The 44,648-nt window shown below is 45.6% G+C and carries 37 protein-coding genes (1 of these 37 only partly in view); 11 read left to right on the forward strand and 26 right to left on the reverse strand.

Annotated elements, in window-relative coordinates:
• The 7 genes from RH949_RS18905 to RH949_RS18935 form a co-directional block, all read right to left on the reverse strand.
• Positions 1–1,316 carry the 5' portion of a hypothetical protein gene (locus RH949_RS18905; RefSeq protein WP_446355254.1) on the reverse strand. Its footprint begins 475 nt before the window's first position, so the window shows 1,316 of its 1,791 coding nt (coding positions 1–1,316); its start codon is at positions 1,314–1,316; its stop codon lies off the left edge, out of view.
• Between the two features lie 99 nt (positions 1,317–1,415).
• Complete coding sequence (locus tag RH949_RS18910) at positions 1,416–2,159, reverse strand: FkbM family methyltransferase (protein ID WP_446355256.1); 744 nt, start codon at positions 2,157–2,159, stop codon at positions 1,416–1,418.
• Between the two features lie 12 nt (positions 2,160–2,171).
• Positions 2,172–3,449 carry an ABC transporter ATP-binding protein gene (locus tag RH949_RS18915; RefSeq protein WP_446355259.1) on the reverse strand — a complete coding sequence of 426 codons (1,278 nt, stop codon included), beginning with the start codon at positions 3,447–3,449 and terminating at the stop codon, positions 2,172–2,174.
• A 36-nt stretch (positions 3,450–3,485) separates the two neighbouring features.
• The gene (locus RH949_RS18920; RefSeq protein WP_446355261.1) at positions 3,486–4,307 is read right to left on the reverse strand and encodes an ABC transporter permease; all 822 of its coding nucleotides are present in this window, start codon (positions 4,305–4,307) and stop codon (positions 3,486–3,488) included.
• 590 nt (positions 4,308–4,897) lie between these two features.
• The gene (locus RH949_RS18925) at positions 4,898–5,104 is read right to left on the reverse strand and encodes a glycogen debranching protein (RefSeq protein ID WP_446355322.1); all 207 of its coding nucleotides are present in this window, start codon (positions 5,102–5,104) and stop codon (positions 4,898–4,900) included.
• A 143-nt stretch (positions 5,105–5,247) separates the two neighbouring features.
• The gene (locus tag RH949_RS18930; RefSeq protein ID WP_006098026.1) at positions 5,248–5,745 is read right to left on the reverse strand and encodes a GNAT family N-acetyltransferase; all 498 of its coding nucleotides are present in this window, start codon (positions 5,743–5,745) and stop codon (positions 5,248–5,250) included.
• A gap of 59 nt (positions 5,746–5,804) precedes the next feature.
• Entirely contained in the window at positions 5,805–6,929 is a 1,125-nt protein-coding gene (locus RH949_RS18935; RefSeq protein ID WP_446355264.1) for an RNA polymerase sigma factor, RpoD/SigA family, read from the reverse strand.
• Positions 6,930–7,038: 109 nt separating this feature from the next.
• Here RH949_RS18935 and RH949_RS18940 point away from each other — a divergent pair, with 109 nt between their 5' ends.
• The 3 genes from RH949_RS18940 (at position 7,039) to RH949_RS18950 (ending at position 9,929) form a co-directional block, all read left to right on the forward strand.
• Entirely contained in the window at positions 7,039–7,437 is a 399-nt protein-coding gene (locus RH949_RS18940; RefSeq protein ID WP_446355266.1) for a hypothetical protein, read from the forward strand.
• Positions 7,438–7,503: 66 nt separating this feature from the next.
• Complete coding sequence (locus tag RH949_RS18945) at positions 7,504–8,805, forward strand: acetylornithine/succinylornithine family transaminase (RefSeq protein WP_446355268.1); 1,302 nt, start codon at positions 7,504–7,506, stop codon at positions 8,803–8,805.
• Between the two features lie 197 nt (positions 8,806–9,002).
• Positions 9,003–9,929, forward strand: coding sequence for a UPF0104 family protein (locus RH949_RS18950; RefSeq protein WP_446355270.1), 927 nt, complete (start codon positions 9,003–9,005; stop codon positions 9,927–9,929).
• A gap of 212 nt (positions 9,930–10,141) precedes the next feature.
• Here RH949_RS18950 and RH949_RS18955 read toward each other — a convergent pair whose 3' ends face one another.
• The 11 genes from RH949_RS18955 to RH949_RS19005 form a co-directional block, all read right to left on the reverse strand.
• The gene (locus tag RH949_RS18955) at positions 10,142–11,149 is read right to left on the reverse strand and encodes a glycosyltransferase family 2 protein (RefSeq protein WP_446355273.1); all 1,008 of its coding nucleotides are present in this window, start codon (positions 11,147–11,149) and stop codon (positions 10,142–10,144) included.
• Between the two features lie 11 nt (positions 11,150–11,160).
• Positions 11,161–12,471, reverse strand: coding sequence for an HTTM domain-containing protein (locus tag RH949_RS18960; RefSeq protein WP_446355275.1), 1,311 nt, complete (start codon positions 12,469–12,471; stop codon positions 11,161–11,163).
• A 5-nt stretch (positions 12,472–12,476) separates the two neighbouring features.
• Positions 12,477–13,004 (reverse strand): hypothetical protein, encoded by a 528-nt coding sequence (locus RH949_RS18965; protein WP_446355277.1) that lies wholly within the window; start codon positions 13,002–13,004, stop codon positions 12,477–12,479.
• 35 nt (positions 13,005–13,039) lie between these two features.
• A complete protein-coding gene (locus RH949_RS18970; protein WP_446355279.1) occupies positions 13,040–14,701 on the reverse strand; it encodes a glycosyltransferase family 39 protein in 1,662 nt (553 codons plus the stop codon).
• 91 nt (positions 14,702–14,792) lie between these two features.
• The gene (locus RH949_RS18975; RefSeq protein ID WP_446355281.1) at positions 14,793–16,664 is read right to left on the reverse strand and encodes a DCC1-like thiol-disulfide oxidoreductase family protein; all 1,872 of its coding nucleotides are present in this window, start codon (positions 16,662–16,664) and stop codon (positions 14,793–14,795) included.
• 117 nt (positions 16,665–16,781) lie between these two features.
• Positions 16,782–18,044 (reverse strand): NAD(P)/FAD-dependent oxidoreductase, encoded by a 1,263-nt coding sequence (locus RH949_RS18980; RefSeq protein ID WP_006097794.1) that lies wholly within the window; start codon positions 18,042–18,044, stop codon positions 16,782–16,784.
• Complete coding sequence (locus RH949_RS18985; protein ID WP_446355284.1) at positions 18,034–18,984, reverse strand: hypothetical protein; 951 nt, start codon at positions 18,982–18,984, stop codon at positions 18,034–18,036. The genes RH949_RS18980 and RH949_RS18985 overlap by 11 nt, the downstream gene beginning before the upstream one ends.
• Positions 18,984–20,453, reverse strand: a complete 1,470-nt coding sequence (locus RH949_RS18990; protein ID WP_446355286.1) for an MBOAT family O-acyltransferase — start codon at positions 20,451–20,453, stop codon at positions 18,984–18,986. Before RH949_RS18990 ends, RH949_RS18985 begins: the two co-directional genes overlap by 1 nt.
• A gap of 229 nt (positions 20,454–20,682) precedes the next feature.
• Positions 20,683–21,081 (reverse strand): acyl carrier protein, encoded by a 399-nt coding sequence (locus RH949_RS18995; RefSeq protein WP_446355288.1) that lies wholly within the window; start codon positions 21,079–21,081, stop codon positions 20,683–20,685.
• A 7-nt stretch (positions 21,082–21,088) separates the two neighbouring features.
• Complete coding sequence (locus RH949_RS19000; protein WP_446355290.1) at positions 21,089–22,897, reverse strand: acyl-CoA dehydrogenase; 1,809 nt, start codon at positions 22,895–22,897, stop codon at positions 21,089–21,091.
• 99 nt (positions 22,898–22,996) lie between these two features.
• Positions 22,997–24,838 carry a fatty acyl-AMP ligase gene (locus RH949_RS19005; protein ID WP_044204397.1) on the reverse strand — a complete coding sequence of 614 codons (1,842 nt, stop codon included), beginning with the start codon at positions 24,836–24,838 and terminating at the stop codon, positions 22,997–22,999.
• 346 nt (positions 24,839–25,184) lie between these two features.
• On the opposite strand from RH949_RS19005, the gene RH949_RS19010 reads away from it, so the two are divergent.
• From RH949_RS19010 to RH949_RS19020, 3 genes are all read left to right on the forward strand, one after another.
• Positions 25,185–26,285, forward strand: coding sequence for a tocopherol cyclase family protein (locus RH949_RS19010; RefSeq protein WP_446355292.1), 1,101 nt, complete (start codon positions 25,185–25,187; stop codon positions 26,283–26,285).
• A gap of 379 nt (positions 26,286–26,664) precedes the next feature.
• The gene (locus RH949_RS19015) at positions 26,665–27,285 is read left to right on the forward strand and encodes an LAGLIDADG endonuclease (protein WP_446355294.1); all 621 of its coding nucleotides are present in this window, start codon (positions 26,665–26,667) and stop codon (positions 27,283–27,285) included.
• A 372-nt stretch (positions 27,286–27,657) separates the two neighbouring features.
• The gene (locus RH949_RS19020) at positions 27,658–28,272 is read left to right on the forward strand and encodes a YdcF family protein (protein ID WP_446355296.1); all 615 of its coding nucleotides are present in this window, start codon (positions 27,658–27,660) and stop codon (positions 28,270–28,272) included.
• Positions 28,273–28,275: 3 nt separating this feature from the next.
• On the opposite strand, the gene RH949_RS19025 is transcribed toward RH949_RS19020, so the two are convergent.
• From RH949_RS19025 to RH949_RS19035, 3 genes are read right to left on the reverse strand one after another with little or no spacing between them, the layout of a single operon-like run.
• Complete coding sequence (locus RH949_RS19025; RefSeq protein ID WP_446355298.1) at positions 28,276–28,485, reverse strand: glycine zipper family protein; 210 nt, start codon at positions 28,483–28,485, stop codon at positions 28,276–28,278.
• A gap of 48 nt (positions 28,486–28,533) precedes the next feature.
• Positions 28,534–28,827, reverse strand: coding sequence for a DUF2288 domain-containing protein (locus RH949_RS19030; protein ID WP_446355300.1), 294 nt, complete (start codon positions 28,825–28,827; stop codon positions 28,534–28,536).
• A 49-nt stretch (positions 28,828–28,876) separates the two neighbouring features.
• On the reverse strand, positions 28,877–30,490 hold the full coding sequence (locus RH949_RS19035) for a B12-binding domain-containing radical SAM protein (RefSeq protein ID WP_446355324.1): 1,614 nt from the start codon (positions 30,488–30,490) through the stop codon (positions 28,877–28,879).
• A gap of 906 nt (positions 30,491–31,396) precedes the next feature.
• On the opposite strand from RH949_RS19035, the gene RH949_RS19040 reads away from it, so the two are divergent.
• Together RH949_RS19040 and psb35 are read left to right on the forward strand one after the other, a co-directional pair.
• Positions 31,397–33,790, forward strand: coding sequence for a transglycosylase domain-containing protein (locus tag RH949_RS19040; RefSeq protein WP_446355326.1), 2,394 nt, complete (start codon positions 31,397–31,399; stop codon positions 33,788–33,790).
• 316 nt (positions 33,791–34,106) lie between these two features.
• Positions 34,107–34,316, forward strand: coding sequence for a photosystem II assembly protein Psb35 (gene psb35, locus RH949_RS19045; RefSeq protein ID WP_044204387.1), 210 nt, complete (start codon positions 34,107–34,109; stop codon positions 34,314–34,316).
• 124 nt (positions 34,317–34,440) lie between these two features.
• Here the strand turns inward: psb35 and RH949_RS19050 are convergent, their stop codons facing one another.
• Positions 34,441–35,001 carry a cyclic nucleotide-binding domain-containing protein gene (locus RH949_RS19050; RefSeq protein ID WP_006097909.1) on the reverse strand — a complete coding sequence of 187 codons (561 nt, stop codon included), beginning with the start codon at positions 34,999–35,001 and terminating at the stop codon, positions 34,441–34,443.
• 353 nt (positions 35,002–35,354) lie between these two features.
• Here RH949_RS19050 and RH949_RS19055 point away from each other — a divergent pair, with 353 nt between their 5' ends.
• A complete protein-coding gene (locus RH949_RS19055) occupies positions 35,355–37,586 on the forward strand; it encodes a caspase family protein (RefSeq protein ID WP_446355302.1) in 2,232 nt (743 codons plus the stop codon).
• 36 nt (positions 37,587–37,622) lie between these two features.
• On the opposite strand, the gene RH949_RS19060 is transcribed toward RH949_RS19055, so the two are convergent.
• Both RH949_RS19060 and RH949_RS19065 read right to left on the reverse strand, forming a co-directional pair.
• A complete protein-coding gene (locus RH949_RS19060) occupies positions 37,623–38,195 on the reverse strand; it encodes a hypothetical protein (RefSeq protein WP_006097782.1) in 573 nt (190 codons plus the stop codon).
• Between the two features lie 421 nt (positions 38,196–38,616).
• Entirely contained in the window at positions 38,617–39,438 is an 822-nt protein-coding gene (locus RH949_RS19065) for a protease complex subunit PrcB family protein (protein ID WP_446355305.1), read from the reverse strand.
• 386 nt (positions 39,439–39,824) lie between these two features.
• Here RH949_RS19065 and uvrC point away from each other — a divergent pair, with 386 nt between their 5' ends.
• A complete protein-coding gene (uvrC, locus tag RH949_RS19070; protein WP_446355307.1) occupies positions 39,825–41,765 on the forward strand; it encodes an excinuclease ABC subunit UvrC in 1,941 nt (646 codons plus the stop codon).
• 122 nt (positions 41,766–41,887) lie between these two features.
• On the opposite strand, the gene RH949_RS19075 is transcribed toward uvrC, so the two are convergent.
• Positions 41,888–43,177 (reverse strand): ABC transporter substrate-binding protein, encoded by a 1,290-nt coding sequence (locus RH949_RS19075; protein ID WP_446355309.1) that lies wholly within the window; start codon positions 43,175–43,177, stop codon positions 41,888–41,890.
• A 92-nt stretch (positions 43,178–43,269) separates the two neighbouring features.
• Between RH949_RS19075 and RH949_RS19080 the strand changes: the two genes are divergently transcribed.
• Positions 43,270–44,334 carry a potassium channel family protein gene (locus tag RH949_RS19080; RefSeq protein WP_006098057.1) on the forward strand — a complete coding sequence of 355 codons (1,065 nt, stop codon included), beginning with the start codon at positions 43,270–43,272 and terminating at the stop codon, positions 44,332–44,334.
• Here RH949_RS19080 and RH949_RS19085 read toward each other — a convergent pair.
• The coding region (locus tag RH949_RS19085) for a transposase (RefSeq protein WP_446355312.1) at positions 44,331–44,648 on the reverse strand (318 nt) is incomplete at its 5' end. The two genes, RH949_RS19080 and RH949_RS19085, sit on opposite strands and share 4 nt — an antisense overlap.

Below are 44,648 nucleotides of genomic sequence, written 5' to 3' on the forward strand. Positions count from 1 at the left end.
TTAATATTTGATTGTGTAATAAATGCTTGAATTGCCTTTAAGTTATATTGCCAATAAATGGGGTCTTTTTTGATATAATTTATATTTGCTTCATTATTGTCAATAAGTAGACCTGACCAATTATTGTTCATTGAAAGGAATCGAGTGTTTGATTCTGTGTAGTTCTGAACGCCAAACTCTACAAATATTTTATGTTCTACTTTGATTTTATCAATTAGAAACTGAATGATACCATCTTCTCCCCATTGAGAAAAAACCCTAAATTCATTAGCATTAATACAATGACTATCTAAGGATTGTAATTGCCTTTTCTCAATTCTTCCGACTGCTTCTTGAAGTTTTTCAACAGTAAATTTTAGCTCAGAACCATTTTCAATTATAGAGTTTATATTCATAATAATCATCTTTATAGTTTTAATTGATTTAGATGCTTTATTGTTGATCCTATCTAATAATGTCATTTCTGAATATGTTATTTTTCTGAAAAATTTTATTAGTACAAATAAGGCTTTTTTATTTTCAACAATTTTTTGAGTAAATAAGGTTATCTTATGCTTAGATAGTTTTACATCAAATAGTGAGTTATTATCGCAATGAATTCCTGTACCATCGTGACCTGTATTTTTAACTAAAGAATATCGGGGATATAGACAAAGACCTTTAACTAAAAAAATACTAGCATACCACCTAATAGCCCAAGAATTTATCTTGCCAACACTTTGCTGTTCAAGCATTTCAAAAAAGGGATATGAATTAGCAAGAGAGAATTTTTTATCTAATTTATTACATTTTATTTTTTTGATAAGTAACTCTGAATCTTCCTCAAAATACTGCCACGCTCTCTGCCAGGTTGCCCAACCCCAACAAGAAGGGTTTCTCATAAAAAAAGTCTCTGGTAATTTTGTTTTGACAGGAAACATATAACCAGAAATATGCATTACTTTTAGTTCATGTTCATATCTATCTAGAGCATCATTCATATAACGGAGGAAGTAGGGAGAAAGTACGAGATCATCCTCCAGTGCAATTACTCGACCATAATGAGCGCATATTTCTGTAACACCTGATATGATAGATTGAGCAAGCCCAAGATTTTCTTCGCGTTCAGTAATGTGAACTTGCCAACACCACTGCCTACTCTTGACGATCTCTCTTACTTTACTTACGACTAATCTATCAGCTAAAGACTTTGAACCATCACAAAATATGAATAATTCACTTTCATTGGCTCCCTCATTTTTAGCTAGTGATTCTAGTAGTTTTAAGGTGTGTTCGGGTCGTTTATAAACAAATAAAGCAATAGGAGATTTTTTCATGTAATTTGCATTAATAATTCATTAAAATAAAAGGTTTATTGTAAACTTACAAACCACAAATTTTTTAAAAAAATATGTGACATATGTGAATTTTTGATATTAATTTATTTCAGTAAAAATGAGAGTGTTAACTGATTTGGCATAGAGTTGATAATCTTGTTGATTCATAAATGAAACTACCTTTGATTCATTAATTCTTTGTAAGGAAAACCTATTCAAGTCTTCTGCCAAAACTACTAATGGTCTATACCTTTGCCAGTTGTTTGATTTAAGCACCTGTAAATCTAATCCCTCTACATCGACACTTAAGAAATCAATATCTTGATTGGGAGGTAAATATTTATCTAAAACTTCTGTTAATGTTTGGGTTGGCATTTTCAAGGAGGCTAATATCTCACAACCTAGAAACTTTTCCCGTTCCTTGGATAATTTATCACAAAATCCGTTCAAAGCAGAATCATTAAGTTTATAGTATGTTAAAATTTCCCTTTGCTCTGAAATTGCAATTTCCAGATTAATATCACGCGGTCTAAGTTGATTGAAAAGATCCATGCTACCTGGCATTGGATCAATATTTATTCCTCGCCATCCCTGTAAATAGAAACGATAAGTATTAGAAAATCTTTGTGGATGGTGTGCACCTACATCCACGTAAAATCCATTTGCTTTTTTTGTGAAAAATCTAGAAATTATCATATCTTCACCTTCTAGAGAGTAAGAAAGACTATGGTAAAGATATTTGTATTTATTGTAAAGATAAAATTTTTCCGGGAATAAGGCAACTTGAAAACCATTTTTGATTCTACTATAAGCACTGTTAAATTTTTTAAAAATTATATTCACTTTATTGACTCCTTATGCTTCCAATAGCCATTCTCCTCGAAGTAAAACAGGACCAATACCGTTATGACCAAAACTACCAGTTCCATAAAAATCACCTGCTTCAACATCTATATAACCGATATATCCTCTAGGCCAGTCTGCTTCTATACCATTGACTGTGATTCTTGCACCTATATAGTATCTACCTTGCGAGTATGGAAAATCTCTAATCTTACACTTGAATTTTCCAAAAAGAGGAATAGAAGAAAATCTAGTTCCAGCATAATCACTATAAAAAACTGAAAAGGTGTCTCCTAGAGGATTATGTAAAGAAAAACCTATACTTATATTATTAATATTTTTTTTTGTTTTCACTTCGTAATGAAAAGCTAATATCAAATCTTCCCCACAAGCCACGGAAACGAGAGGATGGCCACCAGGAGCCTCTAAAGAAAACCCTGTAAGCCTTATTTCTCCAGTGCCTGACCGATGTGTCTCTGTCAATTTTATTTTTCTTGTTTGCTCTTCTAATTCTTTGAGATAAAATTTCATTGACAATCTAGTATTGCCATCACATTTAACTTTTCCTGACTTTAATACAATTACTCGAAAGCATAATTTTTCAATAGCGGACATTTGGTGACTAACAAATAGTACTGTTCTTCCTTCTTTTCCAACCTCCTCCATTTTGCCTAAGCATTTTTTTTGAAACGCTGTATCTCCTACCGCCAGCACTTCATCTACAATCAAAATCTCTGGTTCCAAATGCGCCGCCACTGCAAACGCTAACCGCACATACATTCCTGATGAGTACCGCTTCACTGGGGTATCTAAAAACTTTTCAATTCCAGCAAAATCAACGATTTCATCAAATTTACGTTTAATCTCCGCCTTACTCATCCCCAGAATTGCACCATTGAGAAAAATATTCTCCCGTCCTGTCAACTCCGGGTGAAAACCTGTTCCCACTTCCAATAAACTTGCTACTCGCCCTTTTATCCGAATCTTCCCGGTTGTTGGTTCTGTAATTCGGCTTAAAATCTTTAACAGTGTTGATTTTCCCGCACCATTACGTCCAATAATCCCAATCCTATCACCCTGCTTGACCTCAAATGACACATCTTTCAGCGCCCAAAACTCCTCATACGCCGGGTTAGCACTCTGTTTTCCCAAAGGTTTCAGCAACCGTTGTCCCAGAGACTTCGCCCCATTCGCCATCACATCCCGCAGCGCTGTGTAACGTTCCTGCTGCTGATGACCAATGATATATTTCTTACCGAGATTCTCGACCTGAATCACCGTGTCAGACATTATCCATTACCTAGTTAATTTATCCACTGAAAAGACCTAGATGACATCCGCAAACGTCCGTTCTACCTTACGAAAATACAAAATACCACTCGCTAATACTCCAAACACTAATCCCAATGAAAGGAGAAATCCTGGCACATAAATTCTGGCGTCTCCACCTAAAATTGCCCAACGAAATCCATCGATTACCCCGACCATTGGGTTGAGTGAATAAACTAATCGCCACTCTTGAGGCACAATTGTACTACTAAATCCCACCGGCGAAATATACAAACCAAACTGGACGATAAACGGGACAATATAGCGAAAATCCCGATACTTCACATTCAGCGCCGCTAACCATAACCCTGCCCCCATTGATGCCGCAAACGCCATTATAATAAAAAATGGTAGTGTCAAAATTCGCCAACTGGGTAAGAAATCATACCACGCCATTAAGCCTAGCAAAATTATCCCTGATATCATAAAGTCTACAAAGCTGACAATTACGGCACTGGCTGGCACAATCAAGCGGGGAAAGTAGACCTTGGCGATTAGATTAGCATTACTAATCAAACTATTGCTGCACCCGGAAAGGGCATTGGAAAAAAACTGCCAGGGTAACATCGCCGCAAATACTAAGATGGGATAGGGAACTCCTTCGGAGGGTAACTTTGCCAGTTTACCAAATACTATCGTAAATACCACCATTGTTAAAAAGGGTCGAATTAATGCCCAGGCTATGCCAATGATGGTTTGCTTGTATCGTACCAGTATATCTCGCCATGCCAGAAAGTAAAACAGTTCCCGGTAACGCCACAAGTCTTTCCAATATTGTTGTTCGGTGCGACCTGCCTCAATTATCAGTTCTTGCGTCATTGGTCATTTGTTATTTGTCCTTGGGTAGCTTGGCTTCAATCCTCTGATTTTAAACTGAGAAGAATACCACTCGCGATCGCGTGCCTCCCTGCCTCTGAACCATCCCTTCATACAGCCCCCGTTACAGCCCATCAGGATATCGACTTTAAACTAATTTACCTCATAAATCCCGTTTGTAGTTTTTTGGGCACACGTCGGTCATTGGTGTCAACTTAAGCTCAACCCCTCTCCCCCAGCCCCTCTCCGACCCCCCTCGTTCCCCCCTACAAGAGGGGGGATGACAGAGGATGCTTCGCTTTTTTTGCAAGGGAGAGGGGAGTAATAATATCATGTCCGGTCAAACACCCCTAATAAAAACGCCTGAAACCCCTGTTATTGCAGCATTGCAATTATGGGCAATCTTAGGGACATGATATAAGAGCATCCGATCCCCCTTCTCCCCACGGTGGGAGAAGGGGTTAGGGGATGAGGGGGAAATTTTGAGCAGTAAATAGACATAGCTGAAAACCTTACCAGCATTGGTTTTCGACCTTAAGTTGACACGGATGCACGTCGGTGCGCCCCTACAATCCCGGAATGTACAAACATCCTCAGTCCAGCTTCAACGCATTGACTGGCACTTCTTCCCAGGAACTGACAGTTCTCAGACGCGCTACCCAACCTGCTGATTTTTGCTCCTCTGTCAAGTTCTGCTGGAACGATTCATGGCAGTCTTTAGCTTGAGCCTCGTCACAACACGCGATACAGGAATAAATCAAACCTCCCGGATCGACCTGTTCATTCACCCAAATCATGATGTTCTCCTCATTCCCTGAAACAGTTAATCACAATCTTAAGTAGATCTACTTATTTTTGTAAAAGACTGGGATCACTGACGGCAAGAGGAAAAACACAGTTTTTGATATTTCATTAGCCTTGGCGACATAAGTTGTAAACCAATTTAAAGATTATATAAGGTTTGTGTCGCTAATTGGGGGAGCGCATCACCTGTGACTCGGCAAATGCGCCAGTCTGGTAACACTGTAGCACCGAGGCGCTGATAAAACGCGATCGCAGGTTCATTCCAGTCCAAGACTGACCACTCTAAGCGCCCACAATCCCGTTCTACCGCTAGTTGGGCAATATAGGTTAGTAACGCCTTCCCGATACCCTGACGTCGGAATTCCGGGCGCACGAATAAATCTTCGATGTAAATGCCCGGTTTGGTTAAAAAGGTGGAATAGTTAGAGAAAAACAGGGTAAAGCCTACCGTCTGCCCCTCATACTCTGCCAGAATTGCCTCAACATAAGGTTTAGCGCCAAACAAGTGGTCTTGGAGAGCGTCCATCGTCCCTGTGACTAGGTGAGACAGCTTCTCATACTCAGCCAGTGCTTGAATGAGTTCAAACAGCACTGGCACATCTGTTGGGGTAGCTGGTCGTATCTTTAGCTTATTCATGGTTGGTAGTTGGCACGAAGCGTGCCATCAGCGCTAAAGCGCTTACTACAAAACCAATCCTAAGTTAACCACCCTTGTAGGCGACGAGCAACTTGAGGACGGCGCAGCTTCCGCATGGCTTTACTCTGAATCTGACGTACCCGTTCGCGGGAAAGGTTGAACATGCTGCCCACTTCCTCTAAGGTGTAGGATTCAGGCGTCGCCAACCCATAGCGTAGAGAAATGACATCCTTTTCCCGTTCGGTGAGAACATCACTCAAGACATCGGAAATCTCTTGACGCATCATGGATTCGCTCATTTGCTGTTCGGGCAAGTGCAAATCGTTGTCTTCCAGTAAATCTACGAGTTCTGTATCTTCGCCTTTACCCACCCGATGGTTGAGAGAGAGCGATCGCCGACGTAATTGTAACAACTGACGCAAGTTAGTGCGGCTAATGTCTAAGGCTTCTGCGAGTTCGGTTTCGTCGGGAGTCCGTTGCAGTTTCTGCTTGAGTTCCCGTTGCACTTTTTTCAGCTTATTCAGCTTTTCGACAATGTGAATCGGTAAGCGAATGGTACGGGCGTCGTTGGCAATGGTACGGGTAATCGCCTGACGAATCCACCAATACGCATAGGTGGAGAATTTGTAACCTTTGGCGGGATCGAACTTCTCCGCCGCCCGATTGAGTCCTAATGCGCCTTCTTGAATCAAATCCAGGAAAGGAACTCCTCGGTTAAGATAACGCTTGGCGATGGAAACGACTAAGCGTAAGTTGGAACGAATCATTTTACGCTTAGATATCTGTCCTCGGTAGAGGCGATTTTCAAATTGACGTTCGCTCAGATCTAAAGCTTGAGCCAGTTCAGCGTTCGTCGGTTTGCGTCCCAACTCTTGGTGCAAGCGTTCAGTCATCTCATCCATTTCTACCAAGAATTGAACCTGAGTGGCTAACTCAATCTCTTCTTCTGGCTTCAGCAAGGGATAACGCGCCATCTCCTTAAAGAAGGCTCCTACTGTATCATCAGAGCTAGTTTTATGGTAGCCAGATTGCCGGCTTTTTCCGGCACGAGTCTCTGTTTCGGAAAATTCGACTTCGACCTGATTTTGGTCATTATCTGAGATTTGCTCACTCTGAGGGTGAGAAAAATCCGTATCTTCTGTAAACTGACGAGTAGCAGTTGGGTTCAATTGTGCGATAGTCATAGTTAGGTTTGAAGTAGGAGTGTTATGAAAGCTTGTGATTTGGTTTTTAGGCAATCGGTTCAGTTAGACAGATTGAACTAGACAGATTGGGCAGATGGACTGAATATAAATGGGTACTGTCAATGAAAATTTTTCAACACTGGCTGTAGCTAAGGGCTGTACAGCTCAACACAACATAAGAGATGATTTGAGTGAGAGTCGCTATTCAAGGCTCACCCCCATCTCGATACCTTCTCTATGTTTAGGATTAGAAAATACTGATTCTAAGGCTACCAGAAGCAATTTGGCTAGTTGTTGCCCTGATTACAAAATATTGAACAGCATAGATAGATGTATGGATTATAGCGGCAAACTCAATGGGCTATATACAGAATCTCATACAGGTGGCTGTTTTACTCTCTACCGATCGGGTGAAAATAAGCAGAGAGAGCTGGGGGAGCTGGGGGAGCTGGGGCAGCTGGGGGAGATTGAATTGATCATATTGTTATATTTTGATATTTTGCCCTAATGTCACTAACCCGCCCGGTCTAAATTATGTCTTCCCTATGACCAATCAAATTCAAATTAGGAGATAATGTTCGTGACCAAACCAACTCTCGTCGAGAATCCCGGAATTCCTGCTGAATCAGCAGAGGGTGTATCGACTGCATACAATCCCAAGGATTTCGATACTAACGTGATGGGAACTTATAATCGTTTCCCCATCGCCCTAGAACGGGGTACGGGTTGTCGAGTTTGGGATACAGCCGGACGTGATTATCTCGATTTTGTGGCTGGGATCGCTACCTGTACCTTGGGTCACGCTCATCCGGCTCTGATCGAAACGGTGACGCAGCAAATCAAAACGCTGCACCATGTTTCTAATCTTTACTATATTCCCCCTCAAGGAGAATTAGCTCAGTGGATGGTTGAGCATTCCTGTGCCGATCGCGTTTTTTTCTGTAACTCGGGTGCGGAGGCGAATGAAGGGGCGATTAAATTGGCTCGGAAATACGCCCACACGGTTCTAGAGATTGAGAAACCTGTAATTTTGACGGCGAACGCCAGTTTCCATGGACGCACGCTAGCGACGATTACAGCAACGGGTCAGCCCAAGTATCAAAAGAATTTTGACCCCTTGGTGCCGGGATTCTATTATGTGCCGTATAACGATATCGGTGCCATGGAAGATGCGATCGGAGAATTGGATGAAGGGGATCAACGAGTAGCAGCGGTGATGTTGGAACCCCTGCAAGGAGAAGGGGGTGTGCGTCCAGGCGAGTTGGAGTACTTCCTGCGCTTACGGAAAATTTGTGACGAAACGGGTATCTTGCTGATTTTAGATGAAGTACAAGTCGGTATGGGTCGCACGGGTAAATACTGGGGATATGAAAATCTAGGGATTGAGCCAGATATTTTTACCAGCGCTAAGGGATTAGCAGGCGGTGTTCCGATTGGGGCGATGTTGTGTAAGCAATTCTGTAATGTGTTTCAACCTGGGGATCACGCCAGTACCTTTGGCGGAAATCCTTTGGCTTGTGCGACGGCTTTAACCGTGGCTCAAACGTTGGAACGGGACGATATTCTGCACAATGTTCAGCAACGGGGTGAACAGTTGCGGACTCGTTTAAGAGCGATCGCGATGAACTATCCTCAGCTAATTACTGAGGTGCGCGGTTGGGGACTGATTAATGGGATGGAGTTGAACGCGGATGTGGAACTGACGGCTGTGGATGTGGTGAAAGCGGCGATGGAAAAAGGATTGCTGTTAGTACCCGCAGGTGCCAAAGTGGTGCGATTTGTCCCGCCTTTGATTGTCTCGGCTGAAGAAGTGGATGCAGCCGCAACAATCGTTGAACAATCTATAGCCAAGCTAGCTGCTTCCGTCAATAAATAAGGAGATTCGTCATTTGTCATACTCGCGCAAGCGAGAAGCAAGCTACGTCATTTGTCATTTGTAATTTGTGATAATTGAACGGTTAAGTCGGGGCGGGTTTCGTTATATCAAGGTGAAAACGAAACGTTAGTGGTAAAACCCGCCCCTACACACTCTTCCTTATCTCCCTCATCTCCCCCAGCTTCCCCCGCTAGCCAATGAAAAAAATCTGGTCATCGATAAAACCCTACATTCGCTGGGTGATTCTGGGCGGAACGCTGTTTTTTATCGCTAAAGCTTTTAAAGATCATTGGCGAGACGTTGCTGGAATTCGCATTGATCCCCAGGGCTGGACGATGCTGGCGATCGCACTATTGGTTACACTTCTGGCACATATTTGGTCGGGTTGGGTTTGGACGTGGATTTTACAGGCGTTTAAGCAACCTATTGAACCGCGTTGGGCGCTACAGGTTTATCTGAAAACGAATGTTGCTAAATATTTACCCGGTAATGTGTGGCATTTCTATGGTCGAATTGCAGCGGTGAGGGGGGTTGGAGGTTCTGTGGGTGCTGCTAGTATCAGTGTATTACTGGAACCTCTGTTAATGGCAGCTGCGGCGTTAGCGATCGCGTTATTTAGTGGTGGATTGGGTTGGATCAACACGGCATCCGATAGCCGGATGTGGGGGTTACAAATTTTGGGCTTAGTTGTGGTGTTGTTGGGCGTTCATCCCCGAGTTCTCAATCCTATTGTTCAACGCTTAAGCCGTTCCAAGAAGGTCACAGATACGGAAGAATTCACCATTGAACACTATCCCTTATTGCCATTGTTGGGTGAAATGGGTTTTTTGGGATTTCGGGGAACCGGATTTTTATTTACCTTACTGGCGGTAGGATCAATTACTCCTACTCAGATCCCGTCGTTACTGAGTGCGTTTAGTTTCGCCTGGTTACTGGGATTAGTTGTACCTGGCGCACCGGGAGGGTTAGGGGTATTTGAAGCGACTGCGATCGCGCTTTTAGATCAGCAGTTGCCTGCGGCTTTCATCCTTACAGGGGTTGCCTTATTTCGCCTTGTTAGTATTCTGGCAGAAATCAGCGCGGCTGGACTAGCTATTATCAGCGAACGTTTGTGGACTTCCTAGAATAGCAATCAATTGTAGGGGCGGGTTTTACCAATAACCTTTGGCTTTCAACCGATAACTTGACTAAACCCGCCCTCCTAGTAGAGACGTTGCATGCAACGTCTCTACAATGGTGACGAAAGTCCTAATCGATGTGTCTACTGCTATATTTCCATGCCCGCCCTCCTAGCGTCTGGGTTTAGCGACAGCCGTTAGTGGCGGGTAAGGAGTCATCATTCATAATTCCTGCCAACCACCTCCCGCACTCGATAGATTGGTCGCCCTTGGGACTCGTGATAGGTTCGCATTAACACTTCTGCTAACAGACCAAAGCTAAATAACTGGACGCCTGCTAATAACAGAACAACAGCTAAAATCAGCAAAGGTCGGTCACCAATCTGCTGTCCAAAACCGAGTTTAAGTAGGGTTAAATACAGTCCTAATAACAATCCGACACCGAAGGAAAGCAAGCCAAATAGTCCAAAGACATGCATGGGGCGAGTGAGAAATTTTTTCATAAAAAATACAGTCAATAAATCCATCACCACACGAAAGGTTCGCCCCAATCCATACTTACTTGTACCATAACGACGGGCATGATGTCGCACGGGAATTTCACTAATTCTGGCTCCCTCAATGTAAGCTAATGCTGGCAGAAATCGATGTAACTCGCCATAGAGATTCATATCCGCCACCAGTTCAGAACGGTAGGCTTTAAGGGAACACCCATAGTCATGTAATTTGACGCCAGTCACTTTCCCAATTAACCAATTGGCAATTTTAGAGGGGAGGAGTCGAGTTAAAGCCGCATCTTGTCGTTCTTTGCGCCAACCACTGACTAAATCATACCCTTCTTCTATTTTGGCGAGTAAGGCGGGAATATCAGCCGGATCATTTTGTAAATCACCATCTATCATCACAATAACGCGACCTTGAGCATGTTTAAATCCGGCTGACATGGCGGCGGTTTGACCGTAATTTCGGCGGAGAATCACCGCTTTTAAGTCTGAGCGGCTGCGTGCTAATTCGAGGAGGAGTTCGGTGGAACCATCCTGAGAACCATCATCGACACAGACGATTTCGTAGGCAAACTGATTGGCACTTAAACTGGTTGCTACAGAGTCAACCAGGTGGGGTATACTAGCGACTTCATTGTAAATAGGGACAACGACCGATAACGCTAGTGAATTTGATGGGGTGATCGGTTCTTGATAGTCCTTAAAGGATAATGAATCTGTCATATTTTAATTCCTTATTGTCTTGACTCCATCGATTTATACAAGTTTGCACTTATCTTAGAGATAAAGGGCAAAGAAAGTACCGGGTACAACAGCCATAAGGGAGGCAAATAGCGCAGGCTTTCGCGGAACGCTAAAAAGCCTTTGCGTTTTGAGCCGCTAGGGAGGACAAGATAAAGCGGTTTTTTATAGTCATCCGGGACAATTTCCGCCATGTTATCACTCTGGGTTGATTGTTGGGTCTGCAAATCCCTGAATGTTAGCCGATTAAACCAATTAAAGTAGGATAAAACGGTAATGATAGTGAGACAATGATTATCTGATTTGTTATAAATAATTTCAGGGTTGTGAGTTAAACCATCAAGGCGACGACGTTCAGACATATTTCCGACTAATTCTGCCCAAGGAATAAAGACTGAATAGCAGGGAATATACTTTAGAAATGGAGCATTTTGAGCAATATATATTCCTGTATGGAAGCAAATCCCTAGAGGAATATAAAACCAGATTAAACGGGGAAAAACTAGCACAAAGAAAAATGTTGCCTCAAACAGGATTGCCACCCAAGACGATAGCATAGCTAATGTATGTTGTCTGGCTAACCAAATCCCTAAGGGTCTATCCCAAACCAGCCCATCCTGCCACAAATAATATTGTAATGTATAGCCATTCATCCAATCGAGTCCTCCTTTAAGCAGCTTACTCATAGCTGAGTCTAGGTAGATAATTGCAAACATCCACTGGATGAGCAATAAGGGCCATCTAGCCAAGTGACTTTTTTCTTGCTGAATATCAAAAGTATCTACGCTTTTTCTCTGGCAATTTTGTCGAATACGACGCCGCAGATCGTCTAGGGATAAAACTTGACCAGCAGGACTCAAAGCCAAGATGACAAGCGATATCATGACTAAGGCTTGAGAATGACTATACAAGGCACCGAAGGAGTATATATAAGCTTGAATCAATATATTCCCAATCGCAAAGATAATTAGATTCAGATTTGTTGACAGTCCAATTAAGCCGAATGTTCCTGTTATTATAGTTAACGCTAAAATTACTAATAGCAACACAACCGGAGGAGGATGATTTAGCCCAAATGGTAAGAGTATAATCTTTAAAATGGGTAGCGGATTGTAAAGAAAATCCGGTAATTGAGAATTATTCACTAACTGACTCACTATAGTACCATCTCGACCTGGAACTAATAAATAGAAGAGTTGAGAGCCAACAATAATAATTCGACTAATGGCTAGATTAAACAAGGGGGTGAGTTTGAACCAATAGGTTGTCCACCATTCCCAAGGTACAGTTAGTTTATTAAACATCGGTATCATTTTTTTCTCAATTCGGCAATTGGGTACTGTTTAACCAGTTGGGCTTCCGCTTCAATTACCTCGTCTTTAAGTAAGACGAGGGGATAATTATACAATCGTAAATTGATTATTTTAGTGTGGTGACGACTTTCGTATAATTGGACAAAATTCATAATCATTTCTTTTTTTTCTAACCGTAGTGATTCTTTGAGTCCATACATAAAAACCCAGTAATTTATGCCTAAATCTTCTGGCTGAATCCGGACTTCAGTCGAATCATCTAGAGTGGCGTAAATTGAATATTGCTTGATTGTATCTCCTTCATATTTGGCATAGTTGTACATCGGATAACTGACGAAGGGCCAGAGGCTAGGATCTGGAGGGGGTTTGAGCAGTTTATAAGGATATTGCAGTCGTCTAAACTTGGGCCAAAACCCTCTCAGATGTTTAGCGGTATAGAACTGTAGTCCGATGAAAAATAGGATAACGATAGATAGAAGGTGGACAGTGAATTTATATGAATGTGTATGACTTAGTTTTGACATGGTAAACCAATTTTTATAATCGTTTGATTTAAATGCTACTTGACGAGTTTCCACAGTCGTGGGTTTTCTCGACGACGGGGATCAACAAAAACAGGCTCAAGTGTATAATTTTGATTTTGCTCTAACCAAGATTTTAATTCATCATGAGGTCGGTAAACAAACACATCTTGAAACTGTGCTGGAATTTCCGGCAGAACATTTGGTTGAACGACAAACAAAATTCCTACATTTGGCTCAAACTGACGAGTAAGGGGTAAAACTCTCCCCACAGCCCCCCCTTTACCCCAAAGCACATTTGATGGAACGGAATACAATATGAGGGGTTGTTCAGCTTGGTTAACGATAGTCGCAATAGGGTAAACATGATAATTACCGCCTTTACTCCACCATCCATGGGCTTGAGTAATAATTAGGTTAGATAAAATGCCGAGGGAAATCAAAACAACAAAAATTGCCTGCCATATTTTCTGTTGCCTAACTGACTGGAAATTGGTGGACATTTTGCTTGCCAAAAGGTAAGCAACAGACAACTGAAAGCCTAATAAACAAGGGATAACATAACGAGTCACCGTTGACCGTTGACCGCCTTTAATAAGGTCGGGGATGATTAAGGCTGCAGCCATAACTCCAATCAAGCTGAGAATAAAAAACCATACCTGTGCTGGAGTGTTTTTGCAAATAAAATAAATCGAATATCCCCCTAAAACAATCAGCGGCAAAATTAACCAATAGATGAGGGATTCATTATCACTCAATAAATAGCTGCAATCTGGACTGTTTAAAGGTAAACACCATCCTCTATCTAAGTCCACAAAAACACGGCTAACACTTAATCCCCAGGATTTAACTAAAGTTAATAGAGGCAATTTTTGGAAAACCCAACCCATTTGCTCTTCTAAGGGAGGTGGCGCCGTTATCGTATTGATTATCCAGGGAGAGAAGGCAATAACCCCAGCTAAAGAGGCTAAACTATAAGCAATAACTGTTTTATTAAAGCGAAATCTCTGAGTGACAGCGACATAAAGTCCATGAGACGCTGCGACAACAGTAAAAAACCAATGAGTATAAAATCCTAATGTTAGAGTAATGGCGTAGATACTCCAACTTGTCTTTTTATTCAGGCGCATGGCTCTTAATAAAGCAGCACTGGATATTAAAATAGCCACTGTCAATAAACTATAAGGACGAACTTCCTGAGCATACAAAATATGGAAGGGTGAAACTGCCATCATCGCTACCGCTACCCAGGCAACAAAGGGTGATTCAAACAGTTCTCGACAGAGCCAATAAATGCCAGGTAAAGCAAATAAGCTAATCAGAACTGAAAAGCTTCTTAGTGCTGCCACTGAACTGCCAAACCCAAGTGCCCAAACTCTGAGTGCGAGATAGTAAAGTGGAGCATGCTCAGTGTTTCCCGCTAAAACCCGAATCGTATCTCCCCAAGTTTTGGTCGGACTCGGACGCTGATACTTGAGCAAATCATCAGAATTAACGACTTCACCGGAAAAGATATCTTGAATAAATTCAGGTTCTGTATAGCCGAAAATTCGCAAAGATGAGTGGGTTTCATCAAGCCAGTAAACTTTCTGGTCAAGATGAACAAAGCGAAAAAACAGTCCTAAAACCAGTATCGTGATAATTAATACGTTAAACCATTTTTTCTTCAATTTAAATGTATTATTAATGTAATTTTTCATAAAAATAGAGCGCGAATGGCTTCTAAGTTTAGAGCATGAGATGGTGTAATAAAAACTTTGAGATCTATTCCTCTCTCTTTACAGATTTTACCTACTCTTCTCCCGAACAAGATTGCTGCCACTGATTTTTCTTCTCTAAATCCTGAGTTTCTCCGGGTGGGACAGTCCGTTCCTCGACAAAGTAAATGTCTAAACTTTCTAGCTGTTGGTTTCCCTGATGCTGTTGATTCCAAGTGCGACATAAATATTCAGCATAATAGGGATAAAGCTTATTCCCGATCGCGCGATTGAGATTGATGAAGTAGGTACGCCACTGCATATTGGGATACAGGGCATTGCGCTGCTTAATCGTTGGCTTATCCCAATTTACAGATCTCCCATTCCGCAAAAGGTCAACCTCGCTACCATCCTTGAGTTTACCGACAATAACGTGCCAGCCATCATCTCTGGGCGGCGCTGGGGCGAAAATACTCCAGGATTGATCGAGTCGCAAGAGGCGACTAATCCAGTCTAGGGAATTCAGCGTCCTTGACTTCATCACCCGGTCAATTTTGGCACGAACATTGGGATCGAGTGTCTGCTTTAGGGATCGCGCATCAGCTAAACTGCGGAAATTCCAAACGGTAACGTAAGCCAATAACAACAAGGTGACGATGTTTAATAGTCCCGAAGAACGGACTTCCACCGGACGAAATTTTAAGGGGGCGGTGAATTGACCCGCAACTTGACGATTTGAGGCAATTGTCTCATAGAACTTTGTTCCCACCGCCATCAAAGGACGCCAACGGAGAATATAAGCGAGAGGTTTAAAGACCGGAGAAAGACTCACCACATACGCCATCGCTTCCCACTTGAAATGCCTGTTATCCTGCCAGTCTACAACCACCCAGGAGTTTTTTTCCTGCATGTCGGCATAAATTGAGGGGTCATCCTGCGCCGTCTGTAAGGGGGTTTTGGGCAAGATTAAAAAGGTTCGCAGCAGATAAACAACCTTTTTACAGAACCCACAGTCGGCATCATAATAAATCCTCAATCCTGCCCGTTCGGGGGTATACACTCGCTTATAAAGGGCATCCCATACCTCAGTTGGGATAAACACCAACCAGACAAATATCCCTAATGCGGGAAACAAACCGATATGCAGCGTCAAGCCAAACCCGACATGTAACAAGACAAATGTGATAATCGTGGCGCAGCGGAAAAACGTGGTGCGCCAGGGGATAAATAGAAATAGGGGTCCAATCCACTCCAATATTAATGTGGCAACCGTGGAAAAAACTAACAGGGGCGGGAAGTTCAGCAAGAATTGACCCAGTGGTGCAGCGTACTGGTCAAAACTTAAGGCATAATAGACGGCTGTGAGTTTGGGAAACCAGATATCGCTGGTTGTTTTAAACGCAGCGGAAAAGGCATAAACGTAATAAATTTGTAAGGTTAGCGCGAATGTAGCCCCGGTGAGAATCCGCTTGGGTAACGGCTTACTGGATGAATTCAAAGCGCTATCTACCGAGTAACACGCCCCTAGGGGTAAGAACATCATCCAGAACAATAGCGCCCGCATCATGTCATCGGCGGCAAATAATACGGTAGGATTCCGATTTTGTAGGGAAATCAACAACACCCAAGACGCGATCGCCGCCAACCTTGTCCGGTATCCTACCAGTAGGGCGACGGCAATTAACCCCGCCAGCAAGAAGACAACGCCTTGGATAAAGGGTTGTCCCCCCAGTAGATGTACGGACCAATACCACGGATGCAGAATCTCCTCGATTAACGCTGTGCGCGGTAATACCCCAGCATCGCTGTAAAGCGTGGTAATATCCTGGGCACGGATGAGCAAATCGGCAATCAGGATAATCGCGACACCGATACGAAACACAGCTAGCGATCGCAAATCAAACCCAAACAAGGGTTCAAGTTTACTCAACCACTTACCTTTCGGTTTCTGCACACTGGACGCCATAAACGGTAGACCTCACGGGATTTTAGGATTTGCCTCAAAAAACGATAATTTCGATACTAAGTCAGTAAAATTCCCCTTAAGTATGAAATATGACGAATGACAAATAACAAATGACAATTAACGAACCGTTTTTCGTCGCCGTTTCCAGAATAGCTGTGCCAATTGTCGCCTTAAATTAACCAACCATTGACCGACCCAATGCTGCAACACCCGCCAGCGATGGCGCAGGGTGGGCAATCGCTGAAGATAGACGAATTGTCTAATCATACCAGCCAAACGACCGCTGATCTTCATCGCAAAACTGGACACTACCGCCTCCCCTTTTCCTAAGGTCAACATTTCGCCTAAATGTAAATAGCGGAACGGCTTTAACCGTTTACGCCTAACCGCCCGATACAGGTTTTTGGCGGCACAATCCGCTTGTTGGTAAGCCACTTGTGCGGTTTTTGGGAGTTGACCTGGATAATCTTGAATGTCTGCCATATCCCCTAGGGCTAAGACTTCTGGATAATCCGCAACCTGCAAAGTAGGGTGGGTGAGTATCTTACCTTGAGGATTCTGCTGACAAGGGAGATGGCGTACCCATTCAATGGAACGAGTCCCCACTGTCCATAACACCAGATCAACAGGCATAAGGGTTTTTCCGTTCTGATTAATCAGGGTAATTTGATCCGATTCAATCGCCTCTACGCTAGTTACAAAATCCATTTGTACTCGACGTGCAGTTAAGGCGCGATAGGCGGATTTTTGACTGTAGGGGGTAAAGGTTTTCAGCAATTGCTGACCCCGTTCAATCAGTCTTATCTGTCCCCGTTCCTGCAAGCGATCGCTCAGTTTACAAGCTAACTCTACACCACTCGGTCCTGCACCGATTACCGCGACGCGAATTTGGGGCAAATTCGACTGTTCCAACTGGTTAAGCTGTTGGTTGAGGCGTTCTGCATCAGTAACGGTGCGAAAGGGATAAGCGTAAGTCGCCGCACCCGGTACGCCATCTAAGCGCATCTCGGCACCAACGGCTAATACTAAATAGTTATAATTTAGGATTTTGAGATTTTGCCCTAATTCTGATAGGGTGTCTAATTGCAGCTTAACTTGGCGTTTTTCTAGATCGACCGCCTGAATATTTCCTTGACAAAAATCAATCGTTGTGTTTTCAATTAAGGTTCGATAACGGGGGGCAATTTCCCAGGCTTGTAGTTCCTGGGTTACCCGTTCATAAAGTAAGGGTGTAAACACTAGATGATCTTTGCGATCGATTAAGGTAATTTTATACTTAGGTGATTTAAACAGGCGAAACCGTTGCAGGTACAAGGCGGTATAAAGTCCACCAAACCCTCCGCCTAGAATACAGATGTGAATCGAGGGTTCATGGTTCATTACTAAAGTTGAGTTCAGGAACTTTTCTGAGTTGCTTCACCAACTCACGAGAACGAATTGTCCGAGATTCCGGGGTCAGGTGGTAATGGGTATCAGCAAATAAATCGGAGTCAGTTTTCATATTTAAAGACTCTGGGTCATAAATTAATGGGGCAATTTTGGCTAACTCCTCTGCCGTTTTTTCCACATTAGCAATTGATTTCTCATCGGTGCGAGCATAAACCCAGGGTAATGATAGAACTAATGTCCCACCTTTGGCTTCGACTTCCTGACGAAATTGCTCAATCCGTTTAAGTGCATGTTTGGTGATGGGTTGATTAATCGGTAATTCCCACCAGTCTGCTGTGCGTCGTTTATCATCTTCCGGGGCGGGATCTCCATACGCATTCACTCCATCCGAGTAGTAACCCGTCATCTGTCCTTTTTGGATCACATCTATCGTGGACTTGGTGACGCCTCTGAGTGTGGGGGTACCCAGGAGTAGGGTATCTTGAGCCAATTGTTTCGGGGGAATTCCACCTAACCCCGGACGTCCAATGGCGACACCAAATTGAGCCGAGCGATCGCCTAATCCATCCTCTGACCATAAAATGAGATATTCGGGAATCAGTAGCACAATATCTCCGGGACGAACTTGATCAATAATACTGGGAAGAATCACATTCAAACCCACGGGTCCATCGATTCCCAAGTTCAACACCGGAATTCCCAATTTCTCTGACATCAACTCGGAATTAATCGTATAATGCGCCCCTGAACCGCCCGTAATCAGCAACCGTCGCGGCGCTTCCACCTTCTCCTCAGCTAACGCGATTTTGTCTTCGTACATCATCCGGAGCCAGCTTAACTCTCCGCCATAGCGGGCGTTGTAAATATAACCGATTGTCCACGCGATAGCAGCAACTGCAATCCAACTGGTTAGTTTTAATGGTTTCCACATCAGAATTCAAAGTAAATAAACTCAGACGGCTGATTCGCCGCGAATAGGATAGTTAATCCTAATAAAACTCGCGATACCCAAGGTAATAGTAACAATTCATATTCAAACTTCCGTTTTTGCCAAACGGCGAGATGTTCCATAAATAACACAGCATTTGCCAACAACAGCGTGACAATTAAAACAGCGCCTTCGTTGAGACTGTAGGAACTCAAGAATTCACCTAAATTCGATAACGAATACGCCCATGGGGTAACAATCGTGCGTAACTTTGAGAGCAATCGCAGAATATCCGTGTCCATAAAGAACAAACACCCCAGCGTCACTGAACCAAAGGTTAGCGCCCAGGAAATAAACTGAAACCGGGAGACTTGTTTGCCTTTCCCCATCAACCGTTGAAACGGTCTACCTGTGTAGCGCAATAGCAACAGTAACGAGCCGTGATACGCGCCCCAAATAATGAAATTCCACGCTGCACCATGCCAGAATCCGGATAGGGTAAAGGTGATGAATAAAAAGAAAGCGGCTAATTGTTTTTTAGACCCCATTAAGGGCAGAAACACATAGTCGCGAAACCAGTTATTTAGGGTAATGTGCCATCGCCGCCAAAACTCTTGGATACTGACGGAGGTATAGGGAGCCAGGAAGTTCACGGTTAGTTTTACTCCTAATATTCTCGCCACACCCAGCGCCATAAAACTATACCCGGCAAAATCAAAGTAGATTCGCAAGGTAAATAAGTAAGCAAAGAACCACACAATCCAGGGATTGGCGGTTTCTTGTAAGTTAATGTAGGGGGCGATATTATCGGCTAGCACCAACTTCATAAAGAAGCCCAAGGATAGCCAGCGTAATCCCAACTCAAAGTTTTCGGCTGTGAATTTAAACTGAAATGATTGAATTTGGGGTAATAAGTCAGCCCGTCGTTCAATCGGTCCAGCGACAATTTGCGGAAAGAAGGCAATAAAGTTAATGTAATCTAGAAAGGCGATGGGTTTTTTATATTTAGGTCTGAGGGAATCAACCACAAACGCCACCATCTGGAAGGTGTAGAAGGAGACACCAGGAGGAATTTGTTGAAAGATGGGCAAGGGAAAGCCTTGTTCCCAGTTGTTCTTGAATCCCGGTACGACAATGCCAACTACATCTTCGGCAAAAAAGGTCAAGTATTTGAGGTAAGCGAGGATCGCAATATCGGTGATAATTACAATCGCGGCAATTAGCTTAGCACCATTTCCACGACGCTTAAGCATTAGCCGCACCATGAAGTAGTTGAAAACAATTTCAACAATAAAGATGGCGAAACTGGAGCGACTGGCGTTTAAAAACAACATCAGCGACATTACCGCCAACCCGATGGTGTCCAACTCGTCTCGCCACAGCTTCAGAGATTTGCCAACATAGCGAATGGCAAAGAAAGGAATGGCGTAAAGTAGTAGAATCCACCAGAAGGAAAAGTCAGAAAAATTCAATTAACGGTTTCCTCCTTTTTTGTCCTTTGTCATTCGTCATACTCGCTATCGCGAGAAGCAAGCTACGTCATTTGTTAGGGAACAGGGAACACCTCGACTTACTTCGGCTTCGCTCAGTAACACGCTCGGTGTGTCTTATGCAATAGGTAAGGTAGAGTTTTGAGTTAACTTCCCCAGCTCCCCCAGCTCCCTCTGCTCCCCCAGCTCCCAGACGTAGCATGCTACGTCTCTACCCTCCCAATCCTTTCCAAAATCCACCCCAGCCTTTGCCGGATTTTTCCGATGCTTCGGGTTTCGTTTCTTTATTATCAGAGGGGGCGGCGGATTCGGCGTTGTCTAATGCGGCTGAAACATCGAATTCTTCAACTAAATATTGAGCCGATTTCTCAATTGTCGGGTAATCCCAGAACAATGTCGAAGGTAATTCTACCTCTAACCAATCTTCAAGTTCACCGACAATGGTTACCGCATCAATGGAATCCAGCCCATAGCGGGTTAGGGGTTCGGTAACATCAATGTTTTTGGCGTCTAGGGACAGTTGTTCTACCAGTTGATTCACCATCCAGTTTTGAATAGCTTGGACAGAATCAACAGACTGATTGTTCGTTTCTACGTCACTTTGAACCATAACGTCATTAGGCTTGGAGTTGGAGTTCTGCACTTGCATGGGGTTTTTCCTCTTGTGTTTCAGTTTGGGCGAGTTGAATCGGTACAATGGAAAACATTTTGTTTTCCTGATGCAGCTTTAGCAGGTGTTGTGCCACATTTTCACTGTACGCTTTCGGAACAAGATTGGGCAGCGATCGCCAAGGGCGTAAGCGGCGATAAAGTCCTAAGACTAACCATTCTCCCTTGCTAAAGAAGTCATCCAAGATTGTCCGGTTGTAAATCCAGGTGTGAACTGACGCGGCGGCGGCGTGTAAGTCGCAGTATTTTTTCGCCAGTTCAAAGAGTTCGGGATCTTGATCATGACCATGTTCAAATCCGGAGTTGGCAATGCGTTCATCGAAGGTGTCGAGTTCTTCTAAAACAATGGTAGTTAAGGTGATAATTTTTTCCAGCACGTCGGCGTCAACATCGGCTTCCGTCTTCAGCGCCTGAAGTTGTTCCCAGGCAATTTCTAGCCCTTGGAGTACATCGTCAGCCCCGCGACCAAATAATCCCAGTTTCTCTGGCTCAAAGGGCGGCACAGATTTTTCGAGGGAAAAAATGGTATCTAGGCGGGATTGAATCCCCTCCATGGTCTTCTGCTTGCGTCTGGAGCGATATTTGGCAATTTGGCGAAACTGGAGAATTAGAGCATGGAGGTTAACCACACTACTGCCATCAAACATACTGATAATTGAATTATCCCGCAGCAGTTTCTGGAAAATGCCGTAGTCATGCTCATCGCGCATATAGAAGCGGGAACCGAGGACAACGTAAACACTGTTAATCACCTCTTCTAGTTTGATGGTGACGAAGTATTTCACCACCGCCGCCCAAACTGAGAATTGTTCGGGGATAATATGAAACCCTCTGGCTGCACCAATGGTTTCGCAATCACAAACCAACATGTCAATAAAGGCATCGACTAGGGTTTGCCGAGGTTGGGGGATATCAAAAACGGTTTTGTTATAAATAACCCGGTTAATGGCAAAATTCAGCGTGGTTCTCATCGCCGTGTCAGCCGCACCATGAGAAAAAGCGGCGCATAACATCCGGGTGATTTGGAATCCCTTGAGCGCCAGTTCTAACCCCGATCCCTCGTCCTGTAACCGCATTGCTTCGGGAATAAAGCAATCCTTAAACCCAATCCCGCTCATATCCGAAGCGCGAATCCCATGGGTGAGGATTTTGGGGAGGTTGTAATAGGTAGAGGGGTCAAGTTGCCGTTTGTCAACCATAAATAAGGAGAGACAACGAGCGCCCTCCTCTTCATCTGTTTTGGCTAAAACAAAGGTTACCCCGGAACGGGTGGCGCGGTTAATGGGCCACTTTTCGCCATTCAGGAGATAGCCGCCCTCAACTTTTTTCGCCGTTACATCACCGCCAATCAAGTCACTCCCATGCGCCCGTTCGGAATAAGCCAGACACATTGTCCCCTTTTCCTCACGGATAAACTGGGACAGTTTCTTTTTCTGGTCATCTGTCCCCGCCATCCAAGTCAGGAATGACCAGAACATCGTGGTGAATGCGATCGCGATCGTTTGGTCTCGCCGTGACATCACCCGGACAAAGGCGACGAATTCCTCAAAGGAGGAAAATTTGCCACCACAGTTTTCTGGCACATAGTAATCTTGCAGTTTCCAGTTATAAAGCCAATCCACTTCCGCTTCCGGAAAGTCTTCGCTCTCATCCAGGTCCATCACCCGTTTGAAGGACATCGTACTCTCTGGATGACCCGGATCTCCCAAATCCCGTTCTAGCGCTTCTGCTATTTGATACTGTTTCAGTTGATACATTTCTCTGTAGCCTCTCAACGAGTTTTGAGTGTTACGGAATGGCTTTATTCATCTTTATTCCCCATTCCCTGTTCCCTGTTCCCTGTTCCCTGTCTAACCCTAAGACTTCGGAACTTGTAATTGCTGCGCCAAAGCATCGACTTCTCCCTGGAGAGTGCGGAACTTACTCGTCAGTTTCGGATTTTCACTCCAATCCGCGATCACACCCAGTTCTCCATCTAGGAACTTGGTTCTCGCCGCACGGCGCTGAATCTTACCACTTGAGGTTTTCTCAATCGTTCCCGGTTGAACTAAGACAACCGCATACGCCGGGATTTCGTGTTCTTCAGCAATAGCTTGGCGAATATCGCCAATCACTTCCTCAAAGTTGACATCTTGAGTTCGACGTTCAACCTCCTGCAATGTAATCAATCGTTCCTCCCCCCCAGCCTCGATGGAAAAGGCTGCACCATAATCCGGACGCAAGGCGGAGTGAACCGCTTGTACCGTCCATTCAATATCTTGCGGATAATGATTCGTCCCTCGGATAATAATTAGGTCTTTAATCCGACCCGTAATAAACAGTTCACCATCCCTCAAAAATCCTAAATCCCCGGTTCGCAAGAATGGACCATCCCCGGTATCTGTCAGATAAGCCTGAAAGGTTTCCTTTGTCGCCTCTGGACGTTGCCAATACCCTTGGGCAACACTGGGGTCTTTCACCCAAATTTCCCCCACTTCATCAGGGTCACATTGGGTCAATGTATCAGGATTAGCGATAACCACTTGAGTCTCACAAACCAGACGCCCACAACTGGGTAACATCCTCACCCCCTCTTGGGGGCTGGATACGGGAACAATCCGATTTTTTTCTAAGGCGGACGCATCCAGGATACACAGAACTGGCGGGGTGAGTAATGGCTTACTCGATACCAGCAGCGTATCTTCCGCTAATCCATACGCTGGAGCGAAGGCATTCCAGCGAAACCCGCATTGTTCAAAGGTTTCAAAGAACGCCTGCATCACTTTCGGGTTAATCGGTTCCGCCGCGTTTCCCGCCGCTTGCCAACTGCTCAAATCCAGTTTTGCCAGTTGTTTTGGTTTTGCCCGCCGCACGCACAAGTCGTAAGCAAAGTTCGGCGCTTGGCTATGAGTTGCCCGGTAATGAGAAATCGCCCCTAACCAGCGCATCGGTTGCTTAATAAACGAGAAGGGCGACATCACATAACAGGGCGTACCGTTATAAAGGGGTTGCACCATGCCTTGAACTAACCCGTAATCGTGGAAATAAGGCATCCAAGTCACGGTGGCGCTATCGGCATCGTAACCACAGGCTTCATTCAGATAGCCGGAATGGAACATCAGGTTATGGTGAGATAGCATCACTCCCTTGGGTGTGGAGGTAGACCCTGATGTGTACTGAAGATACGCTAGATCATCCCGACTGGTTTTGGGATCTTGCCAGGATTCAGCTAGATTCAGATCCACCTGTTCCGTATCCAGCCATTGCATTTGGTCGAATTCGGGAAAATCCTCCCGTCCATTCTCCAGTAAAGACAGGATTCGACCTGTGGTTAAACAAATCGAGGCTTGAGCATCCTGGACAATCGATCGCAGTCTGGGTAACGTGCGCTTCATCCGTCCCCCATCCGGAGGCGGTACCGGAATCGCGATAATTCCCCCATACAAACAGCCACAAAACGCAGCAATCACCTCTAATCCTTGGGGATACAGGAGTAACGCCCGTTCCCCTTGGCTACTATGCTGTTGCAGCCAAGCGCCAATCGCCCGGGCTAAACAGTCAAGTTCCGTGTATGTGAGTTCGGGTCCGTCTGGCTTGCCATCAACGAGAAACTTATAGGCTAATTTATCTGACTGCTGACGCGCCCTCCAGCGCAGCAATTCTGTCAGTGTCGAAAATTCAGCTAGGGAAACTGTAGAACTAGCAGGGTTTTGAACCATCTTTGATATAACCTTATCTAAGCAGTTGGCTGGGGCTAAGTCTAAGACCTTGTCGCCGCGATCGCTCCATCCATTCGTAGTCGGTGTTTGATTCGCCACCTTAGCTCAGCTACCCCGATCCGCACGCACATTTAACTCATCTTAAAAATTGATAACAAAACGTGACATAATTATTCTTCTTCCAGTGCTTTAGATCATTATGGCTTAATATTTATGAATGATACTAATTCTCTATAAAGTTTTGGTAAAGTTTTTATCGTCATTCGTCATTCGTCATTTGTAAATTCTTCCCCATCTCCCTCATCTCCCTCATCTCCCCCTGCCCCCTTTCACCTTACCTCAACGAATGAATGCCAATCTCCTGCAAACCCCCCATAGCGGCTATCACTGGGATGGAAGTAGTTCTCGCTTCTTTGAAGGGTGGTACTATCGAGTCACCTTACCCGATTGGGGTCAGACCTTTGGCTTCATGTATTCCATTGAAGATCCCATTGGCGGTCAACCCCACAGTGGTGGCTCGGCTCAAGTTTTGGGTCTTGAGGATGGCTACCTCTGCCGGACGTTTCCAGATGTTGAGCAATTTTGGGCATCTCCCTCATCATTAGCCCTAGGACATTGGGGTAAAACGGACTTAGCTATTCCCGCCAAATATCTAGATCCCCTAACCTTTGACAATCACATCCAGCAAGGGTATCAAGCCACCGCCACCTGGAATCAAGGTAAAATTAGCGATCCCGCCACGGGGGATTACTGTAATTGGCGCTATCAAATTCAACCCATCTATGGTTGGGCGAGTAACAATGCGCCTCAGCAATCAACAGCAGGCTGGTTATCGTCATTCCAGATATTTGAACCCGGTTGGCAGATTTTGATGGCTCATGGCTGGGCGACGGGTTGGATTGAGTGGAAGGGTCAACGCTACGAGTTTACCAATGCTCCGGCTTACGGCGAAAAAAACTGGGGGCGTTCGTTTCCGCAAAAGTGGTTTTGGCTCAATTGCAACAGTTTTGATCATGAACCAGACTTAGCGCTCACGGCGGGGGGCGGTAGGCGGGGAGTGCTGTGGTGGATGGAATCCGCCGCGTTAATTGGTATCCATTATCAGGGTAAATTTTATGAATTTGTCCCCTGGAATTCAGAGGTGCGCTGGCAGATTCAACCGTGGGGAAGCTGGCAAATGCAAGCCCGTAATGCTGACTATGAGATCGAGTTGACAAGTACGACAAATTTACCCGGTACTCCCCTCCGCGCCCCAACAGAACAGGGTTTAATCTTTATTTGCCGCGATACCATGCAGGGTGAGCTTACCCTGGAACTGCGCGATCGACGTGGGGGAACTACGAAAACGATTCTCAACGCCCATAGCTCAGTTTGCGGATTGGAAGTGGGTGGAGAACCTTGGGATCAGGCTTGGACAGGTGAGGCGAAATTGCCCTGGATTTCTTAGTAGCAGGGGAGCATGTAGAGATGTGCCATGGCACGTCTGTGTGTAGGGGCGGGTTTAGGGACTAATATTGATTGTTATCCCTAGCTTATCTGCAAAACCCGCCCCGACCAAATGACTAGAGAGAAAGGATTGGGTATAATGGTTGAGTTGAAATGGGGCTGTGGCTCAGATGGATAGAGCAAGCGCCTCCTGAAAAATCGGGCACCGCCAGGGAAACCTGACGAGTGAATGTAGTCAAATTCAAGGAAGCCTAAGTCTGATCCCAGATACGGTAATCTTGAGCCAAGCCGATTTGTTTGAGTTTAAGTCAATCTGGCAAAACTCCACTCTAAAAACGAATCGGAAGGTGCAGAGACTGGTTTAAGGATACCAATAAAAGATGGACTACAATGTCTCATCGAAAGTAGAGCAACGCGGTATTCTGGCTGGACTGTTATTAGGTGATGGAAAAAGAAATCAAAACAATTTCTTTATCCAGAATTCATCCAAGCATGAGGAGTATCTCTTATTTAAAAAAGAGCTTCTCGAACAAATAACCGGAAAACCAGTCAGTCTCCGACGCTGGAGTACAAAAAACGGCTATGACCAAATTCGCCTAGAACCCAAGTTAATTCCTCTGACAAGGGTCTTAGTTAAGAAGCTTTATCAAGCTGGAACCAAAACAATCACGCGAACGTTCCTGAATTTCTTAACCCCCCAGGGAATAGCGATTTGGTTTATGGATGATGGGTCTAAGTCCTTCCAAAAAAAAGACGGAAAGGTTCATACTTTAACGCTTAAGCTGAATACTTATCTCTCTAAAGAACAAAATGAGATCATTGTTGCTTATTTTGCCGAGGTTTGGGGATTTAAGTGGGGGTTAAGTAAAGCCAAAAGCCTTTATCGTCTGCGAATGGGAACGAAGGAAGGAAAACGCTTTTTAGCGTTTATTCGTCCTTACATCCACGACAGTATGCTCTATAAAGTACAAACGTCCTTAAACAGAACGGCTACCACCTAAAGGCGATACGCCCAAGGTGAAGGGATAGTCCAGAGAGTGAGGAAACTCACACCAATCTGAAGCGCTAGGTCGCCGGTTCGAATCCGGCCAGTCCCGTCAGTAAGAGAATATCAGTAGACCGGAAAGTTTTCGGCTGAGATTGCTATGTAGAGACGCGCTATGGCGCGTCTGGAAGTTGGAGAGTATCAAATCTGTACGGACTAACAGAGGGTTAGAGTGGAAAGTTTTGAGGGGATCGTAGAACTTTTCCAGTAATGGATTGCATTGCGGTTAAGCGTACCTTTAGACTGGTATCTTGCGATGTAGGGGGATTTCCAGGTTCCGCCCAAACGAGCGCTCCTCCTTGACACCACCTGATTCATCTGTTTATTCATGCTTTTGAGGATTTCTGTGCGTCAACGGCGATACCTGTTTTCGCGATCGCGGCGCTCTAAGGTTAGATTACTGTCCTGGTTGATGCCGATTTTGGCGGTTTCGCTATTCTGTGGCTATAAGCAAATTCAAAGTTATTTGATCCAGCCGGAAGCTATTTTGGTTTTAGGGGGAGAAGAAGAACGAGAACTGTTTGCGGCGGATTTCGCCCAGCAGTACCCCGATCTTCATATATGGGTATCTTCCGGTAGTCCGTCTTGGTACACCGAAAAGGTATTCGCCAAAGCCGGAATCCCCCGTAACCACCTGCATATTGATCGCCGCGCTACCGATACGGTGACGAACTTTACGACGTTGGTGGATGAGTTGAAAGCCCAAGGAATCGATGGTGTCTATTTGATTACGGCAGATGATCACATGCTGCGGGCGCGGGTAATTGGTGAAATTGTGTTTGGCAGTCGCGGGATCACCCTTAAACCCGTCCCGGTGTCGTTAGGACGTGATCCGGAACCGATTGAGAAATCCCTGCGGGATGGTGCGAGGGCGTTATTGTGGGTGACGACTGGACATACTGGGGCGACTCTGGGTCAGACATCCAATTTCCTGAAAAAATAGAACTTATGAGAGTTCATTTATCGGTGAGGAGGGCGGGTTTTGTTGTTCCTTTATCGGTGAGGAGCTGAATTTAATCCCTAAACCCGCCCCTACAATTGTCCCTAAACCCGCCCCTACAATTGTCCCTAAACCCGCCCCTACAATTGTCCCTAAACCCGCCCCTACAATTGTCCCTAAACCTGCCCCTCCAATGACTTGGTACGGACGTTCCATGGCACGTCTGGAACGTAACCGCTTATTGAGGTTAAACTCAGCAATGTTTTAGGCGGCGAGTTCTTGCACTAAAACATAGGGTTGTACAATCAAAGCTTGAAAACGTTTACTTTGATCGCTATTCCAATCGGCTAATTGATTCGCAAACGGTTTGTGAAGCTGTTGGTGACTAATCCAAGACTGGACAGACAAGGTATCATCATTCGCGATCGCGACTCCAACATCAAGTATATCTAACTCTGGCTTCACCACAATCACAACATCTCGTTTAGCGTGAGGAACCAGCCAATCCCAGGCGGCTTCATCGACAGATTGGGCGAGTTCTGCTTTTAAATCTTGCATGAGTTATCGAAGGACTTATGACAAAGGACAAAGGACGAATGACTAATGACTAATGACTAATAGACATCGCCGCATCCAAATGTTTTATTAATGTACCTTGAGGTAAAGACCCTTGTAAATGACTCCAAGGCAATATTTGCTCTGTTGACCAATTGTCATGTACATAAAAATCCAATTCTGGCAACTTGCCTTTTAACTGCTTGAACGCCCGCCGAAAACTGCCCACGGAATCGCCATAATGCCGCGTTAATTCCAATAACTCTGACAATCGGCGATCGCCTCTAGAGATTAGCGCCTGAATCACTGACCAGTTATAGCTTTCGGGGCGAAAGTCAATCCCCTGCGATCGCAAGGCTTTCTGCAAATACTTCAACCGTTTCTGGGCGGCGGGATTCACGCTAAACCATTGAAAGGGGGTATGGGCTTTGGGAACAAACGTACTACATCCCAGGGTTAAGCGTAAACCTGGGGCGGCTTTTTTGATCGCTTTCATCATGGCTACCGTCTGTTCCACATCAGACATCTCTTCTCCGGGAACACCCACCATCCCATACAGCTTGAGTGCCTTTAATCCCCCAGCCTTGGCATTAATTGCCGCTTGAATAATCTCCTGATTATTCAATTTCTTATTAATAATTTGCCGTAATCGTTCCGAACCACTTTCCACGGCAATAGTAATTGATCGCGTGTCCCGTTTCGACAAGGTTTCGGCTAGCTTGGGCGTAACCGTATTGGTTCGCACTGAGGCAATACTCAAGCGGACATCATCATAGTCCGGTTGTGCCAGATAATCCAGCAATACCTCAAACTCTGGATGTTGAGTCACCGACGCCCCCAGTAAGCCAATCCGCTTAGTTACCGTCAATCCGCGTTCAATCGCTGGAATCAACGAATCCGTTGCACTCGGCGTGCGAAAGGGCAAGGTTAAATAACTGGCTAAACAAAAGCGGCACATTTCTGGGCAACTGCGTACCACTTCCACCATGTAAATATTTTCCCAAGCGGCTTTTTCGGTGACTACGGTGGAGGCGGATAGAGTATTGCCGCGATAGGTTTGCTTGGTGACGGTGGCGGGAATCTGGGAATCGACGGGTTGAATCGATGCGATCGCGCCTGTTTGATCCTGATAGGTTATGGTATACAGACTGGGAACATATATCCCTGGAACTTGGGCTAAACGCCGCAATTTCTCGGTTCTATCGGCGTGGTGAACCTGTTTATAAGCGTCAATGAAATCCCCTAATAGGGTTTCCCCATCCCCTAACAAAATCAGATCAAAGAAATCAGCGAAAGGTTCAGGATTTGCGGTGAGTACGGGTCCGCCACCAAACACGAGGGGATGGTGATCCTCTCGTTGTGCGGATCGTACCGGAATCTCTAAGGATTCTAGGAGGGTCAATATGTTGACATAATCGAGTTCCCATGATAAAGAAAAGCCGAGTAATTCGGCTTTTCTGGGCAACGGTTCATGGCAATCGGTAAACAAGCGACTTACAAGTAAGTCAGATCGCGATGCTAGGGTTGCCCAAACCACCTGGTAGCCTAGGCTGGTGATGCCTACGGTGTAGTCATTGGGAAAGGCAAAGATGGTGGGGATGGCATCGGTTTCCGGGGTAGTCGGTGTAAAGAGTAGGCGTTCAGCGGTAAAGGCAGAAGCAGTCACAAGCAGCGTTTGAGGCAATGAGGTTTGTGCCTTTCTATTGTAAGAATCTGGCACACTGATTTCACGGATTTTTGGAGATGGTAAGGGTGGGGCGTTGGGGGGTTAATAGCACTGATTTCACAGAAGCGTTAGTTCTGGGGAGGCAAAAGAGAAAAAGATGATTGTGGGGAAATTAGTTAGTTGTCTGTGTGAATCTGTGTCCCTCACGATTTAGCTCTGTTCGCCGGAAGCCCCACACCATACCTGTACCCAGGTTGGTGTCGGGATGGATAGGCGGGTCATTGTCGGTACAGAAATGACCAATAAATTAATCGGGTGAGTAGAGACGCGCCATGGCGCGTCTCTAAAATGGTGCCGAACGTCCTAATCGATGTGTCTATTGCTATACCTCTTTAAGTGCGATCGCCTTATGGTGTCCAAACTTGCCCCCAATCCCAGTATCCCTGGGTACGGTGGGATTTTTTCAATAGTTGAGATACAATTTGAGCGCTGGAGTGACTTAAACCGTTTAAAAAGAAAAAATGATAATCATTGACAAACAAAATCGATTGAACCCCTGGGACACCTCAACGCCAACGAAACCGATGCTAGGATGACGCTAGATTGCCAAGTCTTACGCATCGGGATTCTACTGAGAAGGAAGCTTGGCTTCATCCATCCGGCAAATTGTGATCCCAAGCCCTAAAATAAGCAAAAGGTCATGGCGGCTTGTGGTTTAATTGAGGAGTTCAAGTGTCAAATTCTATCCCAAAGCACGAAGATCCATCAAGTCAGTTGAATTCGGAGGCAGTAACGGAACAAAAAACCCAGGCTGCCTCAGAGGATCAGATTCAACCAGACTCCCAGCCAAAACCGTCACCACGCTTGGGTCTGGTGAGACGATGCCGACAGGGTGTAACGGTGACGATGAATGGGATCAAGGGAATTTCGAGTACCCTGGTTAAGTCATTTGTCGGACCCCCTCCTATCTATCGTCGGCGTAAGTTTTGGGTGGGGATAGGAATGGTGGGGATCAGTGGCGGTGCGATCGCCTTCGGTTTGGGTTGGCAAGCCCTGGAAGAAACTTTACCGGAGTCCACAGATGATGTGCTGACCTATATCCGGGATGAGACGATTACCGTAAAAGCCGCCGATGGTACGATTCTCCAGCAAATTGGACCTGCGACCCACGATAATCTAAAAATATGGGAAATTCCCGACAAGCTGAAACAAGCATTTATTTCGATTGAAGACCAACGCTTTGAAAATCATAGTGGACTGGATTACCAAGGGATTGTCCGGGCGGCGTTCTCGAATCTGTTAGCCAGAGATGTGGTGGAAGGCGGTAGCACGATTACCCAGCAGTTGGCACGGATTGTCTATTTTGATCAGCAACAAACCCTAGGTCGCAAGCTCAAAGAAATGCGGATGGCGCAAAAAATTGAGCAGGATTTGGAGAAAGATCAAATCTTGGAGCGCTATTTGAATCTGGTGTATTTGGGGTCTGGGGCGTATGGCGTCGCGGATGCGGCTTGGGTGTATTTTAGTAAACCCGTCACAGAATTGACTTTAGCGGAGATGGCAACCTTGGCAGCCTTGCCACCCGCACCGAGCGAGTATTCTCCCTTTATTAACAAAAAAATAGCCCAAGAGCGGCGGAATGTGGTGCTACGCCGGATGCAGAAAAATGGGTATATTACCGAAGGGGAAGCAGACGCCGCGATCGCGACTCCTCTCCGGACAAAGCGCAGCAACCCGAAGCGTTTAGATCGACAGGCGTCTTATTTTACGGAATATATTCAACAAGAACTGCCGAAATACGTTCCCCCCGATGTTTTAGGCAAAAAGGGATTGATTGTGGAAACAACCCTCAATCCGCAGTGGCAAGTAGCCGCAGAAGCAGCGGTGGCAGAGACAATCGAAACCTATGGCAAATACCAACGGTTTGAACAAGCCGCATTAGTGGCAATTGATCCGCGTAATGGTCAAATCAAAGCCATGGTTGGGGGTAAGGAGTTTTTAGATCAGCAATTTAACCGCGTCACCCAGGCACAACGCCAACCAGGTTCGACATTTAAAACATTTGTTTACACAACCGCGATCGCGGCAGGTTTCTCTCCTTATCAAAGTTATCAGGATGCCCCCTTTGTCGTTGATGGTTATGAACCCAAGAACTATAGTGAAAACTTTCGCGGTTGGACTTCGATTCGGGATGCTCTGACCAATTCAGTGAACATTGTGGCAGTGAAAACCTTAATCAAGGTGGGTTGGGACCCAGTGGTGGAAATTGCCGAGAAAATGGGTATTGAATCGACCCTCAACAAAACCTATTCCTTGGCATTGGGGGCGTCAGAAGTGAATTTACTGGAGTTGACCAGTGCTTATGGCACGTTAGCCACTCAAGGCGTACATGTCCAACCCCATGGGATTCGCCGTATTTTGGATCGACAGGGTAAGGTGATTTATCGAGAACAGATCCAACGCGAGCGAGCCATTGACGAAGACACCGCCGCCATTATGACCTGGATGCTTCGCAATGTGGTCACGTCTGGAACAGGGGGAAACGCTCAGTTACGCGATCGCGCCGTGGCGGGCAAAACAGGCACTTCAGACGAAGCCCGTGACCTCTGGTTCATCGGGTACATTCCCCAACTGGTGACTGGCGTTTGGCTGGGTAATGATGATAATAAACCGACTTGGGGAGCAAGTAGCACCGCCGCGATCGCTTGGCGCGATTTTATGGAAGAAGCCGTCGAAAATATGAGGGCGGAAGACTTTCCGGATCGACCGGATAAACTCGATGGTCGAGAAGGGACGATTGAAGCCAAGCCAATCGAGCCGAAAAAAACCTATACCAAGAAGACAAACCAGACTCACTCTAGCAGAAGACGGACAAGCCGCCGCGCTTCGACCACCAGACGCTCAACCTCTCGTTCCACCAGTCGTAGTTATTCCCCACGACGTTCAACCAGCAGCAGAAGCAGTGGTGGAAGTAGTCGCAGTAACACTAGGAGCCAACCTGCACCCGCCCGTTCCTCCCGTCGCCAAGCCCCGGTTCGCAACACAGCGCCCAGCAACCCACCACCCAGACGGTCAGCACCTGCACCTGCACCCAAACCCGCTCCACCAGCCCCAGCACCCGCCCCAGCTCAACCTGCAGCGGTTTCGGCTCCGCCAGCCCCAGCACCCGCCCCAGCGCCTGTAGCACCGCCCCCAGCGCCTCCAGCCTCGCGCAAAGCTGCACCTGAACCCGCTCCGGCGGCACCTGCACCTGCACCAGCACCTGCACCAGTCACTGCTCCTCCTGCGTCTGAGGAGTAAGGTTTTCCTTCACGACCTTCAAGGGCATGACATGATATGTAGGGGCGGGTTTAGGGACTTTCGTTTCACTATTGACGATAACGTTGGTTCAAAACCCGCCCTCATCTCCCTCATCTCCCTCATCTCCCTCATCTCCCCCATATCCCTCATATCCCTCATCTTCCCCATCTCCCTCATCTTCCCCATCTCCCTCATATCCCTCATCTTCCCCATCTCCCCAACATCTTTGTCAGGGCAATTCGGTCTCAGGGGTGATAGATTCTCCTGAAAGTTTTGATAGGATAGCCAAAATAGGATAAGGAGTGAATCTATGTATTTGAATTTATTGATGGAAGCAGGAGCAGCTCAAGCATCTGAATTTCCATTCTCGTTTACATTGGTCTATGTGATCGGCTTTATCGCCGCTGTTGTCCTTGGCTCTATCGCCTGGTATAACTCCAAGCGTCCAGCCGGTTGGGAAAATAAAGAGCGTCCTGACATTGTACCCAAGGTTGATACGCCAGAGAATTCCAGCCAACAGAAATAAAGGAATAAAGACTAAATCTTAAATCGGGAGGGGCTTGCAGCAAAGATGTATTCGATAATACATAGGTTGACAATCTCTCCCCCGCTCCCCTACACCTGGAACCCCTCCGCACCTAGAGTCCTCATCAATCTGGAAGCACCGCATGGTCATTATTTCGCAAACGCCTCAGTAGCCAATCGAATCGGGCTTGGGCAAGGGGTACATTATCAACGACTTCTTGGGATAACTCTTCAGTCTCATTCTCGTCCTTAAGCCAATCGGTTTTGGCATAACCCAGATATCGCACCGTACCCCGTAATCGAGTAGACAGAAAAATCGCGATCGCACGATAGAAGCGTGAGGCAAATCCTTCGTCTTTTTGCAGTTTTTCCAGGAGATGATGACGCGGAATGGATAAAATCAGAGAGGGTTCCACCGCCTGAACCGTAGCTGAGGGAGGACGAGTATCGGCAAAAGACATTTCCCCGACAACCGCACCACTGGTTAATCGAGCGATTGTCTTGCCTTGCAAGGCTGAAACTGATACCGATAACGTTCCTTCTAGCAGAATCAGCAGGGTATCGATGGGTTTACCTTCCTCAATTAGGATGATTCCTGGGGTAACTTCCTTTCGGTGTCCCACAGCGAGCATCCAATCCATGTCATCGTCATTTAGTTCACCGAGTAAAAAAAATACTTTTTTCATCGTTATTTGTCATTTGTCATTTGTTATTCGTTATTCGTTATTGGTAGTACTCGCCTCTATCCCAGCAAGCTACATCTGTTGTCGTTGGCAAGGATTTGAGAAATATTTACAGAACGTAATCATAAGTGCATAACCTAAAGCCAATCAGAGATAGGTGAATTTATCAACCACTGTCTATCCCAGAACGGCGATGGGTGAGAACCTGCCGGATTGGTTAAAATTATAGCTTTTGCTAAAAGCAAGATCGCTCTTTCTGTAGTTGTCTGTCAGAATTCCCGGTGCAGGGAAACGTCAGCCCCCCCATACCCGTCTTGCTCGATCATAATAGACCGATTTAAGGGAAGCATTGCATTATGCCGAAACTCAAGCGCCGTCATTTTCTCCAAATAGCCGGATCAACTCTCGCTACGGTGGGTTTGAGCCAATTGGACTTAATCCGCCAAGCCAATCGCTACGCCCAAGTTCTTGCCCAAAGCACTCCCCGTAAATTGGCACTATTGGTTGGCGTGAATAATTATCCCGCCCCTATCCCCACATTACAGGGATGTTTAACCGATGTGGAGTTGCAGTATGAATTGTTGGTGCGACGCTTTGGGTTTAATCCCCACGATATTCTCAGGGTGACGGATGAAACCCCGATTAAACCCACCCGTCAAGGCATTATCGACGCCGTGGAAACCCATTTAATTCAACAGGCAAAACCGGGAGATGTGGTGGTTTTTCACTACTCTGGACATGGTTCACGAGTGATTGACCCCAACCCAATTAACCCGGATGGTTTGAATAGCACCATAGTTCCCAATAACCGTCAGATTGAAACCGGACAAGAGGCGGGGAAGGTGCGGGATATTATGGGCAGAACTCTGTTTTTGTGGATGTCCGCCTTGGACACCGAAAACGTTACCGTAGTCATGGATAGCTGCCATTCTGGGGGAGGATTGCGGGGAAACTTTTTAGTTAGGGCGGTTCCATCTCGCCAGGGGGGTGGGGATGATCAAGCCAGTCAGGAGGAGTTTGAGTATCAGCAGCAGTGGTTATCGCGGTTGAATTTAACCCCAGAACAATTTCAGCAACGGCGTCAGGGGATTGCTAAGGGTGTGGCGTTGGGTTCAGCAGCGCGGAACCAATTGGCGACGGATGCACCATTCGGGGATTTTCATGCGGGGGCGTTTACCTATTTGCTGACGCGATATCTTTGGCAACAACCGATGAGTGAACCGTTGAGTACGGTATTTGTGAATTTGGCGCGGAGTACCAAGGATGTGGCGAATTCTTCGGGTATTGTCCAAGATCCAGTTTATGAAGTGAAGCCAGGGAGCGATCGCGAACAGGAACCGATTTACTTTTTGAACGCTTCAACCCCAGCCGCCGAAGCTGTGGTACGAAACATAGAGGGCGATCGCGTGGAGTTTTGGTTGGGGGGAGTCTCGTCTCAAAGCTTGGATGCGTTTCAAGAGGGGGCGATTTTTACGCTAATGAATCAACAGGGACAAGTTCAGGGGGAAGTCGAACAAACCTCACGGGTTGGTTTAGTGGGGTATGGGAGAATGCGATCGCAGGGGCGGGCGATTCCCGGAGAGGGGATGTTAATGCGGGAACGAGTGCGGGGAGTTCCGGCTGATTTAAGCTTACGAGTGGGACTTCATTCCTCACTGGGAGAGGATATTTCAGCCGCCCGTACCGCCCTACAGTCGGTGAGTCGGGTAACGGTGGTGCCAATGAATCAAGAGGCTGTGGTGGATTATATTATCGGGCGGATGACGAATGAGGCTATCCCCCAGGCGCAACACCAAGGGATGAACCCCTTACCCCCCGTGGGCAGTTTAGGGGTATTTACGGCGGGATTAATTCCGGTTCCCGATTCCTTTGGCATGTTGGGAGAGTCAGTAACAACAGGTATAAATCGCCTGCGCCCCCGTTTAAAGGCATTACTGGCGGGGCGGATATTGCATCTGGTTCTCAACAGCAATACCTCTAACTTAAATGTGGCGATGACGATTCAGCCTGTGGCGGGCGGCGGATTAGGGATTCGGGCGGGGAGTCGGGCGGCGGAAAATGCCGGGGTGATTCCCACAACCATCGCCAAGACTAGCTTTAAACAAAACACGGAAATTCAGGTGGAGGTACAAAACCACGAGAGTCAAGCCATCTATGTGGGAGTATTAGCGATCGGTTCTAATGGGGATATTGTCGTGTTATTTCCCTATTGGGATGCCCCAGAAGATGCGGCATTAGTCACACCCGGACAGCATTTAATTATACCGCCTCCAAGTAACCCACCCACGGAAGATGATTTTCACTTTATTTTAGACGGAGTTGGTTTTGTGGAACTATTAGTATTAGCCAGTACAGAACCTTTGCGGGATGCGCTGAAGGGCGTGCAGAAAATTGCCCGAACCGTGAAAGCCGATTCTCGTCAACCCTTACTGTTAGCTGAAGATGAACCCGTGGAAGTAATGGAAGCATTTGTCAATGATTTGGATCGCCACTCCCGTGGGGCTGGAATTAAAATTTCACGCGGGATTCGTGGCGTAGACACCCAGAAGCTAGCGGCATTTTCAGCAATGATTGAGGTGATTGAGTGAATTAAAAGCTTAGAAGAGTAATGCTGATTATCAACTCTAAACCCAAACCGTAAAAACATAAATAAAATAGGCTAAATAAGAAACCCCAATTAGCCCGACGCTAATTCGACCTGTCATCGATTGATAACTTTGGACTAGCACAACACAGCTTATAATAACAGCGAGAATTTCCACAATTGTGACTATAGTGCCATAATGATTCGGGTCCCAATATGAAACCGGACTCTGGAACCGCCAATTGGAGAATGGGAAAAAATGCCGATGGGCATCATTATGATGCAGGGGAAAATCACCAACAATATGTAAAAACATGCTGGAGAAAAAGACTATACCAATCTGGGAACCCAACCAGCCTGTAAGAACTAAGCCAAAGACAATGAGGGGAATAGAATTGAAAACATCAATAAAATTTTGCCAACTTTCTTGGTGATACGCTTCTCGCCAAATTATTACTTCGGGTGTCCCCTTAATTACTTTTTCCACAAAGTAAAACACAAACATCGGGGCATCAGGGAGTAATGCACCGATGATGACTGGAGTAAGAATAGTGGAAGTATCCTGGCGTCCTAGGCATAGCATATTAATAATGATGTGGGCTGGGGTATTCATGTTAGACAGAGTAGAAAACGCTTTGAGCAAGCCCTAATTACTTTATTGTAATTGTAGGGTGGGTTAGGCGGATATTTAATCAGGGAAATAACCGCTAAATGTTCTATCCGCCGTAACCCACCAGACCTTTCTCTTTATTTAATTTTAGGGTGGATTATGCGGATATTCAATTAGAGAAATAACCGTTAAATGTTCTATCCGCCGTAACCCACCAGACCCTTCTCTGTCTGATATTAAATCCGGTAGCATGGAATTTTTTTAACGCAGAGGGGCGCAGAGGTAAGCGCAGAGGGACGCAGAGTTTTCGTCAGAAAAAACCTGGATATGAGCAAACCGAATACACTTTTTGACTGATACAGCAGAGTAATGGGGTTTAAGTCATGGAAAAACTGTTCCCTGTTTCCTGTTTCCTTTCTTGACGTTACTCACAGTTCACGATTTCAGTTTGACGATTAAATTCAACAGGTAAATCGGATTGTTCTACCGTAACTAAGTGATAAGGTTGAGTAATTGCCATTGTTGTGCCACAGTTTTGTCCAGGTTGCTGTTCTACAGCGTTAATCACCAGCTTATCATCCTTCATGATAATGTCTTTAATTTCAACACTATAACCCCCACTGGGTTTATTGCCTAGTCCAACTCCAATCACCATGTTTTCAGTAAAGTCAACATCAAGAGAGGATGGCGTTGGTATATCAATTGAATGAAGATTCGCCCAAAATTGCTCCCATGTCGCTTGATCGCGAATTATTGTCTCAAAGGGTTTTTCTAGTCCACTATTCCAGCTTTTTCCTAAGGTGTTAAACGCAACAGTATTGGATGGGGTTTCTGGGTCTTCTAACATCCTTAAATCCTCTTGGGCTTGGCTTAATAGTTTTGTGCCACTACACAGGGATGTGGTTAAGCGATTATCTGAACGTGAGGCATAGACGAGGTAAGATTCTCCTTCAGTAAAATTGAAACCGCAACTCGCACTGGAATCGGATGTCATCACCATTAAGCGGCGTCTTTCTTGTCCTTTCCAAACTTCGGACACTTCAAACATGACTCGTTTTTGCGGAAACGAAAATTGGGGACGTTGGTGAGTCCGACGAGGAGTGATCACATTAACGACTCGACCCGAAAAGACGGCATTAGCGGATTCAAAATGTTGCTCAGGGGTAGCTCGCATACAACTACAAGCTTGAGCCGATTCTGCCGATATGATAAATAGGCTGGCGGCAATCATGAGTAGTTTTTTCATTGATAAAACTCCTAATAGTTGTGACAACAGGTTAAAAGATTAAGCCTTTGAGTTAATCAGGGGATCGGTGTGACGCTATTTATCAGATAACGCCTTTATTTTGTCTCGCATTTACATTGATTTTGTCAAATTATTGCAACAAAGTTTACTGTTTTTTGGCACAATCCTGGCGTCCCTACGAGTCACTTCACTTAAGTAGGTTATGACCGAGGCTGTTGCCTGTTCCCCGTTTCCTTGACGACAATAACCGCCTATTTGGGGGGTAATTTCCCTAATTGCCAGACTTCCCCTTTGACCTCTCGTTCTAATAAAATGTTCCAGGTCTCATGAATTAAAAAAAGGTTTTATCATAGAGATAAGATGAGTAAGCGAGATGATCAGTATCTGTGATATCCTCGGCTAAAGTAACCCCTCTAGTCAATAATCCCGATCGCCTAGAACGTCGCCTGAAAGAAATCCCGGCTGAACCTGGGGTTTATCTAATGCGTGACGGGAGCGATCGCATCCTCTATATTGGTAAATCAAAAAAGCTGCGATCGCGCGTTCGTTCCTATTTCCGTAACACCCAACCCCTGAGTCCCCGTATCGCCATGATGGTGCGTCAGGTGGTGGAGATTGAGTTTATTGTTACCGATACGGAAGCCGAATCTCTAGCATTAGAAGCCAATTTAGTCAAGCAGCATCAGCCGTATTTTAATGTGCTGCTCAAAGATGATAAGAAATATCCCTATATTTGTATTACTTGGTCAGAAGACTATCCGCGTATCTTTATTACCCGCAAGCGCAACCTGAGAAAGGAAAAGGATCGCTATTATGGTCCCTACGTCGATGTCGGCTTGCTGCGAAGTACATTACACCTACTCAAGCAGATTTTCCCCCAACGTCAACGTCCTCGTCCTCTGTTTAAAGACCGCCCTTGTCTTAACTATGATATTGGGCGTTGTCCTGGGGTTTGTCAACAGCTTGTTTCACCGCAGGAGTATCGCCAGATGGTGCAAAAAATGGCGATGGTGTTTCAGGGGCGAACAGGGGAACTGATTGATATTCTATCCAAAAATATGGAACAAGCGGCGGAATCGCTGAACTTTGAGTTAGCCGCGAAAATTCGGGATCAGATTAAAGGGTTGAACGCCCTCAGTGCTGACCAAAAAGTTGCCCTACCCGATGATACCGTATCACGGGATGCGATCGCGCTGGCGGCAGATGCTAATCATGCTTGTATTCAATTATTCCAGATTCGTGCAGGTCGATTAGTCGGACGATTGGGATTTTTTGCTGAAGTTCCATCAGGGGGAATTGAACTAGGGGCAATTTTACAACGAGTATTAGAAGACCATTATCAAACCGTTGACGCGGTAGAAATTCCTAGTGAAATTTTAGTCCAGCATCAGTTAACCGATACCGAGTTATTGGCAGAATGGTTAAGTGAACGGAAAGGGCGCAAAGTTACTATTTTAGTTCCCCAACGCCAAACCAAAGCTGAATTAATTGAAATGGTGGAACGGAATGCGAAGTATGAGTTGGAACGGACGCAGAAATTCGCTGACCGCAATAGCCAAGCGATGCAGGATTTAGCCGCAATTTTGGATTTATCCGATTTACCCCATCGGATTGAAGGGTATGATATTTCTCACATTCAGGGGGCGAATCCAGTAGCGTCTCAGGTGGTATTTATTAATGGGACGCCAGCGAAACAACATTATCGTCACTATAAGATAAAAAATCCGACAGTAACGATTGGTCATTCCGATGATTTTGCCAGTTTAGCAGAAGTCATTCGTCGCCGTTTTCGCAAATATAAAGATGTAGGGGCGGGTTTGACCGATACCATTTCGCCACAAACCCATAACTTAACTAAACCCACCCTTTCCAGAGAACAGGGAATCTCTAATGATTTCCCGGATTTAATTATGATTGATGGTGGGAAGGGACAACTCTCCGCCGTGGTTGCAGTATTACAGGATATGAACCTGTTAGATAAAGTTCGAGTGGTGAGTTTAGCCAAGCAACGGGAGGAAATTTTTCTCCCTGGTGAATCCCTTCCCCTCCCCACCGACGCTGAACAACCGGGGGTGCAATTATTGCGGCGTTTACGTGATGAGGCGCATCGTTTCGCCGTAAGTTTCCATCGCCAGCAACGCAGTAATACATTACGCCGTTCTCGCTTAGATGAGATTCCCGGATTAGGATTTGCGCGTCAAAAACAGCTATTGGCACATTTTCGTTCTATTGATTATATTCGAGAAGCATCGGTACAACAGCTTGCTGAAGTTCCGGGAATAGGTTCGCGTTTAGCCGAAGATATTTATACCTATTTTCACCCATGAGAATTAAATCTCCTACGACTCACCCCTCTGGCATCTGGTTGCTGTGGGGGGTGATTGGTTTAGAAGTTAGTCTGGGATTGATTTATCTGTGGGGGATTGTGGTGAGGGGAAAGGCGTATCCCCTACTTACCAGCTTTTGTATCCGACAAACTTGCCTCAATAGTCTGCAAAATCCGATCCAAATCTTGCCCGGAAACATAATCTATAATACCTGTCCAGAATGTCCCCGTGCCTACGGCTCCAGGAAGCAGATCGGAAGCGTCGTAGCGGATGAGTTCATCGTCAGATAATAAGAGTTTAGCTTGACGCTTGGTCACCTCATCGGGGTAAACCTCTAAACTCACCTGTTTGTGGGGTGAGATTGACCCTTTGATTCCAGCTAAAATTTCATGGGGTTCCACAGAAATCAAATACTCCATTAACTGCCGTGCTTCTGGAGTATCATTAAACATGCCGATGATTTGCCCTCCCACTAACAACGGCACACCTAAGTCTGGCTCAATACTGGGAAGTATAAAAATATCAACATCCTCTCCCAACACAACATCATCGGGGAAAAACGAGGAGATAAACGTGGCTTGGTGATGCAGATAACATCCAGGCGGTTGCTCGAAAAGTGGCTTGGGTGAATCCCCAAAGAAAATACTCTGAATACCCGTTTTACCGCCAACAACATAGTCAGGATTTAAAGCAATCGTACCAAATTTTTCAAAGGCGTTCTTAACGGCTGGATGAGTGAAGGGAATTTCGTGGTTCACCCATTGATCATAAACCTCGGGTTCCACGGTTCGCAGCATGATATCCTCGATCCAGTCGGTTCCCACCCAACCCGTTGCCTCACCACTACCAAAACCAATACACCAAGGAACGCCTCCATCTGCCACAATTTGGTCAGACAGTACCATCATTTCATCCCAGGTTTTGGGGACTTGATACCCCTTTTCGGCAAAGGCGGCTGGGCTATACCAGACTAAACTTTTCAGGTAGATTCGATACCAGATACCGTAGAGGGTATCATCAACCCGCGCTAAGTTGAGCCAGTTCTGAGAAAAGGCTTCTGACAATTGGGTGGACGACAAAATTTGCTCAATGGGTATCAGTTTCCCATCTCTGGCAAAGTTTGCCATTAAACCAGGTTGGGGGAACAGGGCGAGATCCGGCGGATTTCCAGCGTCAACCCGCACGGGTAACACCGTGGTGAACGCATCCGTTCCCTCATACTTGACCTTTATCCCCGTCGCCTCGGTAAAGGGGGCTACCACTTGTTGCACTTCTTGAATTCCTTTCCCGGTTAGCGTACCCATGAGTGTCACGGTTTTGCTTGACTGTTCTCCCGGAAGACTGCAAGCGGTTAAGAGTATCAATAAACTCAGGCATAAACAGGTCAGCTTTCCGATTTTTGGGATGAACATCCGTTCTTTCTACTCCAGGGACGCAATGCAAAAATTTTATTTTACTGTGAAAATAGCTTAATGATGGGAACAGTTATCAATCATTCATCTGCGTGTACTCAACCCTAGAAGAGAAATATCAACGTTTGCGGAAAGAACTGATTGGTGGTGGGCTTGCCCTCTTGGGAGTCGCTCTCATTGGTACGCTATGGTACAAACTGGTGGAAGGGTGGTCATGGTCAGATGCTGCCTACATGACGATCATTACTCTGGCGACGGTTGGTTATGGCGAGACAAATCCTCTGGGCGATCGCGGACGCCTGTTCACCATTTCCCTGATTTTAATGGGTCTTATCGCCATTGGTTATATTGTCAATCGCTTTACAGAAGCCCTGATTCAAGGGTACTTTCAACAAGGAATTCGACTGAGGCAACGACGACGCTTGATTGATACCTTAACCAACCACTATATCCTCTGCGGCTTTGGTCGTACAGGGCGTCAGATTGCCCTAGAATTTAAGGCTGAGGGGATTCCGTTTGTCACGATCGACTCTCAAGCTGATCAGATAGAAGAGGCGCGAGAGTTGGGTTACATTGTTGTCCAAGGAGATGCGACTTTAGATAGTACCCTACATGCGGTGAGTATCGACAAGGCAATTTGTTTGGTGGCGGCGTTACCCTCTGATGCAGAAAATCTGTATACCATCCTCTCTGCCAAAACCCTCAATCCAAAAATCCGCGCCATTGCCCGGGCGAGTTCGGAAGACGCCTTGAAAAAGCTTCAACGTGCGGGTGCAGATGCAGTGGTGTCTCCCTACATCACCGGGGGTAAGCGCATGGCATCAGCTGCTCTGAGACCTCAGGTGATGGACTTTGTCGATGGGATTATCACCGGGGCTGATCGTTCATTTTACATGGAAGAGTTTCTGATTGACCCCTCAAGCTGTCCTTTGATCGGAAAAACCCTACGGGAAGCCCATTTGCGATCGCAAACCGGGGCATTAGTTTTAGCAATTCGCCGCGCCGATGGCAATCTGATTGCTGGACCTAATGGTGAAACCCTCCTACTCTCTGGAGATGTACTCATCTGCATGGGGACAGCCGAACAAATTCGCCTACTTAACCGTGTCCTCAGTCCCCTGCGTTCTCACTGGGTACGACGACCTAAGCATGGTTAAGGAGGTTGGTACAATATAGCACTACGAGGATACGTTAGGACATCAGTTTTGTGCTGTTTTCCTAGTTGCTTAATAGCTTTAAGTCTACCGTTGCTTCCTTTTTTGCGGCGTGAAACCCGCTTTTGAATAACCCGTAGCCGCTTTTGAGCTTTACGGTAATGCTGAGTAATATAAACAACTTTACCTTCAGAAGTCGTTAAAAACTCCTTCAGCCCCATATCAATCCCAGCGATTTTATCTGGGTTGAAGTCAGGCTTAATTTCTGGGACTGTTTTATCTTCCAGAGAAAGCGTCAAATAGTAACCATCGACTTT

Origin of the sequence: Coleofasciculus sp. A1-SPW-01, assembly GCF_040217205.1 — a bacterium.
Classification (GTDB): domain Bacteria; phylum Cyanobacteriota; class Cyanobacteriia; order Cyanobacteriales; family Coleofasciculaceae; genus Coleofasciculus; species Coleofasciculus chthonoplastes_A.

What these genes read in the sequence shown, in the direction of transcription:
- RH949_RS18955 (WP_446355273.1), bottom strand. Translation starts at nt 11,149, where the DNA reads ATGACAGATTCATTATCCTTTAAGGACTATCAAGAACCGATCACCCCA.
- RH949_RS19000 (WP_446355290.1), bottom strand. Translation starts at nt 22,897, where the DNA reads ATGTATCAACTGAAACAGTATCAAATAGCAGAAGCGCTAGAACGGGAT.
- RH949_RS19060 (WP_006097782.1), bottom strand. Translation starts at nt 38,195, where the DNA reads ATGAATACCCCAGCCCACATCATTATTAATATGCTATGCCTAGGACGC.
- RH949_RS18980 (WP_006097794.1), bottom strand. Translation starts at nt 18,044, where the DNA reads ATGAACCATGAACCCTCGATTCACATCTGTATTCTAGGCGGAGGGTTT.
- RH949_RS19010 (WP_446355292.1), top strand. Translation starts at nt 25,185, where the DNA reads ATGAATGCCAATCTCCTGCAAACCCCCCATAGCGGCTATCACTGGGAT.
- RH949_RS18940 (WP_446355266.1), top strand. Translation starts at nt 7,039, where the DNA reads ATGGGTACTGTCAATGAAAATTTTTCAACACTGGCTGTAGCTAAGGGC.
- RH949_RS19005 (WP_044204397.1), bottom strand. Translation starts at nt 24,838, where the DNA reads ATGGTTCAAAACCCTGCTAGTTCTACAGTTTCCCTAGCTGAATTTTCG.
- RH949_RS19015 (WP_446355294.1), top strand. Translation starts at nt 26,665, where the DNA reads ATGGACTACAATGTCTCATCGAAAGTAGAGCAACGCGGTATTCTGGCT.
- RH949_RS18935 (WP_446355264.1), bottom strand. Translation starts at nt 6,929, where the DNA reads ATGACTATCGCACAATTGAACCCAACTGCTACTCGTCAGTTTACAGAA.
- RH949_RS19050 (WP_006097909.1), bottom strand. Translation starts at nt 35,001, where the DNA reads ATGAAAAAAGTATTTTTTTTACTCGGTGAACTAAATGACGATGACATG.
- RH949_RS18995 (WP_446355288.1), bottom strand. Translation starts at nt 21,081, where the DNA reads ATGGTTCAAAGTGACGTAGAAACGAACAATCAGTCTGTTGATTCTGTC.
- RH949_RS18985 (WP_446355284.1), bottom strand. Translation starts at nt 18,984, where the DNA reads ATGTGGAAACCATTAAAACTAACCAGTTGGATTGCAGTTGCTGCTATC.
- RH949_RS19065 (WP_446355305.1), bottom strand. Translation starts at nt 39,438, where the DNA reads ATGAAAAAACTACTCATGATTGCCGCCAGCCTATTTATCATATCGGCA.
- RH949_RS19025 (WP_446355298.1), bottom strand. Translation starts at nt 28,485, where the DNA reads ATGGAACGTCCGTACCAAGTCATTGGAGGGGCAGGTTTAGGGACAATT.
- RH949_RS18915 (WP_446355259.1), bottom strand. Translation starts at nt 3,449, where the DNA reads ATGTCTGACACGGTGATTCAGGTCGAGAATCTCGGTAAGAAATATATC.
- RH949_RS19020 (WP_446355296.1), top strand. Translation starts at nt 27,658, where the DNA reads ATGCTTTTGAGGATTTCTGTGCGTCAACGGCGATACCTGTTTTCGCGA.
- RH949_RS18930 (WP_006098026.1), bottom strand. Translation starts at nt 5,745, where the DNA reads ATGAATAAGCTAAAGATACGACCAGCTACCCCAACAGATGTGCCAGTG.
- RH949_RS19030 (WP_446355300.1), bottom strand. Translation starts at nt 28,827, where the DNA reads ATGCAAGATTTAAAAGCAGAACTCGCCCAATCTGTCGATGAAGCCGCC.
- RH949_RS18950 (WP_446355270.1), top strand. Translation starts at nt 9,003, where the DNA reads ATGAAAAAAATCTGGTCATCGATAAAACCCTACATTCGCTGGGTGATT.
- RH949_RS19040 (WP_446355326.1), top strand. Translation starts at nt 31,397, where the DNA reads ATGAATGGGATCAAGGGAATTTCGAGTACCCTGGTTAAGTCATTTGTC.
- RH949_RS18945 (WP_446355268.1), top strand. Translation starts at nt 7,504, where the DNA reads ATGTTCGTGACCAAACCAACTCTCGTCGAGAATCCCGGAATTCCTGCT.
- RH949_RS18970 (WP_446355279.1), bottom strand. Translation starts at nt 14,701, where the DNA reads ATGAAAAATTACATTAATAATACATTTAAATTGAAGAAAAAATGGTTT.
- RH949_RS18920 (WP_446355261.1), bottom strand. Translation starts at nt 4,307, where the DNA reads ATGACGCAAGAACTGATAATTGAGGCAGGTCGCACCGAACAACAATAT.
- RH949_RS18960 (WP_446355275.1), bottom strand. Translation starts at nt 12,471, where the DNA reads ATGTTTAATAAACTAACTGTACCTTGGGAATGGTGGACAACCTATTGG.
- RH949_RS18965 (WP_446355277.1), bottom strand. Translation starts at nt 13,004, where the DNA reads ATGTCAAAACTAAGTCATACACATTCATATAAATTCACTGTCCACCTT.
- RH949_RS19075 (WP_446355309.1), bottom strand. Translation starts at nt 43,177, where the DNA reads ATGTTCATCCCAAAAATCGGAAAGCTGACCTGTTTATGCCTGAGTTTA.
- RH949_RS18975 (WP_446355281.1), bottom strand. Translation starts at nt 16,664, where the DNA reads ATGGCGTCCAGTGTGCAGAAACCGAAAGGTAAGTGGTTGAGTAAACTT.
- RH949_RS19055 (WP_446355302.1), top strand. Translation starts at nt 35,355, where the DNA reads ATGCCGAAACTCAAGCGCCGTCATTTTCTCCAAATAGCCGGATCAACT.